Origin of the sequence: Microbacterium halophytorum (assembly GCF_002970975.1) — a bacterium.
Taxonomy (GTDB): domain Bacteria; phylum Actinomycetota; class Actinomycetes; order Actinomycetales; family Microbacteriaceae; genus Microbacterium; species Microbacterium halophytorum.
This window is the reverse complement of the sequence record NZ_PNFA01000008.1, coordinates 55,975-113,645: the sequence shown is the minus strand read 5'-3', so window position 1 is coordinate 113,645 and position 57,671 is coordinate 55,975. Positions and strand designations below refer to the sequence as shown.

General features: G+C 71.0%; 46 protein-coding genes and 3 pseudogenes (2 of these 49 only partly in view). 29 read left to right on the top strand and 20 right to left on the bottom strand.

Going from position 1 to position 57,671, the window contains the following annotated elements:
* The 5 genes from C0010_RS09895 to C0010_RS09875 form a co-directional block, all read left to right on the top strand.
* Positions 1 to 487, top strand: the 3' portion of a protein-coding gene (locus tag C0010_RS09895; RefSeq protein ID WP_105566912.1) for a 4-(cytidine 5'-diphospho)-2-C-methyl-D-erythritol kinase. The gene continues 449 nt to the left of window position 1, outside the view; only the last 487 of its 936 coding nucleotides appear in the window; its start codon lies beyond the left edge, outside the window; it ends in the stop codon at positions 485 to 487.
* A 51-nt stretch (positions 488 to 538) separates the two neighbouring features.
* Entirely contained in the window at positions 539 to 1,357 is an 819-nt protein-coding gene (locus C0010_RS09890; protein WP_105566911.1) for an ABC transporter ATP-binding protein, read from the top strand.
* Entirely contained in the window at positions 1,354 to 2,016 is a 663-nt protein-coding gene (locus C0010_RS09885; RefSeq protein WP_105566910.1) for an ABC transporter permease, read from the top strand. The genes C0010_RS09890 and C0010_RS09885 overlap by 4 nt, the downstream gene beginning before the upstream one ends.
* Positions 2,016 to 2,705: an ABC transporter permease gene (locus tag C0010_RS09880; RefSeq protein ID WP_105566997.1), complete on the top strand. Its 690-nt coding sequence runs from the start codon at positions 2,016 to 2,018 to the stop codon at positions 2,703 to 2,705. Before C0010_RS09885 ends, C0010_RS09880 begins: the two co-directional genes overlap by 1 nt.
* Positions 2,706 to 2,777: 72 nt before the next feature.
* Positions 2,778 to 3,680, top strand: a complete 903-nt coding sequence (locus C0010_RS09875; protein WP_105566909.1) for an ABC transporter substrate-binding protein — start codon at positions 2,778 to 2,780, stop codon at positions 3,678 to 3,680.
* Positions 3,681 to 3,725: 45 nt separating this feature from the next.
* Here the strand turns inward: C0010_RS09875 and C0010_RS09870 are convergent, their stop codons facing one another.
* Both C0010_RS09870 and C0010_RS09865 read right to left on the bottom strand, forming a co-directional pair.
* Entirely contained in the window at positions 3,726 to 5,033 is a 1,308-nt protein-coding gene (locus C0010_RS09870; protein WP_105566908.1) for an O-antigen ligase family protein, read from the bottom strand.
* Positions 5,030 to 6,484: an O-antigen ligase family protein gene (locus C0010_RS09865; protein ID WP_105566907.1), complete on the bottom strand. Its 1,455-nt coding sequence runs from the start codon at positions 6,482 to 6,484 to the stop codon at positions 5,030 to 5,032. The genes C0010_RS09870 and C0010_RS09865 overlap by 4 nt, the downstream gene beginning before the upstream one ends.
* 86 nt (positions 6,485 to 6,570) lie before the next feature.
* Between C0010_RS09865 and manA the strand changes: the two genes are divergently transcribed.
* The 4 genes from manA (at position 6,571) to C0010_RS09845 (ending at position 12,771) form a co-directional block, all read left to right on the top strand.
* Positions 6,571 to 7,704, top strand: coding sequence for a mannose-6-phosphate isomerase, class I (manA, locus tag C0010_RS09860; RefSeq protein ID WP_105566996.1), 1,134 nt, complete (start codon positions 6,571 to 6,573; stop codon positions 7,702 to 7,704).
* 139 nt (positions 7,705 to 7,843) lie between these two features.
* Complete coding sequence (locus tag C0010_RS09855) at positions 7,844 to 8,164, top strand: WhiB family transcriptional regulator (protein WP_105566906.1); 321 nt, start codon at positions 7,844 to 7,846, stop codon at positions 8,162 to 8,164.
* A gap of 75 nt (positions 8,165 to 8,239) precedes the next feature.
* On the top strand, positions 8,240 to 11,056 hold the full coding sequence (locus tag C0010_RS09850) for a glycosyltransferase family 2 protein (RefSeq protein WP_105566905.1): 2,817 nt from the start codon (positions 8,240 to 8,242) through the stop codon (positions 11,054 to 11,056).
* Positions 11,053 to 12,771 (top strand): DUF5719 family protein, encoded by a 1,719-nt coding sequence (locus C0010_RS09845; protein ID WP_105566904.1) that lies wholly within the window; start codon positions 11,053 to 11,055, stop codon positions 12,769 to 12,771. The genes C0010_RS09850 and C0010_RS09845 overlap by 4 nt, the downstream gene beginning before the upstream one ends.
* A 25-nt stretch (positions 12,772 to 12,796) precedes the next feature.
* Here the strand turns inward: C0010_RS09845 and C0010_RS09840 are convergent, their stop codons facing one another.
* Entirely contained in the window at positions 12,797 to 13,228 is a 432-nt protein-coding gene (locus C0010_RS09840; protein ID WP_232531897.1) for a hypothetical protein, read from the bottom strand.
* Positions 13,229 to 13,276: 48 nt separating this feature from the next.
* Here C0010_RS09840 and C0010_RS09835 point away from each other — a divergent pair, with 48 nt between their 5' ends.
* On the top strand, positions 13,277 to 13,480 hold the full coding sequence (locus C0010_RS09835) for a DUF3499 family protein (protein ID WP_105566902.1): 204 nt from the start codon (positions 13,277 to 13,279) through the stop codon (positions 13,478 to 13,480).
* Positions 13,481 to 13,496: 16 nt separating this feature from the next.
* Here the strand turns inward: C0010_RS09835 and C0010_RS09830 are convergent, their stop codons facing one another.
* The gene (locus C0010_RS09830) at positions 13,497 to 14,315 is read right to left on the bottom strand and encodes an RDD family protein (protein ID WP_105566901.1); all 819 of its coding nucleotides are present in this window, start codon (positions 14,313 to 14,315) and stop codon (positions 13,497 to 13,499) included.
* Between the two features lie 123 nt (positions 14,316 to 14,438).
* On the opposite strand from C0010_RS09830, the gene C0010_RS09825 reads away from it, so the two are divergent.
* Entirely contained in the window at positions 14,439 to 15,434 is a 996-nt protein-coding gene (locus C0010_RS09825; protein WP_105566900.1) for a stage II sporulation protein M, read from the top strand.
* A gap of 75 nt (positions 15,435 to 15,509) precedes the next feature.
* Here the strand turns inward: C0010_RS09825 and aqpZ are convergent, their stop codons facing one another.
* From aqpZ to C0010_RS09785, 8 genes are all read right to left on the bottom strand, one after another.
* Positions 15,510 to 16,262, bottom strand: coding sequence for an aquaporin Z (aqpZ, locus tag C0010_RS09820; RefSeq protein WP_105566899.1), 753 nt, complete (start codon positions 16,260 to 16,262; stop codon positions 15,510 to 15,512).
* Between the two features lie 139 nt (positions 16,263 to 16,401).
* Complete coding sequence (katG, locus tag C0010_RS09815) at positions 16,402 to 18,612, bottom strand: catalase/peroxidase HPI (protein WP_105566898.1); 2,211 nt, start codon at positions 18,610 to 18,612, stop codon at positions 16,402 to 16,404.
* Complete coding sequence (locus tag C0010_RS09810) at positions 18,609 to 19,052, bottom strand: Fur family transcriptional regulator (RefSeq protein WP_105566897.1); 444 nt, start codon at positions 19,050 to 19,052, stop codon at positions 18,609 to 18,611. The genes katG and C0010_RS09810 overlap by 4 nt, the downstream gene beginning before the upstream one ends.
* A gap of 128 nt (positions 19,053 to 19,180) precedes the next feature.
* On the bottom strand, positions 19,181 to 20,491 hold the full coding sequence (locus C0010_RS09805) for a DUF58 domain-containing protein (protein ID WP_105566896.1): 1,311 nt from the start codon (positions 20,489 to 20,491) through the stop codon (positions 19,181 to 19,183).
* Between the two features lie 7 nt (positions 20,492 to 20,498).
* Complete coding sequence (locus C0010_RS09800; RefSeq protein ID WP_105566895.1) at positions 20,499 to 21,536, bottom strand: AAA family ATPase; 1,038 nt, start codon at positions 21,534 to 21,536, stop codon at positions 20,499 to 20,501.
* On the bottom strand, positions 21,533 to 22,702 hold the full coding sequence (locus tag C0010_RS09795) for a DUF4350 domain-containing protein (protein ID WP_232531895.1): 1,170 nt from the start codon (positions 22,700 to 22,702) through the stop codon (positions 21,533 to 21,535). The genes C0010_RS09800 and C0010_RS09795 overlap by 4 nt, the downstream gene beginning before the upstream one ends.
* A complete protein-coding gene (locus tag C0010_RS09790) occupies positions 22,699 to 23,370 on the bottom strand; it encodes a DUF4129 domain-containing protein (protein WP_105566894.1) in 672 nt (223 codons plus the stop codon). Before C0010_RS09790 ends, C0010_RS09795 begins: the two co-directional genes overlap by 4 nt.
* Positions 23,367 to 24,758 (bottom strand): glycerophosphoryl diester phosphodiesterase membrane domain-containing protein, encoded by a 1,392-nt coding sequence (locus C0010_RS09785; RefSeq protein WP_158685425.1) that lies wholly within the window; start codon positions 24,756 to 24,758, stop codon positions 23,367 to 23,369. Before C0010_RS09785 ends, C0010_RS09790 begins: the two co-directional genes overlap by 4 nt.
* A 147-nt stretch (positions 24,759 to 24,905) precedes the next feature.
* On the opposite strand from C0010_RS09785, the gene mtrA reads away from it, so the two are divergent.
* The 3 genes from mtrA to C0010_RS09770 are packed head-to-tail and all read left to right on the top strand — an operon-like array spanning position 24,906 to position 28,931.
* Positions 24,906 to 25,592: an MtrAB system response regulator MtrA gene (mtrA, locus tag C0010_RS09780; protein WP_105566892.1), complete on the top strand. Its 687-nt coding sequence runs from the start codon at positions 24,906 to 24,908 to the stop codon at positions 25,590 to 25,592.
* Position 25,593: 1 nt separating this feature from the next.
* Complete coding sequence (gene mtrB, locus C0010_RS09775; protein WP_105566891.1) at positions 25,594 to 27,210, top strand: MtrAB system histidine kinase MtrB; 1,617 nt, start codon at positions 25,594 to 25,596, stop codon at positions 27,208 to 27,210.
* The gene (locus tag C0010_RS09770; protein ID WP_105566890.1) at positions 27,207 to 28,931 is read left to right on the top strand and encodes an LpqB family beta-propeller domain-containing protein; all 1,725 of its coding nucleotides are present in this window, start codon (positions 27,207 to 27,209) and stop codon (positions 28,929 to 28,931) included. The genes mtrB and C0010_RS09770 overlap by 4 nt, the downstream gene beginning before the upstream one ends.
* 36 nt (positions 28,932 to 28,967) lie before the next feature.
* Here C0010_RS09770 and C0010_RS09765 read toward each other — a convergent pair.
* A pseudogene (locus C0010_RS09765) lies at positions 28,968 to 29,847 on the bottom strand (IS5 family transposase); the annotation flags it as partial.
* 51 nt (positions 29,848 to 29,898) lie between these two features.
* On the opposite strand from C0010_RS09765, the pseudogene C0010_RS15270 reads away from it, so the two are divergent.
* Positions 29,899 to 30,671, top strand: a pseudogene (locus tag C0010_RS15270) (DDE-type integrase/transposase/recombinase); the annotation flags it as partial.
* 387 nt (positions 30,672 to 31,058) lie between these two features.
* Here C0010_RS15270 and C0010_RS14960 read toward each other — a convergent pair.
* The gene (locus C0010_RS14960) at positions 31,059 to 31,460 is read right to left on the bottom strand and encodes a hypothetical protein (protein WP_158685421.1); all 402 of its coding nucleotides are present in this window, start codon (positions 31,458 to 31,460) and stop codon (positions 31,059 to 31,061) included.
* Between the two features lie 343 nt (positions 31,461 to 31,803).
* On the opposite strand from C0010_RS14960, the gene C0010_RS09755 reads away from it, so the two are divergent.
* The 3 genes from C0010_RS09755 (at position 31,804) to hpf (ending at position 34,147) form a co-directional block, all read left to right on the top strand.
* The gene (locus C0010_RS09755; RefSeq protein WP_105566889.1) at positions 31,804 to 32,505 is read left to right on the top strand and encodes an LpqB family beta-propeller domain-containing protein; all 702 of its coding nucleotides are present in this window, start codon (positions 31,804 to 31,806) and stop codon (positions 32,503 to 32,505) included.
* A 133-nt stretch (positions 32,506 to 32,638) separates the two neighbouring features.
* Complete coding sequence (locus C0010_RS09750) at positions 32,639 to 33,301, top strand: ComF family protein (RefSeq protein WP_105566888.1); 663 nt, start codon at positions 32,639 to 32,641, stop codon at positions 33,299 to 33,301.
* A gap of 192 nt (positions 33,302 to 33,493) precedes the next feature.
* Positions 33,494 to 34,147, top strand: a complete 654-nt coding sequence (gene hpf / locus C0010_RS09745; RefSeq protein ID WP_105566887.1) for a ribosome hibernation-promoting factor, HPF/YfiA family — start codon at positions 33,494 to 33,496, stop codon at positions 34,145 to 34,147.
* Positions 34,148 to 34,213: 66 nt separating this feature from the next.
* Here hpf and C0010_RS09740 read toward each other — a convergent pair whose 3' ends face one another.
* Together C0010_RS09740 and C0010_RS09735 are read right to left on the bottom strand one after the other, a co-directional pair.
* A complete protein-coding gene (locus C0010_RS09740; RefSeq protein WP_105566886.1) occupies positions 34,214 to 35,560 on the bottom strand; it encodes a hypothetical protein in 1,347 nt (448 codons plus the stop codon).
* A 22-nt stretch (positions 35,561 to 35,582) separates the two neighbouring features.
* Positions 35,583 to 36,185 carry a PadR family transcriptional regulator gene (locus C0010_RS09735; RefSeq protein WP_105566885.1) on the bottom strand — a complete coding sequence of 201 codons (603 nt, stop codon included), beginning with the start codon at positions 36,183 to 36,185 and terminating at the stop codon, positions 35,583 to 35,585.
* 225 nt (positions 36,186 to 36,410) lie between these two features.
* Here C0010_RS09735 and secA point away from each other — a divergent pair, with 225 nt between their 5' ends.
* A complete protein-coding gene (gene secA, locus C0010_RS09730; protein ID WP_105566884.1) occupies positions 36,411 to 39,161 on the top strand; it encodes a preprotein translocase subunit SecA in 2,751 nt (916 codons plus the stop codon).
* A gap of 113 nt (positions 39,162 to 39,274) precedes the next feature.
* A complete protein-coding gene (locus C0010_RS09725; RefSeq protein WP_105566883.1) occupies positions 39,275 to 40,501 on the top strand; it encodes a pyridoxal phosphate-dependent aminotransferase in 1,227 nt (408 codons plus the stop codon).
* 10 nt (positions 40,502 to 40,511) lie between these two features.
* On the opposite strand, the gene C0010_RS09720 is transcribed toward C0010_RS09725, so the two are convergent.
* Positions 40,512 to 41,558 (bottom strand): LacI family DNA-binding transcriptional regulator, encoded by a 1,047-nt coding sequence (locus C0010_RS09720; RefSeq protein ID WP_105566882.1) that lies wholly within the window; start codon positions 41,556 to 41,558, stop codon positions 40,512 to 40,514.
* A gap of 220 nt (positions 41,559 to 41,778) precedes the next feature.
* Here C0010_RS09720 and C0010_RS09715 point away from each other — a divergent pair, with 220 nt between their 5' ends.
* Complete coding sequence (locus tag C0010_RS09715) at positions 41,779 to 44,199, top strand: glycoside hydrolase family 43 protein (protein ID WP_232531893.1); 2,421 nt, start codon at positions 41,779 to 41,781, stop codon at positions 44,197 to 44,199.
* Between the two features lie 106 nt (positions 44,200 to 44,305).
* Positions 44,306 to 46,744, top strand: a complete 2,439-nt coding sequence (locus C0010_RS09710; protein ID WP_105566881.1) for a family 43 glycosylhydrolase — start codon at positions 44,306 to 44,308, stop codon at positions 46,742 to 46,744.
* Positions 46,745 to 46,815: 71 nt separating this feature from the next.
* Here the strand turns inward: C0010_RS09710 and C0010_RS09705 are convergent, their stop codons facing one another.
* Positions 46,816 to 48,918 carry a S9 family peptidase gene (locus tag C0010_RS09705; RefSeq protein ID WP_105566880.1) on the bottom strand — a complete coding sequence of 701 codons (2,103 nt, stop codon included), beginning with the start codon at positions 48,916 to 48,918 and terminating at the stop codon, positions 46,816 to 46,818.
* 43 nt (positions 48,919 to 48,961) lie between these two features.
* Here C0010_RS09705 and C0010_RS09700 point away from each other — a divergent pair, with 43 nt between their 5' ends.
* Complete coding sequence (locus tag C0010_RS09700) at positions 48,962 to 49,861, top strand: metallophosphoesterase (RefSeq protein ID WP_105566879.1); 900 nt, start codon at positions 48,962 to 48,964, stop codon at positions 49,859 to 49,861.
* 94 nt (positions 49,862 to 49,955) lie between these two features.
* Positions 49,956 to 51,398, top strand: coding sequence for an aspartate ammonia-lyase (locus C0010_RS09695; RefSeq protein WP_105566878.1), 1,443 nt, complete (start codon positions 49,956 to 49,958; stop codon positions 51,396 to 51,398).
* An 83-nt stretch (positions 51,399 to 51,481) separates the two neighbouring features.
* Here C0010_RS09695 and C0010_RS09690 read toward each other — a convergent pair whose 3' ends face one another.
* Positions 51,482 to 52,351 carry a fumarylacetoacetate hydrolase family protein gene (locus C0010_RS09690; RefSeq protein ID WP_105566877.1) on the bottom strand — a complete coding sequence of 290 codons (870 nt, stop codon included), beginning with the start codon at positions 52,349 to 52,351 and terminating at the stop codon, positions 51,482 to 51,484.
* Between the two features lie 168 nt (positions 52,352 to 52,519).
* Here C0010_RS09690 and C0010_RS09685 point away from each other — a divergent pair, with 168 nt between their 5' ends.
* The 3 genes and pseudogenes from C0010_RS09685 to C0010_RS09675 all read left to right on the top strand — a co-directional run.
* Positions 52,520 to 53,728 (top strand): PrsW family intramembrane metalloprotease, encoded by a 1,209-nt coding sequence (locus C0010_RS09685; RefSeq protein WP_105566876.1) that lies wholly within the window; start codon positions 52,520 to 52,522, stop codon positions 53,726 to 53,728.
* A gap of 156 nt (positions 53,729 to 53,884) precedes the next feature.
* Positions 53,885 to 54,256, top strand: coding sequence for an FKBP-type peptidyl-prolyl cis-trans isomerase (locus C0010_RS09680; RefSeq protein ID WP_105566875.1), 372 nt, complete (start codon positions 53,885 to 53,887; stop codon positions 54,254 to 54,256).
* A 147-nt stretch (positions 54,257 to 54,403) separates the two neighbouring features.
* Positions 54,404 to 54,925, top strand: a pseudogene (locus C0010_RS09675) (YceI family protein); the annotation flags it as partial.
* Positions 54,926 to 55,012: 87 nt separating this feature from the next.
* On the opposite strand, the gene C0010_RS09670 reads toward C0010_RS09675, so the two are convergent.
* Positions 55,013 to 56,161, bottom strand: a complete 1,149-nt coding sequence (locus C0010_RS09670) for a trans-sulfuration enzyme family protein (protein WP_105566992.1) — start codon at positions 56,159 to 56,161, stop codon at positions 55,013 to 55,015.
* 163 nt (positions 56,162 to 56,324) lie between these two features.
* Between C0010_RS09670 and rpsO the strand changes: the two genes are divergently transcribed.
* Both rpsO and C0010_RS09660 read left to right on the top strand, forming a co-directional pair.
* Entirely contained in the window at positions 56,325 to 56,594 is a 270-nt protein-coding gene (gene rpsO, locus C0010_RS09665; protein WP_105566874.1) for a 30S ribosomal protein S15, read from the top strand.
* Between the two features lie 183 nt (positions 56,595 to 56,777).
* Positions 56,778 to 57,671 carry the 5' portion of an LLM class flavin-dependent oxidoreductase gene (locus C0010_RS09660; RefSeq protein ID WP_105566873.1) on the top strand. 330 nt of this gene lie beyond the right edge of the window, so 894 of the gene's 1,224 nt are visible here — the first part of the coding sequence; it begins with the start codon at positions 56,778 to 56,780; the stop codon falls past the right edge of the window.

Genomic DNA, 57,671 nt, shown 5'->3' with positions numbered 1-57,671 from the left:
CCTCCTGGGCGGAACGGCCGTCGGAACGGGGAGGGGCGACAACCTCAACCCCGCCCTGGCGCACGGCCGGTTCGACTGGGTGCTCGCCGCGAACCCCGTCGGGGTCTCGACACCGGAGGCCTACGCCATGCTCGACCGCCACCGCGAGGAGCACGGCGCCGAGATCGGCCACGGCCGGGACGTGCCGGGGGTCGAGGCCGACGTCCTGCACGCACTGCGGCAGGGCGACGCGCGCATGCTCGCGGCGGCGCTCAGCAACGACCTGCAGGCGGCGACGCTGCGCCTGCGCCCCGACCTCTCCGAGGTCCTCGAGCTCGGAGAATCGTCTGGTGCGCTCGCCGGCATCGTCTCCGGCTCCGGCCCCACGCTCGCGTTCCTGTGCGAGTCAGCGGAGGCCGCCGCCGAGCTGCAGCAGACGCTCGTGACATCCGGCACCGACGCCCTGCTCGCGCACGGGCCCGTCCCCGGCGCCCGCATCGTCGGCTAGGGTCCAAGTCCAGCAAGGCGCCCGAACGCATCCGAGACCCGGGGAGGCCCCGTGATCGAGTTCCGCTCCGTCCGCAAGGAGTATCCGGACGGCACCGTCGCCGTCGGCGACGTCAGCCTCACGGTGCCGTCGCACCGCACCGTCGTGCTCGTCGGGTCGTCCGGTTCGGGCAAGACGACGCTGCTGCGCATGGTGAACCGGATGGTCGAGCCGACATCCGGGCAGGTCCTGATCGACGGCGACGACGTGCGCGACCGCGACGCCGTCGGGCTGCGTCGGTCGATCGGCTACGTCATGCAGAGCTCGGGCCTGCTGCCGCACGTGCGGGTGATCGACAACATCGCGACGGTTCCGGTGCTCTCGGGGGCGCCGAGGGCCGCGGCGCGGGAGCGGGCCCTCGATCTGATGGCGACGGTGGGGCTCGACGAGGAGCTCGCGAAGCGGTACCCGTCGCAGCTCTCGGGCGGCCAGCAGCAGCGCGTCGGCGTCGCCAGGGCGCTCGCGAGCGATCCGAACATCCTGCTGATGGACGAGCCGTTCGGCGCCGTCGACCCCGTGGTGCGCGGCGAGCTGCAGCGCGAGCTCCTGCGCCTGCAGAGCGAGCTCGGCAAGACGATCGTGTTCGTCACGCACGACATCGACGAGGCCTTCGCCCTCGGCGACGAGATCGTGATCCTCGCGAAGGAGGGCCGCATCGTGCAGCGGGGCACGCGCGACGAGATCCTCGAGGAGCCCGCCGACGACTTCGTGCGCGATTTCGTCGGGCTCGCGGGCGGGCGGCGTGAGATGACGCTGCGCGAAACGCCGCACGGCACCGCCGTGGTCGACGGCTCCGGTCGGGTGCAGGGCGTCCTGAGGGGCGGCGCGTGAGCTGGACGCTCGACAACCTCGACCTGATCGGTTCGCTGACGCTCGAGCACCTCGCGCAGTCGGTCCCGCCGATCGCCGCCGGTCTCGTGATCGCGCTGCCGCTCGGCTGGGTCGCCCATCGCTTCCGCCGCGTGCGCGGGCTCGTCCTGACCGTCACGGGGCTGCTGTACACCCTGCCCTCGCTCGCGCTGCTGCCGCTGCTCCCCGTCGTCTTCGGCATCAGCGCGCTGAGCGCCGCGAACCTGATGCTCGCGCTGACGATCTACGCCGTCGCCCTGCTCGTGCGCTCGTCCGCCGACGGATTCGACTCGGTCGACGACGACGTGCGCCGGGCCGCCGTCGCGATGGGGTACGGCCCGCTGCGCCGCGTCTTCGCCGTCGAGCTGCCGCTGGCGGGCCCCGTCATCCTCGCGGGCCTCAGGGTCGCCGCGGTGAGCACGATCTCGCTCGCGACCGTCGGCATCCTCATCGGCGTCACGAACCTCGGCTACCTGTTCACGAACGGCTTCCAGCGCCGCCTCGTCGAGGAGATCCTCGCGGGCGTCGTCGCCGTCGCCCTCGTCGCGCTCATCGTCGACGTGCTGCTGGCGCTCGCGGGGCGCGCCCTGATGCCGTGGGCGCGGCTCGAGCGGGCGCGCACGCGGGGGAGGGCGGCCTGATGGACCTCCTCTCCGACGCCATCGCGTGGCTGTTCTCGCCCGATCGCCTCGCCGGCAGCCATCCGCTGCCTGCGGCCGTCGGGCAGCACCTGTTCTACACCGCAGTGTCGGTGCTCCTCGCCGCGGCCGTCGCGGTGCCGGCCGGCTGGGCGATCGGCCACACCGGGCGCGGCCGCGAGGTCGCCGTCGCCCTCTCGGGAGCGGCCCGCGCGATCCCGTCGTTCGGCCTCATCCTGCTGCTCGTGCTGATCATGGGCGTGCTGAACGTCGCCGCCGCGGCGGTCACGGCGTTCGTGCTGCTCGCGATCCCGTCGATCCTCGCAGGAGCGTACGCCGGGTTCGAGGCGATCGACAGGGCGACGATCGACGCCGGGCGCGCCGTCGGGATGACGCAGTGGCAGGTGCTGTGGCGCATCGAGGTGCCGCTCGGCCTGCCCCTGCTGGTCGGCGGCATCCGCTCGGCGGCGCTGCAGGTCGTCGCGACCGTGACGCTCGCCGCCTACGTGAACCTGGGCGGGCTGGGCTACGACATCCTGCAGGGCATCCAGCTGCGCGACTACGCGCAGGTGCTCGGCGGGGCGCTCGTCGTGGCGGTGCTCGCGCTCGCGCTCGACGGGCTCTTCGCGCTGCTGCAGCGCGCGGCGCGGCCCAGGGGCGTCCCGGTGGGGAATGTCGTCGGCGCGGCGTAGCGTTGCACCGGGGGACGGCCGAATGTTCGAAGACGCACGACGAAACGCACGAGAGACGATGAGGCACGAACGATGAAGACCACGAAGCTCTTTGCCATCACGGGCGCCGCGGCGCTCACACTGACCCTCTCGGCCTGCGGTTCGAGCGACCCGCTCGCCGAGGAGCCCGCCGACGGCGGCGCGGCGTCGGGCGAGGCGATCGTCGTCGGCTCGCAGGCGTACGCGTCGAACGAGATCATCGCCGAGGTCTACGCCCAGGCGCTCGAGAACGCGGGGCTGACGGTCGAGAGGCAGTTCAGCATCGGCCAGCGCGACGCCTACATGCCGTCGCTCGAGAGCGGCGAGATCGACGTGTTCCCCGAATACACGGGCAACCTGCTGCAGTTCTTCGACGAGGGCACCGAGGCCCGCACGCCCGACGACGTCGCCGCGGCGCTCGACGACGCGCTGCCGGAATCGCTCGTCGCGCTCGAGTACGCCCCGGCGACCGATCAGGACTCCTACACCGTCACGCGGGCGTTCGCGGAGGAGAACGGCCTCACCTCGATCGGCGACCTCGCGGGCGTCGAGGGCGACGTGACGCTGGGCGGGCCCCCGGAGCTCGAGGAGCGCCCTTACGGCCCGATCGGGGCGAAGGACGTCTACGGGCTCGACCTCGGCTTCGAGGCGACGGGCGACACGACGGTCGAGGCGCTGCTGGCGGGGCAGATCCAGGTCGGGAACGTGTTCACGGCCGATCCGCGGATCGAGACGGAGGACCTGGTGCCGCTGGAGGACACCGACGGCCTCTTCCTCTCGTCGAACGTCGTGCCGATCGTGTCGGCCGACGTCGAGGGCGATGTGGCGGATGTGCTCGACCCCGTCAGCGCGGCGCTCACGGCGGAGGAGCTCGTGGCGATGAACGTCGCCAACACGGCCGACGCGCAGCAGCCGGAGCAGATCGCCGAGGAGTGGCTGGCCGAGCAGGGGCTCTGACGGCTCCCGCCTCGGGGCCCGGTCGCGCGGGGTCGTCAGGGCCCGCTACGTGCGATCGTCCGGCGGGAGCGGCTCCGGCAGGTCGGGCCGGTCGAGCACGAGCGTGCGCCACGAGCGGGCCTTGCCCGCCGTCACGATGCACAAGACGAAGAGCAGCCACGCGGGGCCGGCGAGGGTGAACGATTCGGCCAGCGAGGTCACGAGCAGGGCGACCAGCATGAGCGGCGTCCAGAGGAAGACGGGGGAGCGGCGCTCGACGGCGAGCACCCAGCCGCGCGCCAGCGCGAGCGCACTCATGCCGACGAAGAGGATGAGGCCGACGGCGCCGAGCTGCAGCGTCACGTCGAGGTAGGCGTTCAGAGCCGAGGAGTGCGTCGAGCCCGTCAGGAAGTTGATCGTGCGGAACGGGAACGGCTCCTCGCGCCAATCGCCGTACCAGCCCCAGCCCTGGATGGGGCGGCGCTGCACCCAGCGCAGCACCTCGCTCCACAGGTCGGCGCGGTTCGAGAACGCCGTCGCCCTGTCGATCGCTTCGAAGAGCGGGCCGCGGAACAGGTACGCCGCCGCGACCAGCGCGACGACGCCGACGCCGAGGCCGCGGTGCACGTCGAGGCGGCGCTCCGGCCGCACCCGCTTCACGAGGAGCAGAGCCGCCAGCGTCGCCGCGAGCGCGACGGCCAACACGACGGCAGTCGGGGAGTTCGTGAGCGTCGCGACGACCCCGGCGAGGATCACGGAGCCGAGGGCGGTGCCGCCCGAGACGGCCTTGAGCCGCCACTCGACGTAGAACGTCACGAGCGCGATCATGGCGGCGAACGCGAGCAGGTTCCGCGTGCCGAAGACGCCCTGGATCGGCCCGCCGTACGCGATGTTCCCGGCGATCGCGAGCTGCCCGAACTCGGTGTCGAGGAGGATGCCGACGACGACCTCGACGCCGATCGACGCGAGCAGGAGCGCGCGCAGCACGTCGCCCAGGGCGCGCACGATCTGCGCCGTGTCGCGCACCTGCGCGATCGCCACCGCGATGAACGTGTACGCCGAGAGCTCGACCCAGCTCGCGAACGATTCCCAGTGGTCGAACGCCCACGCGATGCTGACGAGGGCCCACACGACGAAGCCGAGGAGCATCGTCGGCGCGAAGCCGATCAGCGTCAGCTCGCGCCGCCTGACCCAGAGCATTCCGGCGCCGATCACCGTGAGGCCGCCGATCATCGCGTACAGCGTCCACGCGGACGCGAGGTACCGGATTGCGAAGCCGCCGAGCGCCGTGCCGAGCGACGCGATCGTGTAGACGCGCGCGAAGTCCGCCGAGCCGAGCAGGCCGACGAACTGTTCGCGCAGCGGCCGGATCATGGCCGCGGTGCGCCCGCCGCCTGTTCGGCCGCGTACGAGGGAGCGCCGCGCGGCGACTCAGCGGCACCCACGCCGATGACGGGGGCGAGCTTGATCCGGAAGGTCAGCGCCACCATCAGCATCCACCCCCACAGCATGAGCGGACCCGACTCGGTCAGGCCCTGCGTGAGCAGCACCGCGAGCACGAGGAGCGGGACGAGCGAGAGCGACGAGAACGGCCGGTCGGCGACGAGATCCCAGCGCGGGCGATCGACGGCGAAGAACCATGCCCGCCAGGCGGCGGCCGCGAACACGACGACGATGAGGGCGACGCCGACCGCGCCCAGCTGGAGGAAGACGTCGAGCCACATGTCGTGCGCGTGGAACACGCTCAGGTCGTGGTCGACGATCCAGCCGTCGAACGCGGGGTGCCACGGCGGCCACGGGGTCGCGAACCCGTTGCCGAGCACAGGGTGCTCGACGGCCCGCTGCAGCACGGTCGCCCAGATCTGGTCGCGGCCGGAGAGCCCGTCGCTGCGGCCGAGGATGTCGGTGACCTGATCCCAGAATGCGAAGACGGCCACGAGCGCGGCGGCGACGGCCGCGGCGAACGCCGCGTACACGAGCGAGCGCCCGGATCGGCTGCGCAGGCGGCGCATGAGCAGGGCGGCGGCCAGCACGACGACGACGACGACGAGCGCGACGTAGCCGGTCGCCGAGCCCGCGCGGAGGTAGAGCAGCGCGGCGACGACGAGCCACGCGATCTGCAGCCCCCGCCTGCGCCGGCGCGCCGCCATCCGGGCCCCGATCACGATGATCGCGAGGACGGAGATGATGGCGAGGACGTTCGCGTTGCCGACGATGCCCTGCACGCGCGTGTCGAGGTCGAACAGCTCGCCCCGCGTCCAGTAGATCTGCGGGTCGGTGCCTGCCGGCACGTCGACGAAGCTGGGCGCGATCGGGCCGTCGACGACGAGCGCGGCCCACAGCTCGAACAGGATCGAGAGGCCGACCACCCATTTCAGCGCCAGCTCCAGAGTGCGCAGCAGCTCCGGCCACGTCAGCACGTGGGCGACGAAGAGCGCCGGCAGCGTCGTGCCTACGAGGAGCCCCCAGGTCTGGAGGGTCGCGCTCGGCCATTGCGACCACACGACGGACGCGCCGGCGAGCGCCACGTACGCGAGCGTCGCCCACGGCAGTCGTCGCCAGGCCAGGGGGGCGACGTGCACGCGCCCCTCGGCGCGGTCGCCCGAGCGGACCAGCAGCGGCACCCAGGTCGCGACGGTCGCTGCGCCGAGCGCGACGAGGACGCCGACGGAAGCGCCAGCGCCCAGGAGGTTCCACAGCGCGGTGTGCGCGAGCGCCGAGAAGAACAGCAGCACGCAGAACGCCCTGAGCGCGATGCGGCCGGTGGCCTCGCGGGCCGGGGCGGTCGGTACCGGTGCGATCTGGTGACGGGTCAGCTGGGCCATCGTGCATTCAGCGTATCGCGCACATCCTGTGCGGCGGCGAGCGACGCATTCGGCGCGCGGGCGGGCCTCGCACTAGTGTGTCGCGTGTGCTCACGACACTGACGAACGCACCGCGCGACTATGCGTGGGGCTCGCGCACCCTGATCGCGGCGCTCGAGGGCCGACAGGCCTCGGCCGGACCCGAGGCCGAGGTGTGGTTCGGAGACCACCCGGCGGACCCGGCCGAGCTCCCTGACGGCACCGGCCTCGACGAGTGGACGGCCGCGCACGGCGGCCGGCTGCCCTACCTGCTGAAGCTGCTGGCGGCCGGATCGCCGCTGTCGATCCAGGTGCACCCCACGAAGCGGCAGGCGGCGGCGGGCCGCGCCGCTGAGGCGGGCCTCCCGGCCGGCGCGCCGCGCAACTACGCAGACGATAACCACAAGCCGGAGCTCCTCGTCGCGCTGAGCGACCGATTCGAAGCCCTGTGCGGGCTGCGCAGGGCGGCCGATACGAAGCGTCTGCTCGCTAGCCTCGGCGGCGCGGCAGACGAGCTCGTCGAGCGCATCCCCGAGGACGCGGCGCTGGGGGCGGCCGTCGGCTGGCTGCTCTCCGGTGACGCGCAGCAGCTCACCGACGGCGTGATCGCCGCGCTCGCCGAGGCTCGTTCCACCGAGTTCGCCGCGACGCTCGCGAACGCGCGCCGCATCGCGCTCGCCCACCCAGGCGACCCAGGGGTCGTGGTGGCGCTGATGATGAACCACATCATCCTGCGCCGGGGCGAGGGCGTCTTCCTGCGCGCGGGCCTGCTGCACGCGTACGTGTCCGGGCTCGGGGTCGAGGTGATGGCGGCGAGCGACAACGTGCTCCGCGGTGGCCTCACGCCCAAGCACATCGACGTCGACGAGCTGATGACGGTGCTCGACCCGGCGCCGGGGCCCGTGCCCGTCGTGCTGCCCACCTCGGCGGCCGGCAGCTCGCGCGGCGTCGAGGCGTTCGAGGTGCCGATCGACGACTTCTCGCTGCTGCGGGCGAGGGTCGCGCCCGGCGCCGACGCCCGCGTCTCCCTCACGGGGCCGGCGATCGCGCTCGCGACCGACGGCGACGTCACGGTGCGACACGCGGGGGATTCGCTCGTGCTCCGTCCGGGCCAGGCGGCGCTCATGACCCCGGATGCCGACGCCGAGTTCACCGGCACAGGCACGGTTTTCGTCGCGCAGCCTGGGGGTTATCCGTCCTAGCGCGCGACACGCCGATATGCCGATTAACCCTCAAGCGCGGGTTGAGGCTCTAGGGTCTGCGACTTGACCTGAACGAATCACACGGGTGTAATTACTTGCGTCCATCCGTTCATCTCAGCGCATACGAGGGGGCAGCGCTATGACAGGTTCGTACAGGACGTCGGTTCCTGACGATTGGTTCGTCGACCCGGTGGATCTCGGTGTCCCCGGCGTCAGAGAACCGGCACCCGACGACGACGGCGCGCTCGCGTGGCAGACCGACGCACTGTGCTCGCAGACCGACCCCGAGGCGTTCTTCCCCGAGAAGGGCGGCTCGACGCGCGACGCGAAGCGCATCTGCTCGACGTGCGAGGTGCGCCAGCAGTGCCTCGAGTACGCGCTGTCGAACGACGAGCGCTTCGGCATCTGGGGCGGGCTCTCCGAGCGCGAGCGCCGCAAGCTGAAGCGCCGCGCGAGCTGAGAATCCGCCCGGCGCGCTCCGCGTCCGGCGCGTGCGCCGGGTATCCGGGGTCGACCTGCATAGGCTGACCATGTCATGTCGGCTCTTCTCCACGCCATCGTCGTTGCCCGCGCGAACGGCCCCGCCGCCGCGGAGCGCCTCCGCAGCACGCTCCGCGCCGTCCGAGCCCAGTCCCGCCCCCTGGACGGGCTCACGGTCGTCGCCTGCGGCACGTTCGACGATCTCGACGGGATCGTTCGCGAGGCCCGCGCCGACAGCGTGGTCAAGGCGCTGGAATCGACCGGAGCGGCCGAGGCCGTCGCGCTCGGCGACGATCGCGTCCCCTCCGAGCGCTCGACCTGGCTTCTGACGCAGGACACCGTCCCGGAGCCGGGTGCGCTCGGCGCGCTGGCTGCCGCGCTGGAGCGGGGGCCGTCCGTCGCGGTCGCCGCCCCCAAGCTCGTGGCGGAGGACGACGCAGACACGATCGTCTCGCTCGGCCTGAGCATGACGCGCTATGGCCGGATGGTGCCGCTGGCCAACGGCGAGACGGACCAGGGCCAGCACGACACGGACGACGATGTGCTCGGCGCCGACGCGCGCGGGCTCCTCATCCGGGCCGATCGGCGCCCCGCGCTCCGCCTCGATCCCGCGCTGCGGGGCCCGGACGTCGGGCTCGACCTGGGTGTGCGCGCGCGCCTCGCGGGGGGCCGCGTCGCCCTCGCACCTGGAGCGCGCATCGCGGTTGCGGAGGGAGGGGTCGGCGACCTGCCGCGCGGGCCGCTCAGGCGCGCGTACGCGCTGCGCACGTCGCAGCTGCACCGACGCCTGGCCTATGCCCCGCTGATCGCTGTGCCGCTGCACTGGCTGCTGCTGCTTCCACTCGCGCTGTGGCGCACGCTCGTCGACCTCGTCGCCAAGCGGCCCCGACGGGTGCCCGTCGAATGGGCGGCGTCCGTGACGGTGCTGCTGCGCTTCGCGGCCGTTCCCCGCTCCCGGTCCCGCATCCGCCGATTCCGCACGGGTGGATGGGAGCGGGTCGACCCGCTCCGGGCGAGCGTCGCGCAGCTGCGCGAGCGCTACGATGACGACCCCGTCGATCCGGTGCGCGAACGCGACCTCGGCTTCTTCTCGGGCGGGGGAGCCTGGGCCGTGGGAGCCGCGCTCGTCGTCGGCGTCGCGGCGTTCTTCTCGCTGCTCGCGTGGCCGGCGCTCGGCGGCGGCGCGCTCCTCCCGCTCAGCGACACCGTCGGCGCACTGTGGCGCGACGCGGCGTTCGGCCTGCGGCCGCTCGGCCTGAGCGAGGTCACGGCGGCCGACCCGTTCTCCGCCCTGATCGCTCTGATCGGCTCCGTCTGGCCGGTCGCGCCGTCGGCCATGATGATCGTGCTGTGGATCCTGGCGCTGCCGCTCGCCGTCCTCGGCGGCTGGTTCGCGGCGACGCGCGTCTCCGACCGCGCGGGCGTGCGCGTCGTCGTCGCGGTCGCCTATGCCCTCGCGCCGCCGCTCGTCGCGGCGCTCGTGCTGGGGCTCCCCGCGGCTGTGCTGGCGCACCTGATCCTGCCGTGGGTTTTCTACACGGTGTCGGTCGCGCACCGGTCGTGGGGCTCGTCCGGCGCGGCTTCGGTGCTGATCCTGGCACTGCTCGCCGCTGCGCCGTCGCTCGCTCCGGAGATCGCGGCGGCCTGGGTCGTGCTGCTCGTGCTCACGGTCGCGGTGCGCGCCGGCGCCGGCATCGCGCGGGTCGTGTGGCTCGTGGTGCCGGCCGCCGTATGGTTCGCGCCGATCGTGATCGCGCAGGCCGACAGGGGCACGCCGTTCGCGGCGTTCGCGGACCCCGGCGCCGTGGCGGGCGTCCCGAGCGCCGCGCCCGCGTGGCTGCTCGCCGCCGGCTTCCCGACGGCGGATCCGGCCGGATGGCTCGGCTTCGTCGGCGGCGACTTCCCTCTCGCGCTCGACACGCTCGCGTGGATCGTGCCGCTGCTGGCCCTGCCGGTGGCGCTGCTAGCGCTGATCGCGCCGCTCACGGCCCGCTGGCGCCTGGGCGTAGGGCTCCTGATCCTGGCGGGCGTCGGCCTGATCGGCGCTCTCGCGGCGGCGGGCGTGCAGCTGGCCTTCGCGGAGGGATACCCCGTCGCGCTGTGGCCGGGTACGGCTCTCAGCCTCGCTTGGCTCGGCGCCGCCCTGGCCGCGGGAGTATCGCTCGACGCGGCTCCGATGCCGCAGCCGCTCAGGGCGACGGCGAGCGTCCTGGCGGTCGCGTGCGTCGCGGTGCTCGCGGTGCCGGGGCTGACGGGCGTCGCGCGCGACGACACGGCTCTGACGAACGGCCCGACGTCGACGCTGCCCGCATACGTCGGAGCGGAGGCCGCAGCGACCGCCGATATCGGCACGCTGATCGTCGCTCCGAGGGAGGACGGTGCCGTTGCGGCGCGCGTCGTGTGGGGCGAGAGCGAGACCCTCGACGGCCAGTCGACGCTCGAAGCGACCGACACCGTCGTCTCGGACGACGACCGCGCCGTCGCGGCCGCGGCGGCCGACCTGGTGTCGGGGGCCGGCACCGACGTTGGCGCGCGCCTGACCGAGATGGGGCTGCGCTTCGTGCTCGTGACCGACGCGTCGGGAGACGCCGGTGAGGCCGTGAGCCTCGAAGCGGCGACGGCGATCGATCAGCGCGACGGCTTCGCGCGCGTCGGCCAGACGGCCCGCGGCATGCTGTGGCGGCTCGACGCCGACCCGGCGCCCCGGCCGGCGCTCAGCACCGCCGAGCAGGCGACGGCCAGCCTCGTGCTGCTGGCCCAGGGCGCGGCGCTGCTGGTGGCGCTCCTGCTGTCGGTGCCGACCACCGCGAGCCGGAGGCAGGCGCGCGGCCTGCCGCGCGTGCTGGCGCGCCGATACGAGGAGGAGCGATGAGCGACGAGCGCGACCCCCGCAGCACCGAGGACGAGGCGGCGCCGGCGGCCCCCCTGGTCGAGGCGGCCCGCGCGGACGCTCCTGATGAGCCCGTCGGGCACGATGCATCCGACGGCGCCGTCGAGCCGGATGCCGCGGATGCCGCGCGCACCGACGCCGCCGAGCCCGGCACCGCAGACGACGGCGGCGAGAGCGAGGCGAACGCCGAGCCCGTCGCGGACGATGGCACCGCCGCGCCCGACGATCCCGGCTGGGAAGCGACGGGGACACAGGAGGAGTCGGGGGACGCGAGCGGACCGCGCGATGCGCCGCAAGCCGAGACGGGCGGTGCCGCGGCCGCGCGCCGTACCCGGCGCGGAGCACCGTGGCTGCGCATGGGCGCGGGGGCCGTGCTCTCGCTCGTGGTGGCGGGCGCCGTGGTGGGCGCGTCGACAGCCGACTGGCCGACCGTGGGCGGCGAGGCCGCGTCGATCGTGGTCTCGCCCGACGCGGCGCCCAACGTCGTCACGTGCGACGGCCCCGTCCTCGCCCTCGGCCGGGACGCGACGGCGGCCGACGAGATCACCGCGGCGGCGGATGCGGAGATCACCGTGGGCGCTACGGGTGCGGAGGAGCCCGAGGCGACCGACCTCGACGGCGTGGACCTCCCCGATGACGCGGTCGCCGAGCGCTACGAGCTGCGGTCCGCCGATCAGGGCTCGCTGTCGGCATCATCCTCGACGGACATCCGGACGGAGGACATCTCGGGCTTCGCGGCATCGGCGTGCCGCCAAGCCGGGATGCAGACATGGGTCGTCGGCGGCAGCACGGCTCTGGGCGCGACGGACATCCTGCTCCTGGCGAACCCCGGCCCCGTCAACGCGACGGCTCAGTTGTCGGTCTTCGGCACGGAGGGCCCGCTCCCTGAGGGCGAGCCGATCGCGATCCCCGCGATGTCGCAGGTCGCGCTTCCGCTCGCAGGCGTCGCCGCGGGAGAAGCCGCTCCCGTCGTGCGCGTCACGGCCGAGGGGGCGCCGCTGCGCGCATCGCTGCAGTCGACGGAGGTGCGTACGCTCGACCCCGTCGGCATCGACTCCCAGGAGGCGATCGAGCCGGCCGAGCGGCAGGTGTTCCCCGGCGTGCTCGTCGCGGAGCGAGCCGTCGAGAACGACGTCACGCCCGCCTCCGTGCGGGTGCTGTCGCGTGAGACGGGCGCCGTGACGGTGACCGTCACGGCCGAGGGCGAGAGGGAGCCCGCCGAGACCCTTGCGCTCGATGCACAGGCGGACGTGCCGCTCGAGGCCGCGCTCGAGGGGCTCGACCCCGGGAGGTACACCGTCGTGGTCGAGGGGCAGGCGGGGCCGACGGTCGCGGCCGTGCGCCAGACCACGGGGCCGACGAGGCAGCAGGACTTCGCGTGGCAGACGCCGTCGCCCGAGGTCGCGGGCCCCGTGGCGGTCGCCGTTCCCGCCGGCCCGCTCGCGCACGTGTACGTCGTCAACGACGGCGACGACGCCACGTCGGTCACTCTCACGGGAGGGGACGTCGACGAGGAGTTCTCGCTCGCGCCGGGCGAGGCGCATCACGTGCGAGTCGCGGCCGACGAACTCTACGAGCTCGCCGCAGACGGGGCACCCGTGCGCGCCGCCGTCACGTTCCGAGACGGCGGTTCGCTCGCGTCGTTCCCGATCAGCCCCGACCCGGCGGCCAGCGCCGACCTCACGGTCTACCCCTGAGCCGCGCCCGAGCGCCCGAGGAGCGTCAGAACTGGGACGGGCCCAGATCCCAGGGCTCGCGCCCCAGGTACTCCCCGACGGCGCGGAAGACGTTTCCCTCGATGATGATCCGGCGTTGGAACGGATCGGCGCGGTCGAGCCGCTCGAACCGCTCGACCGCCGTGCGGTAGAACACGATGCGCTTCTCGTCGCGCAGGATCTGCCAGCGGGGGACGGCTCCGTCGACGACCGCGGGAGGGATCGTGCCGATCTCGAACGAGACCTCGTCGAGCTCCGGCCAGGCACCGCGCAGGTACTCGACCGTCGAGCCGAGCACGAGGTCGAACCTCTCGAAGCGGGTGTCGATGGGTGGCAGCGGCGGGCGCACGGCAGGGCTGCGGTGCACGCGCCCGTGGCGCCCGTGTCGTGCAGGGCGCTCGCGCGGAGCGGGCCGCCGGACTCGCCCCCATTTCGCCATGCCCCAAGCCTATCGGCCGCGGGCGGCGCGGTGACCTACGGTGGAGGGATGGAACGCATCTGCTCGAAGGTCGGCTGCCAGCGGGAGGCGGTCTCGACGCTGACGCACGACTACGAGGGGCGCATGGCCGCGATCGGGCCGCTCGGGGCGGGCGACGATCCGCACGCGCACGACCTGTGCGCCCACCACACCGAGCGCATGACGATGCCGGCCGGATGGACGGTCCTGCGCCACAGCACGCTGCGGGAGTGAGCCTTGCCCCTCGCCCTCAGCGCGTGAGCTGGGCGACGCGGTCGCTCTGCAGCGAGAAGGCGCGCAGCTCGCGGTCGCGGCGCACCGACGCGATCGCGCGCAGGTTCGTCTCGGGGTCGGCGTGCGGGGCAGGCGACACATAGGGCGACAGCTCGGCGGCGAGCTCGGCCGCCGCGCGCGCCCTGGCCGGCGGGTACATGGCATCGGCGCCCGAGACGAACTGGTTCAGGCGGCGCCCGACGCGATCGGGGATGCGCGCGACGTCGGCGACGGAGGCCCAGCCCTCCATGCCCGGTGGCAGCAGCGGATGCACCTCCGCCAGCTTCGGCGTGCGGGTGCGCTCCGAGTAGGTGCCGGCGGCGAGGTCGCCGAGCCGCTGCGCGCGCGGCGTGAACATGCCGACGATGAGGGCGACGGAGCCGATCGTCATGACGATCTCGAACACGCCGAGAACGCCCCGGATGAACGCGTGCCGGAAGCCGATGGCCCCGCCGTCAGCACGCACGATGCGGGCACCCACGGCGAGCTTGCCGAGGCTGCGGCCCCTCGAGGCGGTCTCGATCGTGACGGGGAGGGCGACGAACACGATGACGAGGAGCGCGATCGAGGCGATCTGCACGGCATCGGGCGAGATCACCCCGACGCGCAGCAGTTCGTTCGCCGCCCAGAAGAAGCCGATGTATGCCGCGACGTAGGCGAGCAGGTCGATGAGCGACCCCGCGGCGCGGAGCACCAGCCCGACGGGCTGCACATCGAGTGCGACCGCCTCGCCCGTGAGCACCTCGTCGTCGTGCACCTGGGGCCGCAGCGCGGCCGGTCGGAGTTCGCCCACCATGCGGCCAGTCAACCACACGCAGCACGCGCGACGACCCCGCCGCTCAGGTGCCGCCGACTGCGGGTGCTGCGGCCGCGGGTTCTCGCGGGAAGCGGCACCTGAACGGGGAGATAGTCTGGGCGGGTGGATCTCGACGCCCTGACGACCGCACGACGCGACGAATGGCGCCGGCTCGACGAGCTGTCGAAGGCGCGCGGGCTCGACGGTGCGGCCGTCGACGAGCTCGTCGCGCGCTATCAGTCGGCGTCGGCCGACCTCGCGGACATCAAGACCTCGGCGGGGCGGACGCCGCAGGGCGACCACGTCTCGACGATGCTCTCGCGGGCGCGGCTGCGCCTCACGGGCGCTTCCGACAACGTGCTCCGTCAGGTGCCGCGCTTCTTCGTCAACCAGCTGCCGGCCGCGCTGTACCAGCTGCGCTGGACGGTGCTGGTCCTCGTCATCGCCTTCGTCGGGATCGTCTGGGGGACGGCGGCGTGGATCGTCTCCGACCCGGCCCTCGTGGCGACCCTGGGCGACGAGTACCAGATGGAGCAGTACGCGGAAGAGGACTTCGTCGACTACTACAGCGACCACTCCGAGGCGATGTTCGGCGCGATGGTGTGGAGCAACAACGCCTGGATCGCCGTGCAGAGCGTGCTCTTCGGGATCACGGGGGTGTGGCCGGTCTACGTGTTCGTGCAGAACGCCGTCGGCCTCGGCACGTCGGCCGCCATCATGTTCGAGTACGACCGCGGTGCGGACTTCGTGCTCTACATCCTGCCGCACGGACAGCTCGAGATGACGAGCATCTTCGTCGCGGTCGCGGCGGGGCTGCACATGTTCTGGGCGTGGGTCGTTCCCGGCCCGCGCGGGCGGCTCGACGCGCTCGCATCGCAGGGCAGGGCGCTGTCGACCGTCGCGATCGGGCTGGTGCTCTCGCTCGCCGTGTCGGGCGTGGTCGAGGGGTGGGTGACCCGCCAGGACTGGCCGTGGGTGATCAAGATCGGCATCGGCACGCTCGCGCTGGCGGCGTTCCTCGTCTACATGCTCGTGCTGGGTCGCCGAGCGCACGCGGCGGGGGAGACGGGCGACCTCACGGAGTACGAGGCGGGGACGCCCCGCCTCGTCGCCGGCTGACACGGCTCCGCCCCGGCACGGGATCGATCGGCGCGATGCCGAGCCGATCCGCCGTGCCGGGGCGGAGCGGGTGCGCTACTTCTTCTCGCCGTCGAAGAGGGCGCGGTACGCGAAGCCGGCGAGAAGTGCGCCGACGATCGGGAACACGATGAACGCCCACACCTGGGCGAGGGCGTCGGGGCCGCCGTAGATCGCGGCGGCGATCGAGCGGGCCGGGTTCACCGACGTGTTGTCGACGGGGATCGAGATGAGGTGGATCAGCGCAAGCGACAGGCCGATCGCGAGGCCGGCGAAAGCGGTGCCCCGCTTGGGGTGCGTGACGCCGAGGATCACGAGCACGAAGATGCCGGTCAGCACGATCTCGATGATGATCGCGGCGGGCAGGCCGAAGCCGCCGGGGGAGTGCTCGCCCCAGCCGTTGCTCGCGAAGCCGCCGTCCATGGCCTGCTTCAGCCAGCCGTCGGGGCCGAACAGCGCGACGAGGTAGATGATCGTGGAGCCGACGGCACCGCCGATGACCTGGGCGATGATGTAGCCGCCGACGTCCTTCCACGGCGTGCGACCGGCGGCCGCGAGGCCGAGCGTCACCGCCGGGTTGAAGTGGCCTCCCGAGATCGGGCCGAAGGCATAGGCGCCGACGACGACCGTAAGGCCGAAGGCGAGTGCGACGGCGAAGTACACGTCACCCGTCGTACCGCCGTCGACGTACGTGTTCGATGCGAACACCGCGGTGCCGACGCCGCCGAGCACGAGCAGCAGCGTGCCGAACGCTTCGGCCGTGAGCTTCGCGGCGGACGTCGGGTTCACGACAGTTTCTGAATCGGACATCTCGTCCCCCTCTGGTATGGCCGCGGGCCGCCATCCGGTCCGCGTCGATCGCCGGGAGCGATCATTCGCATAGTGGCAGAAAAAGGCCGGGTGGGCGAGAGTACTCGCCCACCCGGCCCCATCCGGATGCATCAGATCGTTATCGGATGTCGAACCGATCCAGCTCCGACACCTTGACCCAGGCGGCGACGAAGTCGTCGACGAACTGGTCCGCGGCGTCGTCCGAGGCGTACACCTCGGCGACGGCGCGCAGCTCGCTGTTCGAACCGAACACGAGGTCGGCGCGCGTGCCCGTCCACTTCCGCTCGCCCGTGGCCTCATCCGTGCCGGCGAACGCGTGCGAACCGGGGTCGAGCGAAGTCCACTGCGTGTTCAGGTCGAGCAGGTTCACGAAGAAGTCGTTCGTGAGCTGGCCGGGGCGGTCCGTCAGCACGCCGTAGTCCGAGCCGTCCCAGTTCGCGCCGATGGCGCGGAGGCCGCCGACGAGGACGGTCATCTCGGGCGCCGAGAGCGTGAGGAGGTTGGCGCGGTCGATCAGCAGGTGCTCGGCCGGGACGCTGCGCACGGCGGCGCCCTGGTAGTTGCGGAAGCCGTCGGCGCGCGGCTCGAGGTAGCCGAACGACTCGACGTCGGTCTGCTCCTGCGTCGCGTCGGTGCGGCCGGGGGTGAAGGGCACCTCGACGGTGCGGCCGGCGGCGGCCGCCGCCTGCTTCACACCGACGTTGCCGCCGAGCACGACGAGGTCGGCGAACGAGACCTGCGCACCGCCGGCCGCGTTGAACTCCGCCTGGATGCCCTCGAGCACGCCGATGACCTTCGTCAGGCGCTGCGGGTTGTTCGCCTCCCAGCTGCGCTGCGGCTCGAGGCGGATGCGGCCGCCGTTCGCGCCGCCGCGCTTGTCGCTGCCGCGGAACGAGCTCGATGCGGCCCACGCCGTCGAGACGAGCTCGGCGGTCGTGAGGCCGGAGTCGGCGATCGCCTGCTCGAGCGCCGCGATGTCGGCGGCGTCGACGAGCGCGCCCTCGTGTGCGGGGACCGGGTCCTGCCAGGGCAGGTCCTCCGCCGGGACCTCGGCGCCCAGGTACCGCGACTTCGGCCCGAGGTCGCGGTGCGTCAGCTTGAACCACGCACGGCGGTATGCCTCCGTGAAGGCAGCCTGGTCGTCCTTGAACCGCAGCGCGATCTCGCGGTAGATCGGGTCCTCGCGCAGCGCGATGTCGGTCGTCAGCATGCGCGGCTCCCGGCGGCCGTCGCCCTGGGCCATCGGCACCATGTCGGCACCGCCGTTGTCCTTCGGACGCCAGTGCTTGTGGCCGCCCTCGCCCGTGACGATCTCCCACTCGTACCCGAACAGGATGTGGAAGAACTCGTTGTCCCAGCGGGTCGGGTGGTAGGTCCACGTGACCTCGATGCCCGAGCCGATCGCGTCGTTGCCGCTGCCGGTGCCGTGCGAGCTCTTCCAGCCGAGGCCCATCTGCTCCATCGGGGCGCCCTCAGGGGCGTCCCCGACGACGGTCTCGTCGGGGTCGGGCGCGGCGCCGTGCGTCTTGCCGAACGTGTGGCCGCCCGCGATGAGCGCGAGGGTCTCCTCGTCGTCCATCGCCATGCGCCCGAACGTCTCCCGGATCTGCTTCGCGGCCGCGACGGGGTCGCCGTTGCCGCGCGGGCCCTCCGGGTTGACGTAGATCAGGCCCATCATGGTGGCGCCCAGCGGCTCTTCGAGCTCCTGGTCACCGGCCTCGCCGAGGCGGTTCTCGTCGCCCAGCCACGTGCGCTCGGCGCCCCAGTAGACGTCGTCATCCGGCTCGAACACGTCGGGGCGGCCGCCCGAGAAGCCGAAGGTCGGCATCCCCATCTGCTCGTGCGCGACGTTGCCGGCGAGGATCATCAGGTCGCCCCACGACAGCGACTTGCCGTACTTCTTCTTGACGGGCCACAGCAGGCGGCGGGCCTTGTCGAGGCCGACGTTGTCGGGCCAACTGTTCAGCGGTGCGAACCGCTGCTGACCCGTGCCGCCGCCGCCGCGGCCGTCGAACACGCGGTACGTACCGGCCGAGTGCCACGCCATGCGGATCATCAGGGGGCCGTAGTTGTCGAAGTCGGCGGGCCACCACGGCTGCGACTCGGTGAGCGTCCGCGCGATGTCGGCCTTCACCTCGCCGAGGTCGAGGGCGGCGAACGCTGCGCGGTAGTCGAGGTCGCGCTGCGGGTTCGCGACATCCGGGTTCTTCGCCAGGATCTTCAGATTGAGACGGTCGGGCCACCAGTCGGTGTTCCCCGTGCGGCCTCCGCCGCGGGTGGCGGGGGCGCCGCCGGAGTGGTCGATCGGGCACTTCAGCTCGTCGGTCATGCTGGGCTGTTCCTTTCACAGTCTGAGCAGATGGCTCGGAAGGTCACGGTGGCCTCGATGACGCGCATGCCGTGCCCGTGCGACGGCTGCAGGCACGGGGCCTCGCCGACAGCGCACGGCACGTCCTCGACCCGGCCGCACTCCACGCACTGGATGTGGTGGTGATTGTCGCGCGCCGCGATCTCGTAGAGCGCGCTCGGGGCGCCGGGGAGGCTCACGCGCTGCGCGATGCCGGCGGCGGTGAGGTCGTTGACCACGCCGTGGACGGTCTGCAGGGCGATGCCGGGGATGCGCTCGAGTACGTCGGCGTGGAGCGCGTCGACGGCGGCGTGCGGGTGGGCGGCCAGGCTCTCCAGAACGGCGACGCGCTGGGCCGTCACGCGGAGGCCAGCGCGGCGGAGCGCGTCTGCCTGTTCTGCAGGGGGTGCCATGGTCGTCATCGTGCGTCCATCCTAGCTAGTTCTGAGTCATTCGTAAAAGCGAACGACCCGCGAAACGCGTGTCGGCGTGTCGCCGCGCCGGCGCAGGAGCGGGGAGGGGCGAGACCGGCTCGGGCCCACTGCCCGGGTCAGAGGCGCCCGGTGCGCTTGAGCTCCAGGTAGCGGTCGGCGACCCGCGGCGGGAGGTCTTCGGGCGCGCCGGTCACGGGCGTCGCGCCCGATCGGAGGATGCCGGCCGACACGGCGGCGGCCGACGCGATCGCGGCCTCCGCGGCGGCTGCGCGGTAGAGCGCGTCGCTCGTGCCGCCCGAGGAAGCAGTCGCGCTCAGCTCGGTGTCGGTCGCCGTGCCGACGAGCACGGTCGTGCCGGCGCTGACCATGGAGCCGAGCGTGCCCAGGAAGCCGCGGGCGGCGTCCGGTGCCTCCTGCGCCGTGAGGACCACGAGCAGCGACGGCCGGGCATGGAGGGAGCGCGCCTGCGCGAAGGCGGCGTCCCAATCGGTGTCGATCAGCTGCGGCTCGACACCGGCGAGCGCATCGACGAGGGCGGGCAGGAGGGCGGGGCCGTCGACTCCTGTGACCCTGCCGCGCACGGCGCGGTCGAAGGCGACCAGGTGCACGTGGTCGCCCGCGCGCTGGGCGAGGGCGGCCAGGAGGAGGGCCGACTCGAACGCCGCGTCGAGGCGCGTGCCGTCGCCGACGCGCGTCGCGGCGGTGCGGCCCGAGTCGATCAGGATGACGACGTGCCTGTCCCGCTCGGGTCGCCACGTGCGCAGCATGGTCGTGCCGGCCCTGGCCGTCGCGCGCCAGTCGATCGAGCGCACGTCGTCGCCCCGCACGTACTCGCGCAGCGAATCGAACTCGGTACCGCGCCCGCGGACCTGGATGCTGGTGCTGCCGTCCAGTTCGCGCAGCAGCGCGACGCGGCTGGCGAGGTGCCGCCGCGCACGGAAGGGCGGCAGCACCCGGATCGATCCGGGCGCGGGGATCGTGCGCTGCCTGCCGCCGATGCCGAGCGGCCCCGCGACGCGCAGTGCGACGAACGCCGTGCGCAGCTCGCCCCGCCGGCGCGGGAGCAGCGGCACCCTGACGGTCCTCGACTCGCCGGGAGGCACGTCGATCCTGGAGCGGGCCGCCGGGGCGCCGGCGGTCGGCTGCCAGCCGTCGCGCACGGAGGCCCGGACGCGGCGGCCCGTCGGGTTGCCGAACCGGACGAGCGCAGTGGCGGGGTCGCCGAGCTTGACGCGCGCCGGCGCGCTGCGCGAGACGACGAGGCGCGCCGGATCGGCGGCGAGCAGGGCGTCGGCACAGGCGAGCGCGGCGCAGAGCAGCACCCACAGCCCCGCCGTCAGCCACGGGTTCGCCCCCGCCGTGGTGAGCAGCAGGACGGGGGCGACGCCGACGGCGACGACGAGGGGGGCGCGGGCGGTCAGGAACACGGCGGCCCTACACGGGAACGCGGGTCTGCTGCAGCACCGAGTTCAGCACGGCGTCGACCTGCACGCCTTCGATCTCGGCGTCGGGCCGCAGCACGACGCGGTGCCGCCAGACGGGCACGATCATCGCCTGCACGTGGTCGGGGGTGACGGCGGGGTAGCCGTTCAGCCACGCCCACGCCTTCGCCGCCGCGAGCAGGCCCGTGGCCGCGCGGGGGCTCGCGCCGACCTGCACCGATGGGCTCTGGCGCGTGGCCCGCGCGAGGTCGACGACGTAGGCGAGCACGTCGTCCGTGACCGAGACGCGGTCGGCCTCGCGCTGGGCGGCGAGGATCTCCTCCGCCGTGACGACCGATTCCACGCCGTCGAGCTCACGCGGCCGGAAGCCGTCGGCATGGCGGCGGAGCACCGCGATCTCCGCGTCGCGCTGGGGCATGTCGATGACCAGTTTGATCAGGAACCGGTCGAGTTGCGCCTCGGGCAGCGTGTACGTGCCCTCGTGCTCGATCGGGTTCTGCGTCGCGCAGACGAGGAACGGGTCGGGCAGCTCTCGGGTGACGCCGTCGGCCGAGACCTGGCGCTCCTCCATCGCTTCGAGCAGGGCCGACTGCGTCTTCGGCGGCGTGCGGTTGATCTCGTCGGCGAGCAGCACGTGGGTGAAGACGGGGCCCTCGCGGAACTCGAACTCGCCGGAGCGGGCGTCGTAGATGAGCGAGCCCGAGACGTCGCCGGGCATCAGGTCGGGCGTGAACTGCACGCGCTTGGTGTCGAGCCCGAGCGCGCGGCTGAACGCCCGCACGAGCAGGGTCTTCGCGACGCCGGGCACGCCCTCGAGCAGGACGTGCCCGCGCGCGAGGAGCGCGATGAGCAGGCCGGTGACCGCGCCGCCCTGCCCGACGACGGCCTTGCCGACCTCGTCGCGCACGCGCGCGATCGCGCGCTGCGCCTCGCCGGGGGCGGCGGGCGGCGTCTGCGCCTCTGGTTCGGCCGGCGCCGGGGCCTGCGGCGCCGTGCCCGGGTCCGCGGGGCGCGGGGGGATGTCGCTCATGGCGTCTTCCTCTCTGTCGTCACTGCGGCATCGACGGCCGCCTCGAGGTCTCGGATGCTCGCCCCGAATGCGGCGAGATCTTGGTCGGTGGCAGGGTCGGACAGCAGCACGGCGGCGACGTCGGCGCGCCGGGCGCCGAGCCGTGCGGCGGCCGCGTCCGCGACGTCTTCGAGCGGGGCGGCGTCGCTCAGCCCGAGCCGCTTCGCCATCCGGCGGACCGCTCCCCGGCGCAGCAGCCCGGCGGCGTGGCGGGCGTCACCGGAGCGCTGGTACAGGCGCGCGCGCCCCTCGAGCGTCTCGCTGCCGCGGACGGTGACGGGCAGCGTCTCTGCCACGAGCGGCCCGAACCGGCGACCCCTCCACACCCCGGCGGCCACCGCGGCGAAGGCGAGGAGGACGATCGCGGGCGACACCCAGCGCGGCGTCAGCTCGCCGAGCGTCGGCGGCGCCGCATTCGGGTCGGCGTCGCCGGCGCTCGGCACGTACCAGGTGACGGTGTCGCCGGCCAGGAGCCCCATGGCGAGGGAGGCGTTGCCGCCGGATGCGAGGTTCGCGTTGTCGAACAGCGCTGTGCCGTCGATGAGCACGGCGTCGGCTCCCGCGACGGTTCCGGCGAGCAGGCCGAAGCCGTCGCCCGAGGGGTAGCACGCGCGCTCCGCCGTGCCGGGCCGCCACACCTCTCCCGGCGCGATCGGTCCGGCGGTCCGCGCCTGACCGACCGCGCAGCGCGGGGAGGACGGGCCATCGCCGACTCCGGCGTAGAGGGTGTCGCCGTCGCCGAACGCGACGCGCGCATCGCGCGCACCCGGATCGAGCAGCACGGTGCGGCCGGCCGAGCCGATCAGGTCGGCGAGGGCCTCGTCGCTGAGCGGGGCGGTGTCGGTGACGGCGAGCACGTCGGCGCCGACGGCGTCGTCGAGAGAGCGCACGATGTCGACCTCCGCGCCCGAACCGCGCAGGATCTCGGCGAGGGCCATGCCCCCCTCGGGTCCGGGGTGCTCGGGATCGAGCGGCCCCTTGTCGCGCCACTCGTCCGTCGGCACGAGCGCCAGCGCGATCCCGGCGATCACGAGGGCGGCGATGATCGCTGTCCACGCGAGCGCCCGCCGCCGGCGATGAGGCGCCAGCACCTTTGGGCCGGGCGCGGGCGACTCGGCGGCGGTCACGGCGCGGCTCCGAACGCTGGGGCGAGCATGGCGGGGCGCGCCCCGGCGACGTCGTCGTCGGCGCGCGCGACATCCGAGTACATCGCGGCGGTGCCCGGCCGGCGCAGGTAGCGGACGTCGTCGAAGTGCGAGGCGCCGGTCCGCACCACCGCCGCCTGCTGCGGGAAGAACTCCGCGGCGATCTCGGCCATGCCGTGCGCCGTGAGGCCGGGAACGGGGTCGAGGACGTCCCGCTCCTCGAGGGCTCGCGCGAGGGCGCGGAAGCGGTCGGCGATCGCCTGCTCCCACCGGCCTGCGGCGGCGTGCGCCTCGGCGTCGCGGCGCAGCTCGGCGGCCGGCCGCACGTCGTCCTCTCCGAACAGCAGGGCCGAAGCCGAGCGCTGTCGGTGCGCGAGCTTCGGGCGCCCCCAGACGACCAGGCCGACCGCGATCAGGGCCGCGAGACCGCAGAGCACGAGCACGACGACGATCGGGCTCCAGGCCTCGCCGACGCCGCGCAGCACCAGGGAGTCGAAGAAGTCGCTGATCGCGAGCGCGATCCGGTCGAGGAAGCTCGGCTGCGCCTCGTCGTACACGCGCCGCGACAGCTCGTCCTCGGCGAGCCGCCTGGCCTCGTCGGGGCCCGGCTGATCGGGGAGGGCGAAGGGCGCGATCAGGGGGAGGGTCACGTCTCGGGGTTCTCCCGGTCGCGGGGCGCGTACGGCGGAACGGGGCCCGGATGCGGCGGTGCCGCGGGGGCGCTGGGAGGCGCGTACGGCAGCGGCGCGCCGGGGGCGGCATACGGCTGCGCCGCGGGAGCGCCGCCCGGCGCCGGCTGCTGCCACGCCGCGGGCGCGCCCATGGGCGGGTGAGTGGGAGCCTGCCACGGCGCGGGTGCGCCCGCGGGCGGCTGAGCCTGCGCCGCGGGCGGGTAGCCGGGAGCGGGGGCGTAGCCGGTGCCGGACGCGTAACCGGGGTGCGCGGGGCCCGGTGCCGGGTAGCCGGAGTATCCGTACGCCGGGCGTTCCGGGGCGACGTCGTTCTCGTCGTACGCGTACGGGTCGGCGAGCGCCGTCGAGCCCGCGTCGCGCGCCTCGACGTAGCGCTGCATCTTCATGTCGATGCCCTCGCGGCGCATCCGGAGGTCGAGGTAGACGAGCGCCTGCGACGTGGCGAGGACGACGGCCGTGACGCACTGCACGAGGAACGCGACGATCAGCGAGAGGCCGTACGTCACGACGAGGGCGACGCCGGCCTGGGCGAGCGGGTCGCCCGTCGGCGCGAACACGAGGCCGAGGAGGCTCCCGAGCAGCGTGAACGGGACGCTCACGATCGAGCTGGCGGTGCCCAGGATGAGCGCGAGGAGCGCGTAGACGCCGAACGTCGGCCAGAAGCGGCCGCGCGTGAGCCGCCAGGAGCGGCCGATCGCGCGGAACACCCCCGCGCGTTCGAGCACGATCGCCGGGGTGACGACGTAGAGCTTGGTGTAGACGAAGAAGTAGAGCGCGACGGTGGCCAGGAAGCCGAGGATCGCGAGCGCGACGCCCAACCCGATCGGCACACCGGCGACCGTGAGGCCGACGACCACCCCGACGATCACGACGATCAGCGCGATCATCGCGGCGCCGATCAGCAGCGTGTAGCCGATGAGGGCCCAGATGCGCCCCTTCACCCGGCCCCAGATGCGGCCGAGCGTCGCCTTCTCGCCGAGCGCGGAGTGCGCGACGTCTCCGACGACGACGGCCTGCACGATCACCGAGAGCGCCGCGACGAGGATGCTCAGCACGACCGCCCCGAGCCCCGTGATGAGCGCAGATCCGGCCTCGATCTCGTCGTACGCCTGCGTGCCGTACTCGAGCGTGTCGAGGCGCGAGAACGACCAGTACGACAGGGCGCCGATGGCGAACGCCATGATGAGGACGGCCGCGAGCTGAAGCCCGATCGCGAAGCCCAGCAGCACCTTCGGGTTGCCGCGCAGAGCGCCGAACGACTTGCCCAGCACGGTGCCGAAGCCGAGCGGATGCAGCGGGATGAGCCCGCCGCGCGGGGCCGGCGTCCAAGATCCGGCGTTCGTCATGCGTCCCCCTCTTCGCGCCCCGCGCCGCGCGGTGCCGCCTGTGCCCATCGTTCCACAGATGCGGTCGGGCCGGCCCGTGCCGCGGCCGGTGCGCTGGCGCGCCGCCCGCCTCATCCGGATGTCGCGCTGTTCCGATAATCTGGGCAGATGACTGCGCGGATCCTGGTCGTTGACGATGACACCGCCCTCGCCGAGATGATCGGCATCGTGCTGCGCACAGAGGGCTTCGAACCGACGTTCTGCGCAGACGGCGATCAGGCGGTGGACGTCTGGCGCAGTGAGCGCCCCGACCTGGTGCTGCTCGACCTGATGCTCCCCGGCAAGGACGGCATCCAGATCTGCACCGAGATCCGGAGGGAGTCCGGCGTGCCCGTGATCATGCTCACGGCGCGCACCGACACGACCGACGTGGTCAACGGCCTCGAGGCGGGCGCCGACGACTACATCCAGAAGCCGTTCAACCCGAAGGAGCTCGTCGCGCGCATCCGCACCCGCCTGCGCACGGGCGCCGAACCGGCCGCCGCCGAGGTGCTCCGGGTCGGCGACCTCTTGATCGACGTCGCGGCGCACGAGGTCACGCGCGGCGACGAGGTCATCGCTCTGACGCCGCTAGAGTTCGAGCTGCTCGTCGCCCTCGCCTCGAAGCCGAACCAGGTGTTCTCGCGCGAGATGCTGCTCGAGCAGGTGTGGGGGTACCACTACAAGGCCGACACGCGACTCGTGAACGTGCACGTGCAGAGGCTGCGCGCGAAGGTCGAGCTCGACCCCGACGACCCGAAGATCGTGACGACGGTGCGCGGCGTCGGGTATCGTGCCGGCGCCGTCACCTCGTAGCATGCCGCCGACCGCACCCGTGAGCGCGCCGAGGCGCCGTGCGGCGCCGGTCCGACAGGCGCGCCGCGTCGCGCGGCTCTGGCGCAGATCACTGCGCTTCCGCACGACGGCGATCGCAGTGCTGACCACGGTCGTCGCGATCACCATTGCGTGCGTGTGGATGGCGGCGCAGATCCAGAGCGATCTGTTCGAGTCGCGCAGCGCGCAGGTCCAGGCCGACGCCGCGCGCGCCGTCCAGATCGCGCAGCAGGAGCTCGATGAATCGGAGGACGCGACCGAGGACACGGAAGCCGACGGTCTGCTGAAACGCGCGTACGACAGCCTCGTCGAGCAGTCGCGCACGTCGAACGTCGTCTACCAGCGGGTCGACACCTCGCCGTCGCAGATCGCGCCGCCCGACGGCGGCGCGCGCGGCCTGCCGGAGCTGATCAGCGACGGCCTCCGCGAACGCGTCACGACCTCGACGCAGCAGTGGTGGCAGTCGGTCGAACTGCGCGACGAGGACAACATCGTCGTGCCCGGCATCGTCGTGGGGCAGCAGCTCAACGTGCCTGGCGTCGGGGCGTACGCCGTGTACTTCGGGTACGACCTCGTCGACTCGAACGAGACGCTGGGGTTCGTGCAGCGCACACTGTGGATCGCCGGCGTGCTGCTCGTCGTCATCGTCGGCCTCATCACATGGCTCGTCCTCCGCTCCGTCGCCGACCCCATCATCGAGGTCGCGACGACGAGCCGCCAGATCGCCGATGGCGACCTCGGCGTGCGCATCAGGGTCGACGGCGAGGACGAGCTCGCGGCGCTCGGGACGTCGTTCAACCAGATGGCGGACAGCCTGGAGCGCCAGATCCGGGAGCTCGCCGAGCTCTCACTCGTGCAACAGCGCTTCGTGTCGGATGTCTCGCACGAGCTCCGCACGCCGCTGACGACCATCCGGCTCGCGGCGGAGATGATCAACGACCAGCGGGACGGACTCGACCCGGCGACGGCGCGCGCCGCCGAGCTCCTGCACACCCAGGTCGCGCGCTTCGAGGAGCTGCTGGGCGACCTGCTCGAGATCAGCCGCTACGACGCGGGTTCGGTCCAACTGGAGCACGAACAGGTAGCGCTCGCCGCGCTGACGCAGGACGTCGTCGATTCGATGCGCCAGCTCGCGGAGCAGCACGGCACGGAGCTGATCCTCTCGACGCCCGGCGGTCATACGCCGGTCGGCATGGACCCGCGCCGCGTGCGCCGCGTGCTGCGCAACCTCGTCGGCAACGCCATCGAGCACGGCGAGGGCCGGCCGATCGAGATCGTGGTGGACAGCAGCGAGAGCGCCGTCGCCGTCGGCGTGCGCGACCGCGGCGTCGGGATGAGCGACGAGGACAGTAAGCGCGCGTTCGACCGGTTCTGGCGCGCCGACCCCTCGCGCAAGCGCTCGATCGGCGGCAGCGGCCTCGGCCTCGCGATCGCGCTCGGCGACGCGACGCTGCACGGCGGAACCCTCGAGGTCTGGTCGCGGCTCGGGCAGGGGACGAACTTCGTCCTGACGCTGCCCCGCACGCAGGGCGCCCCGCTCGGTGCGACGGGGCCCGTGCCGCTCGAACCGGCGGACGCGGATCGGGAGGCGGCATCATGAGGCGGGTCAAGAAGGGCGGCGCGGTGCGCGGCTTCCGAAGGATCGCGACGGCCGCGCTGGCGATCGTCGCGGCGTCCGCGCTCGCCGCGTGCGCCGGCCTGCCGACATCCGGGCCCGTGAACCCCGGCGTCCCGGCCGACGAGGTGCCGGATGCGCCCTTCCTGTACTACCCGGGCGGACCGGTCGAGGGCGCGTCGCCCGAGCAGATCCTGAACGGCTTCCTCGAGGCGGCGACGAGCCCGGCGAGCGACTGGGCGACGGCGCGCGAGTTCCTGACGCCGGACTTCGCACCGGACTGGGAGCCCGAAGCCCACGTCACGGTCGACGTTCCGAACTCGCGCGTCGTCGACGCGGAGCGGCTCGAGGAGGAGGGCATCGTCGAGGCGACGCTCGAGCCCGTCGCCACAGTCGATGAGCGCGGCGTGTACCGCACGAGCGACGCCGCCCAGGCGGAGCTCGCGTTCGAGATGGAGCAGCAGGCCGACGGCGAGTGGCGCATCTCGCGGGCCCCCGCGGGCATCGTGCTCGACCGAGACGTGTTCGAGGACGTCTACCACGACTACTCTCTGTACTACTTCGACCCGACCTGGACCTACCTGGTGCCCGACGTCCGGTGGTTCCCGACGCAATCAAGCGAGACTCGCATATCGGACGAGTTGCTACGCGGGGCGAGCGAGTACGTCTCAGCGGCGGCATTGACGGCGTTCCCACAGGGCACCCAGCTCGCTCCTGGTGGCGTAGTTTTCGACAACGAGCGCATCGCCAATGTGACGCTCACGCAAGAGGCAACGTCTGCCAACGCTGACGAACGCAGCCGAATGCGGGCGCAGTTGCTGGCGAGTCTTGCGAGTCTCGGGGCGCAGGACGTGCATATGCACGCAGGCGACATCGACCTTAGCGCCGAGACGCTTGAGCCTGCCTCGACGCGTCCCGACGCGCGCGCTCTGGTTGTCGGTGACACAGGCTACGACGCCGGCTTCGGTTTCCTCGATTCAGGAGGGGCGATCGACCGGATTTCGAGCCTCGCGTCTGCGGCGGGCGACACGACATCGATTTCGATGTCGGCCGATAGAACGGCGCTGGTGGTGCAGGATACAGCTGGGGTCGTATGGCGCCGCACGGATGACGGCGGCGACGTCCTTGACGCGCGCGACGGTCTGGTCGAGCCGACGATCGATCCGCAGGGCTTTTCGTGGAGCGTGCCGGGTGACGAACCGCAGGAGCTCGCCGCATATACGCAGGAGTACGAACCGGTTGAGATCCCTGGGGGAATCCCCGACGCCGACCGTGTGTTTGGCGTTCAGGCCTCGCCAGACGGCACGCGTCTTGCGGCGCTCGTCGCCACGGAGCGGGGGAATCGTGCGGTCGTACTTCCGATCGTCCGTGAGACTGACGGCATGCCCGTCGGACTCGGTGAGCCTGTGAGCGTCACGCCGCTGACGGGCAGGGGCATCGACATCGCGTGGCTCGATTCGTCGACGCTGGGCATCGTCTCCGAGGATGAGGCGGGCATTGTAATTGTGCAGCAGCGGGTGGGGGGACCAGCGACGTACCTGTCGAGCGAGGCGAACATTGTGTCGATCGCTGCGGGCTCGCAGTCGACGATCGCGCGCTTGTTAAGCGAGAATGGCACGTTGTTTATCCGCCGCGGATCGACCTGGCAGCCGGCGGCGACCGGGATCGAGGTCCTTGCGACGCAGCTCGGCGCCCCACGTTCGTAGCTTTGCCGCTACCCTGCGGTGTTGCCCAAAGCCATAGGGCGTGTCTACTAACTGGTCGAGCCAGGCGATTACGCCGTTGCGGACGATCGCAGCCCGATACACGATCGCGAGTTTGTCGTAGCGGGTGGCGGGGCCTCGCCATTGCTTGAGACGGCAATAGCGGTGCTCGATCATATTGCGGCCACGATACTTCGTGGCATCGAACTCCGGTGGGCGCCCGCCACGGGATCCGCGTAGCTTGCGGTGCCCCTGGTGGTCACGCGGCTCGGGGATGACCGCCTCGATACCGTGCCTGCGCAATTGCGTCCTGATCGCGCGAAATGAACTGGCCTTGTCTCCGAGCGCCGCGTCAGGTCGTGTTCTGCGGCCGCTGCAGAGCTGTTCCAGCAACGGGACGAAAACAGGCGAGTCGCCGTCCTGTCCCGCGGTCTAGATCGTCACCAACGGCAGACCCCGGCTGTTGACGAGCTGATGCGTTTTCGTCGATAAGCCGACACGAGAGGGGCCGATCGCGTGGTCCGGCGGCTCGATCAGCAGGTTCGTGTAGTTCGACGGACCCCTTCTTTGCGCGACTGACGTTTGCCGCATGCTGATCTGCGCGAGCGATCGTGGAGTCCACCGAAACGTCCCATGCGATCAGTCCCTCCTGGTTGTCCTGCTCGTGGAGTCGCTCCTGGACGAGGAGGCCTCGGGTGCCGTCATCGGCGATGGGCCCATGTCGCTGCCACACGGCCTGCCACGGCCCGAAAGCCTCGGGCAGATCACGCCACGCGATCCCGCACCGATACCGGTAGATGATCGCCTCGACCATCAAGCGCGCATCCGCGAACGGGCGTCCCTTCTTTCCCGTCGGACCGGGCATGAGATCCGAGATCAGCGCCCACTGATCATCCACGAGAAGCTGAGATCGTGACATGACATCAACGATCCTAGGCCGACCCTGAAACATATAACAGAAACGCCTCAGGTCATCGCTCGCAAATGGGTTGCGCGTTACCGGTCCGAGGGACGACTGGGATGCGGCGCCGATCGAGTAAGCGCCACCGTATCCCGCACAAGACGCCCGAGCAGGTGACGAAGCGGATCATCTCGTTGCGTTGGCGGCTCGGGCTCCGCCCGGCGAAGACCGTTGGTAGGCTCGAGCTGACTGCTTCAACCGTTCACGCCGTATTGACGCGCTGCGAGGTGAACCGATTGTCGCATACTGGCTCGCTCACCGGCGAACGGCTGATGCGTTGCGAGCATCCCTATCCAGGATCGCTGGTCCATTTCGACGTGACGAAGTTCGGTAGGATACCAGACGACAGCGGCTGGCGCTTCATCGATAAGCAACACGGCGGTCGGACCCGTGAGGCCACAGCGAGACGGGCGGGCAAGCGTTGCGCATGCTACGGGCCGAATGTTGCCACCGGGTACGTCCATACCGTCGTCGATGATAACTCCCGCTTCGCCTACACCGAGATCTGATGTGATGAGAAGGCTGTCACCGCGATCGGCGTCGTCGAACGTGCTGTCGCTTGGTTCGCTAAGCGCGGCGTCACCGTCGAACGCGTCCTCTCCGACAACGGTTCCACATACGAGTCGTTTGCCTGGCGTAATGCCTGCGCCAGGCTCGGCATCGCGCACAAGCGGACGCTCCCGTATCGGCCGCAGGCGAACTGGCCTGTATCCGTAGCCGACGAACGGGAAGATCGAACGGTTCCGCCGAACGCTCGCGGACGGTTGCCCCTATGCCCGGTTCGATGCGCCATAGACAGAACGACGCGCAACACTATCGGGATGAGTGCACTTCTACAGTTGTCTCAAGCTCCACTCGCCGGTCAGCGGCTCACCGGCCACCCGATCATCATACCTACGGGACTTCGGGTTAGAAATACGCGACGGACAGGCAGACCAAAGACGCCAGAGAATATCAACATATGGTTAAACAGTTCGAATGTCTACGTGCTACACATACTGTGCGACGTCGTCTGTCGTTCGTCCGAGAACATCGCGTGAATCGCGCACGCGGCGTGGTCCGCTGGAAGGTCTCATAGAAAAACTGACACATCGGTCATGCAATATGCAATTGAGGCGATGGCTTATGCCACGTGCCGATGTACACCTCGTGCGAATCCCGGAGGCATCTCAATTGCGATTGTAGCCAAAGGTCCAATTGCAATGGATGTTCTTCGTGGTTCCAACTTTTCGCAGACACGCGTGAAGTTTGACAGCGGCGCCTTCAGGGATATCGATTACTTTCTTGACCTTCGGACCGCTCGAATAGATCGTGGGAAGTTTGTGCCAGATTAACGAAGTCACGGGGCGGTACTCAATCCAGCCCACGGCCTTGTGGCCATCGATATCAATGTCGTCGATGGTATACTTGTCGCCGTACGCGATGAAGGTGGCGATGCCGCCATACGGTCTGTTGTCGGTAGTTATTGCGTCCGGAACAACATCGTAGGCGGCCGACGCCGGTGCGGAAAACAACATGATTCCCAAGCCAGTAGCAAGTGCTGCGGCGGCGATCCTTGTACGAGTTTTCATAGGACATGATGTTACATGCTCCACGCAGTTGACTCTCTGTCCCGAGACGTGAAAAATTGTCTCTTCGCAGAAGAGGGTGTGGGTGCAGCGCGTGGGGTCCCCGAGGGGGGCAGTTTTTACACGTCCGTCTGACGGAAGACCTCGACGTTGGCCCACCTTACATTCAGCGTGCCCGATTCGACCGCGTTCTGCGATTTCGATGACCTCGGCCTGGTCGTCGTGGGGCGGTGCTGCGCCCCGGAGCAGACGGTGCTGGGGTGTCGGGTCGCTGAGCCGGACTCGTGGTGCCGGCGATGCCGGGCCAAGGGGGCGCCGCGCGACGCGGTGATGCGCCGCGCGGCGCGTGTCCCGTTCGGGCATCGGCCCACCACGCAGCTGGTGCGGGTCCGTCGTTACGAGTTCACGTGTTGCGGGCGGGTCTGCGGCAGGTCACCACAGCGGCGGCGGGGCCCGGGATGAAGCTGTCTCGAGGAGGGACTGGCTGGTCGAGCCCACGATCGACCCGCAGGGCTTCCCGTGGAGCGTGCCCGGCGACGATCCTGCAGCCCTCGTCGCCTACACCCAGGACTACGAGCCGATCGAGATCGCGGGCGGAATCCCGGATGCGGAGCGCGTGTTCTCGATGCAGGTCTCGCCCGACGGCACGCGCCTGGCGGCGCTCGTCGCGACGGCACAGGGGAACAGGGCCGTCGTCCTGCCGATCATCCGGGCCTCCGACGGCACTCCGGACGAGCTCGGCGAACCGGTGAGCGTGACGCAGCTGACGGGCGGCGGGATCGACATCGCGTGGCTCGACTCGGCGACGCTCGGGATCGTCGCCGAGGACGAGGCGGGCATCGTGATCGTGCAGCAGCGCGTCGGCGGCCCGGCGACGTACCTCTCGAGCGAGTCGAGCATCGTCGCGATCGCGGCCGGCTCGCAGTCGACGATCGCGCGACTGCTCAGCGAGAACGGCACGCTCTTCATCCGCCGCGGCTCGACCTGGCAGCCGGCGGCGACGGGGATCGACGTGCTCGCCACCCAGCTCGGCGCCCCCCGCTCGTAGCCCCGGCCCCGCCCCGCGGCCCCGACCGCCGCGGTCGCAGACGACGCGCTCTCCCGGCCGTCGACGGCGCGGATTCTGCGACCGCGACGGGATTCGGGGAGCGGGGGCCGCGCGAGCCGCGCAAGCTGGGGGAGTGGAACCGGTGCGCGCGAGCCTCGTCGAGGCGGCCTCGCTGCTGCTCCCCGTCGCGTGCCCCGGGTGCGGGGAGCTGGGGGAGCCGCTCTGCCGCGCGTGCGGAAGCGCGCTCGCACCCGCGCCAGCGGCGCGCACGCTGCGCTCCGGGCTCGTCGTGCACTCCGCGCTGCGCTTCGAGGGGGTGCCGGCCGGCGTCCTGCGCGAGCTGAAGAGGGGGCGCACCGACCTCGCCCGCGCGTTGGCCCCTGCGATGAGGGCGGCGCTCTCCGCGGCGGTGCGCGACGCGGAGCGGGCCGTGTTCGTGCCGGTGCCGACGACGAGGCGATCGATGCGCTCGCGCGGCTACCGGGTGCCCGAGCTGCTCGCGCGCCGGGCCGGCGCGCCGACCGTGCGCCTGCTCCGGCCGGCGTTCGCGGTGAGCGATCAGCGCGCGCTGGGCCGCGACGAGCGCATCCGGAACGCCGAGGGGTCCATGCGCGCCATCAGGGCGGGCCAGGGGGTCGCCCCCGTCGTGGTCGTCGACGACGTCGTGACAACGGGAGCGACCTGCGACGAAGCGGCACGGGCGCTGCGGGCGGCCGGCTACGAGGTGCTCGGTGCGGCGGTCGCGGCGGCGACGCCCCGGCGGGCCGACCCGAGGGCCGAATCGACCACAGAGTGACCCCACACTATCGACTCCGCGACCGACGCGGAACCCCGAAACGCGGGCCTATCCGCGGCGGGCGAACGCGTGGGAAACACGGCGCAATCGGCTAGTGACAGGAGGGCGAATGCGGGGCTATGTTTTGTGGAACGCGACGCCAGGTCGCCCGAGTAAGGGTCGGCGGATGCGCCGACCGGATGGGAGACACCAATGGACATCGACATCACGGGAGTCGGCGTGAGCATCAGCGACCGCTTCCGCAGCGTGGTCGAGGACAAGGCAGAACGGGTCGAGAACATCGCCCCGCGCGCTCAGTCCCTCGGCGTCAAGGTCACGCATCGCCTGCACCGCAACCGCGTGGAGGAGGAGACGGTCGAGCTCACCCTCGAGGGGAAAGGGCCGCTCGTCCGGGCGGAGGCCCGCGACGGCGACAAGTTCGCCGCCTTCGAGATGGCGATCGACAAGCTGATCGAACAGGTGCGCAGGGCCAAGGACAAGAGGGTCCGCGGCCGGATGCACCCCAAGCACGCGCACTTCGAGAAGGGCACCGGCTCGCTCGAGGGCATCGACGTGCAGCCGGCGCCGGCCGACGTCATCCACGCGGTCGCCACCGGCACGATCCCGGTCGCCGAGGGCGCGGAGGAGGAGCCCTACTCGCCCGTCGTGATCCGCACCAAGGAGTTCCAGCCCGAATGGATGAGCGTCGAGGACGCCGTCGACCGGATGGAGCTCGTCGGCCACGACTTCTTCCTGTTCATCGATTCGCGAACCGACCACCCGAGCGTCGTATACCGCCGGCGCGGATGGGACTACGGCGTCATCAGCCTGACGACCCAGGCCCAGCCGCAGGCCGTCGCCGCATAGCCGACCGCCGACGCACCGAGGCCCCGATGGAGCACTCCATCGGGGCCTCGGCCGCGCCGCGCGCGATCAGTCGAACATGTCGCCGATGAGCCCGCCGAGGAGCAGGCCGCCGACGGCAGGGCCCAGGATGCCGCCTCCCATGCCGCCCATGCCGCCGCGGCCGCCGCCCATGCCCCAGTCGTCGTTGTCCCAGCCGCCGCCGCGGCGCTCGGCGTCGATGTCCTTCTGGGCGAGCTGCAGGGCCTCGTTCGCGAGCTGCCCAGCGCGCCTGGCCATCGACTGCGCCTCGCGGCGCGTGTCCTCGCTCGCGATGCGCTGCTCGGCGTCGATGCGCAGCCGCTCGGCCTCGGCGAGGCGCGTACGGGCGTCGGCGCCGATGTGGCCGCGGTGCCCGCCGATCACGCTGCGGGCCACGCCGATGGCTCGGTCGGCGGCGTCGAGCTCGTGGCGCACGTGGTCGACGCTCGGCACGGGGTTCGCCGCGCGGTCGCGCGCCTTGTCGATCGCCGCGTCGAGGGCGGCGTTGGCTTCGCTGACGCGCGCGAGGTCGTCGAAGGGATCGGTCGACGCGCCGGCGCCCGGCAGCTCGGCGAGCGCCCGTTCGAGGTCGGCGATCGCCGCGGTCACCTCGGGGGTCTGCTGAGCGCGCCGCGCCTCGACGATGTCGCCGCGCGAGTCGGCCACGACGTCCGCGATGGTCGACTGCGCCCGCATCGCCTCGATCTCGAAGTCCTCGACGCCGTCGAGGATGCTCTTCGCGCGCCGGACGGACTCCGTCGCGGTCTCGACCGCGACGAGCGAGTCGGCGGTGCGGCCGTCGTCGCGTCGCCGCTCGGCGACCCCGGCCGACCGGATGGCGAAGTCGAGGAGCTGCTCCGCCTCATCCGGGTTCGACGACACTCGCTGCATCGCGGCGGCGCTGTAGCGGCCCGTGAGGCGGTCGACGACCTCGCGGGCCTGGGGGATGCGGGCGCGCAGATCCTCGGCCTCGCGCCGCACGCCGTCGATGATCTGCGGCGCGCGGCGGACCTTCTCGACCTTCTCCTTGAGCGCCTCCGTGCGCTCGTCGAGCACGTTCTCCGCCCACTCGCACAGCTGCACGATCCGCGCGTTGCGCGTGCGCAGCTCCTCGGCCGTGTCGGGGATGTCGTCGTGGTTGAGCTGGTGCAGCTGGAACGCCTCGCCCATGTGCGTGCGCACGGCGTCGAGGCCCTCGCGGATGCCCTTGGTCGCCTCGTCTCCGAGCTCGGCCTGCGCGAACGCGACCTCATCGGACGTCGACCGGATGCGCTCGTCGGTCGCGACCAGGGCGACGCGCGCGCGGCGGGCGAGATCGGCGTCCTCGGCCGTCTGCTGGCCGTCCTCGCCCCGGTTGTCGATCGCACTGCGCAGCCGCTTGCCCCAGAAACCCATAGGGGAATCCTACGGACGTTCTCTATGGCCGGGGTGCGTGTGCGCGGACCGGCCGCCCGCGCTTCGGCCGCTCGCTCGAGAGCTCGAGCGCCATCGCATGGTCGGGGTGCGCCGACAGCCGTCGTTCGGCGTGATCGAGCCAGCGCTCCTCGGCCTCGGCCGCGAACAGCACGGAGTCGGTGACGAGCGATCGGGCCAGCTCCTCGGGGCCGCCCTGGTCCGCCGCGGCGTGCGCCGCGCGCCGCAGCTCGCGCAATCGCTCCGACGTCGCCCGGCGCTGCGTCCGGATGACGGCGGCGACGTCGACGCCCGGCAGTGTCGCCGCGAGGGACAGCTTGACCGCCAGCTCGTCGCGGGTCCCGGCCGCCCGTTCGACGGGGGCGCCGAGCCAGCCGCTCACCTCGGCCGAGCCCGCGTCGGTGATCCGCCAGAACACGTGACCGTTCTCGTCCGCGTCGTCGCGCTCGACGAGTCCGTCGCGCTCGAGGCGCTCGAGTGTGTTGTAGATCTGCCCGACGTTCAGCGGCCACGTCGACCCCGTGCGGCGGTCGAACTCCGCCCGCAGCTGGTAGCCGTAGCAGGGGCCCTGGTCGAGGATCGCCAACAGGCTCAGCTTCACCGACATCGTGTCTCCTCCGCGCTCATCCGGAATCCATTTCCCGGAAAGCATGTGCCGAGTATATGCATACCGGGAAAGCAGGCCGCAAGCGCGCGCTGCGATCCGGATGATGCTGTGCCGCCCCATAGTCACGGGCGGATAACATGGCAGGGTATGTCCGCACCGGGCAGGTGCGGGACGAGCAGAACCCGGCGGCGGCGCAGTGCGCGGCGGCCGATGAGGAGAAGACACGTGGCCAACCCCTTCGACAAGCTCCTTCGTGCCGGCGAAGGGCGTGTCCGCCGCAAGCTGAACCAGATCGTCAAGGCCGTGAACGCCCTCGAAGAGGACTACGAGGCCCTCAGCGACGAGGACCTCCGCGGTGAGACGGTGGAGCTCCGTGCCCGATACGACAAGGGCGAGACGCTCGATCAGCTGCTGCCCGAGGCCTTCGCCGCCGTGCGCGAGGCCGCGAAGCGCACGCTCGGCATGCGTCCCTACGACGTGCAGGTCATGGGCGGCGCCGCGCTGCACCTCGGCAACATCGCCGAGATGAAGACCGGTGAGGGCAAGACGCTCGTCGCGACCCTGCCGGCGTACCTGAATGCGATCGCCGGCCGCGGCGTGCACGTCATCACCGTGAACGACTACCTCGCCTCGTACCAGGCCGATCTGATGGGTCGCGTCTACCGCGCCCTCGGCATGACGACCGGCACGATCGTCTCCGGACAGAAGCCCGCGGAGCGCCGCGAGCAGTACGCGGCCGACATCACGTACGGCACGAACAACGAGTTCGGCTTCGACTACCTGCGCGACAACATGGCGTGGCGCAAGGAGGACATCGTTCAGCGCGATCACTTCTTCGTGATCGTCGACGAGGTCGACTCGATCCTGATCGACGAGGCGCGCACGCCGCTGATCATCTCGGGCCCGTCGTCGGGCGAGGCGAACCGATGGTTCGCCGAGTTCGCGAAGATCGCGAAGACGCTCGAGCCCGAGGTCGACTTCGAGGTCGACGAGAAGAAGCGCACGGTCGGGGTGCTCGAACCGGGCATCGAGAAGGTCGAGGACTACCTCGGCATCGACAACCTCTACGAGTCGGCCAACACGCCGCTGATCTCGTTCCTGAACAACTCGATCAAGGCGATGGCGCTGTTCAACCGCGACCAGGACTACGTCGTGATGAACGACGAGGTCATGATCGTCGACGAGCACACGGGGCGCATCCTCGCGGGCCGCCGCTACAGCGAGGGCATCCACCAGGCGATCGAGGCCAAGGAGGGCGTGCCGGTCAAGGCGGAGAACCAGACGCTCGCGACCGTCACGCTGCAGAACTACTTCCGCCTGTACGAGAAGCTCTCGGGCATGACGGGTACGGCCGAGACCGAGGCCGGCGAGTTCATGTCGACCTACAAGCTCGGCGTGGTGCCGATCCCGACGAACAAGCCGATGGTCCGCAAGGACCAGTCCGACCTCGTCTACGCGACGGAGGAGGGCAAGTTCAACCAGGTCGTCGACGACATCGCCGAGCGGCACGAGGCCGGCCAGCCCGTGCTCGTCGGCACCGTCAGCGTCGAGAAGAGCGAGCTGCTCTCGCGCCTGCTGCGCAAGAGGGGCATCAAGCACGAGGTGCTGAATGCGAAGAACCACGCGCGCGAGGCGGAGATCGTCGCGCGCGCCGGCCAGCTCGGCGCCGTCACGGTCGCCACCAACATGGCCGGCCGCGGTACCGACATCATGCTCGGCGGCAACGCCGAGTTCATGGCGGTGCAGCGGATGAAGGACGCGGGCCTCGACCCGAAGGAGACCCCCGAGGAGTACGAGGCCGCCTGGGACGGCGTCTTCGACGAGGTCAAGGCAGAGGTGAACGAGCAGGCGGACAAGGTCCGCGAGGTCGGCGGCCTCTACGTGCTCGGCACCGAGCGCCACGAGTCGCGCCGCATCGACAACCAGCTCCGCGGTCGTTCCGGCCGCCAGGGCGACCCCGGCGAGAGCCGCTTCTACCTGTCGCTGCAGGACGACCTGATGCGCAAGTTCCAGCGCGGCAGCGCCGACGCGCTCCTCGCTCGGGGGGTGCCGGAGGACGTGGCGATCGACTGGAAGATCGTGGGCCGCCTGATCAAGAGCGCGCAGGCGCAGATCGAGGGCCGGAACGCCGAGTCGCGCAAGAACGTCCTGAAGTACGACGACGTCCTGAACCGGCAGCGCGAGGCGATCTACGCCGACCGCAGGCACATCCTGGAGGGCGACGACATCGCCGACCGCATCGTGCACTTCCGCGAGGACGCCATCGGCAGTCTCATCGAGGCCCACACGGGTGTCGGCCACAGCGACGGCTGGGACTTCGACGCGCTCTGGACCGAGCTGAAGACGATGTACCCCGTCGGCGTCACGATCGACGAGGTCGTCGAGGAGGCCGCGACCCGCAAGGGCGGCATCACACAGGACGGCCTGAAGCGAGAGCTGTTCAGCGACGCCGCGATCGCATACGCCAAGCGCGAGGAGCAGCTCGGCGAGGCGGCCACGCGCGAGCTCGAGCGCCGCGTCGTGCTGCAGGTGCTCGACCGCCGCTGGCGCGACCACCTCTACGAGATGGACTACCTCAAGGACGGCATCGGCCTGCGCTCGATGGCCCAGCGCGACCCGCTGATCGAGTACCAGCGCGAGGGCTACCAGATGTTCCAGACGATGATGGAGCAGATCAAGGAGGAGTCGACCGGCTACCTCTTCAACCTCGAGGTCGAGGTGCGCCGCAAGGAGGGCGAGGGCGACGCCCAGCCCGAGGTCGAGGCGAAGGGCCTCGACCAGAGCGACGCCCCGCAACAGCTGGAGTACTCGGCGCCGACCGAGCAGGGCGAGGCAGAGGTCAGCGACGGGGCGGGCCACGCCCGCGCCGGCGGTTCGATTCGCCCGGAGCAGCAGGGCGCCTTCGGCGAGGCAGCGGACCGCACCGGGCAGCAGCAGGGCGGCGCCAATCGCGCCGCGCGCCGGAAGAAGAAGTAGCGCGCACGCGCCGCACGGCGGGCGGCTCCGGATGATCCGGGGCCGCCCGCCGTCGCATATGCGCCGACATCCGGATGCACGGGGCACGCCGGGTGCGCGCGTATCCTGGGTCGATGAGCAATCTGCGCACCCTGGATCAATCCTCGAAGCTGAAGAACGTGCTGTACGAGATCCGGGGCGCAGCGCTGGAGGCCGCGACGGCGCTGGAGGCCGACGGCCACAACATCCTGAAGCTCAACACCGGCAACCCGGCGATCTTCGGCTTCGACGCGCCGCACCAGATCGTGCGCGACATGATCGAGACGATCCCGCACGCCCACGGCTACAGCGACAGCCGAGGCATCCTCGGCGCCCGCCGCGCCATCGCGAGCCGGTACGAGAACGAAGAGGGCTTCCCCCAGGTCGACGTCGACGACGTGTACCTCGGCAACGGCGTCTCCGAGCTCATCACCATGACGATGCAGGCACTGCTCGACACGGGCGACGAGGTGCTCATCCCGAGCCCCGACTACCCGCTCTGGACGGCGATGACGAGCCTCGCCGGCGGCACGCCCGTGCACTACGTGTGCGACGAGCAGAACGGCTGGCAGCCCGACCTCGACGACATCCGGTCGAAGATCACGCCGAACACCAAGGCGATCGTGGTGATCAACCCGAACAACCCGACGGGCGCCGTGTACGGCAGGGAGGTGCTCGAGGGACTCGTGCAGATCGCGCGCGAGAACTCGCTGCTCGTGCTGAGCGACGAGATCTACGACCGCATCCTGTTCGACGACGCCGAGCACATCCCGACGGCGACGATCGCTCCCGACCTGCTGTGCCTGACGTTCAACGGCCTCTCGAAGACGTACCGCGTGGCGGGGTTCCGCTCCGGATGGCTCGTGATCACGGGCCCGCGCGAGCACGCGAAGGGCTTCCTCGAGGGCATCCAACTGCTGGCCTCGACGCGCCTGTGCGCGAACGTGCCGGCCCAGCACGGCGTCATCGCTGCGCTCACGGGCGCGCAGTCGATCGACGCGCTCATCGCGCCCGACGGCCGGCTGCACGAGCAGCGCGACGTCGCCTGGGAGGGCCTGAACGCGATCGACGGCGTGAGCTGCGTGCAGCCGAAGGGCGCCCTGTACGCGTTCCCGCGGCTCGACCCCGAGGTGCACGAGATCCACGACGACTCGAAGCTCGTCTACGACTTCCTCGTGGCAGAGCACGTCCTGCTCGTCCCGGGCACGGGCTTCAACTGGGCCACTCCCGACCACCTGCGCATCGTGACGCTGCCGGAGCCCCGCGTGATCGGCGAGGCGATCGAGCGCCTCGGCAACTTCCTCGCGAGCTACAAGCAGTAGGCGGTCGTGCTCATCGCGGCTGAGTCGCTTCCGAGCGGGTCGATTCGCGCTCGATGAGCGCCGCGGGGTGCACCACGATCCGGCGCTCCAGGGGCGCGGCGCCTTCTTCGAAGCGGGCCATCATCAGCTCGACGACGGAATCCGCCCTGGCGTCGTTGTCCGGGTCGACGGTGGTCAGCCGCGGCGTCGAGTACGCGCCCGCATCGACGTTGTCGAAGCCGATGACCTCCACGTCGTTCGGCACGCGCAGCCCGGCATCCGCCAGCGCTCGCAGCGCGCCGATGGCGGCGGCATCAGTGACGGCGAAGACCGCATCGAATCTGCCGCCGCGCGCGATCATCCGTTGCAGTCCCTCGAAGCCGCCGGCCTGATCGAAGCCGGATGAGACGACCAGACCGGGGTCCGCGCCGACGCCCGCAGCGGACAGAGCTTCGAGGTACCCACGGGTCCGCAGGCTGTGCATGCTCTCCTCGTGACTCGTCGTCCCGCCGAGAGCGACGATCCGGCGCGCCCCGTGGCGCAGCAGGAGCTGGGTCGCCGCCTTCGCACCGCCGACGTTGTCCATCAAGAGGTGATCGAAGCGGCTGGTCAGGGCGCGCTCTCCGACGAGCACGATGGGCTTCGTTGCCCTGACGCTCTCGAGGTGCACGGCGTCGCCGGTGGCCAGCGCCAGGACGAACCCATCGTAGGCATCGAGGTGGGACGAGGCGAGTGCATCGATCTCAGCGCTGACGACGCCGCCGGTGTGCTCGGTGACGAGCCGGATGCCGCGTTCCGCGAAGCGCAGGCTGAGCGCCTCCGCGAAGGCGCCGTAGTACTCCGAATCGAACTTCGGCAGCGCCAGGCCGACGGTTCCCGTCCGGCCTCGCCGCAGCGAGCGCGCCGACTGGTTCACGCGATAGCCGAGAGCGCTGATCGACGCCGCGACGCGGTCACGGGTGGCGGCGCTCACGCGTGACGAGCGGCCGTTCACCACGTTCGACACCGTCTGCACCGACACACCGGCGTGGGCAGCGACGTCCTGCATCGTCACGGTCGTGCCGTTCCTCGCCGCCATGCCCTCATCTTCCCATCCCCGGGGGCGTCTCTCCGCTCCGGCCCACGGCGTTCACGAACGATCTGTGCCTGCACCCTTGCCATCGCGTGAATGTTCCCGGTAACATCCAGGGGCGATCGGAAGTTTATCGATCAACCTCTCGCTGGACGCGGGCGTTGGTCGAGCCCCAGCCGCTCCCCGGAGCGAGCCCTTGCCGACCGGAATCGATCAAGGAGGATCTGTGTCCGTTCACCTGTTCCCGTGGATGCTGCTGCGCCGAGCGGCCGCGCTCGCCGCCGGCGTGGCGCTTCTCGTCGTCGCCGGCGTCGTCGCCGCGGCGCAGAGCGCACAGGCCGCCGTCGGCTGGGAGCCCGAGCCGTCGTACACGACCACGGACAACGGCGACGGCACGTACTCGGTGCCGCTGCTGAACGCCGATGTCCCGGATGTGAGCGTCGAGCGGGTCCCCGCAGCGGAGAGCGACGAGGGCCGCGACGTGTACTACATGATCAGCACCACGATGCAGCTCAGCCCCGGCGCCCCGATCATGAAGTCGTACGACCTCGTCAATTGGGAGATCGTGAACTACGTGTTCGATCGGCTGAGCGCCGGCGACGAGTTCTCCCTGCGCGACGGCGAGAGCTCCTATGGTCGCGGACAGTGGGCGTCGTCCCTTCGGTATCACGACGGCACGTACTACGTGGTCGTGAACACCCTGAATCTCGGCGGCGCGTTCGTCTATACGACGGAGGACATCGAGGACGGGGCTTGGACCCGCACGGCTCTCGGCCGAAGCCTGCACGACCCTTCGCTGTTCTTCGACGAGAAGAACGGCGGAACGCCGTATGTGTTCTACGGCGGCGTGAGCGCCGTGCGGCTCAACGCCGACCTGACCGCGATCGAGCAGGACTACCCGGATGTCATCCGGCGCAGCGACTATGCGGACGAGCCCTACGTCGGCAGTGGCGGGCTGTTCGAAGGGGCCCAGGTGTTCGCGATCAACGGCCAGTACTACGTCGCCATGATCACGTGGCCGAGCAGTGGGCGGCAGGTCGCGCTGTTCCGTTCCGACGAACTGCTCGGCCGGCTCGCCGACGACCCCGCGCCGTACGAATCGCGCGGCGTGCTGAACTCGAACGGCTTCGCACAGGGCAGCCTCGTGCCCGTGGCGGACGGCGCCGGCGGGGACGATTGGCACGGGTTCTTCTTCCGCGACACCTTCCCGCAGGGGCGCATCCCGGCACTGATCCCGGCGACGTGGGAGGACGGCTGGCCCACTTTCGGCGACGCGGGGACGGTTCCGGTCAAGGGGAGCTTCGCCAAGCCCATCCGGCTCTCGGAGGCACAGGAGCGCTTCGAGCGGCAGAAGAGCATCGTCGCCTCCGATGACTTCGACAATGATGCCCCGCGCAGGGCGTACCAGGACGAGCAGTGGGATGCGGCCGGGGAAGGTGCCCACCCGGACGAGGTGGCCTGGAACGGCTCGAACCTCGACCCCGCGTGGCAGTGGAACCACGCGCCGGACAATCGCTACTGGTCGCTGACCGACCGCGACGGGTGGCTCCGCCTCACCGCGGGCAGTGTCGTCACCGGCGAGTACGAGCATCGCTCCGGCGACGACATGACGTGGCTCGAGGAAGCACGCAACACGCTTTCGCAGCGCACGTTCGGGCCGCGGCAGTCCGTCGAGGCGAAGCTCGACGTGTCCGGAATGCACGACGGTGACGTCGCCGGCCTCGCCGCCTACAACCGGGACTTCTCCTACGTCGGCGTCAAACGGGTGGCCGGCGAGTACACGGTAGGCGTCGTGCACAGGGGGCAGCCGTTCTCGGCGTCGATCGATCATGCCGCCGTCGAGAGCTTCCTACCGGGCCGGGCGGCGCCCCTCGGAGACGCGACCGAGGTGCACCTCAAGGCCGATCTCGACTTCGCCTCGGTGCCTGGTCAGCTGCACACCGCGTTCTCCTACAGCCTCGACGGCCGGGAATGGCACCAGCTCGGTGACGCCGTGGGGCCGCTGCACCTCGACGGCAGCCTGACCCATTTCATGGGGCACCGCGTCGGCCTGTTCGACTACGCGACGCAGAGCGCCGGTGGGCATGTCGACGTCGACCACTTCCTGCTCAGCGACACGCTCGCATCCCAGGGAGAGCCGCTCGACGCGGGCGAGCTCGACGCGGCCATCGCCCACGCGGCAACGCTCGACGAGGCCGACTATCCACCGGCGGCGTGGTCCGACATGCAAGGCGCATTGGCGAAGGCCGAGGTCGCGGCGACCGCCGGTTTCGGCACGCAGAACCAGATCGACGCGCCGGCGCGCGCGCTGAACTACCAGCTCGCACGCCTCGGGGCTCTCGCCGAATCTGCTGCGATGCCAGAGGTCTCGCTGGAAGCCGGCACGCGGTGCGTCGCGGGCAGGGTCGTCATCGTCGCCAGGCTCGCCAACGACTCCGACGTTCCCGTTACCGTCGCGCTCGGGACGGCGTCCGGGAGCGCATCGCTGGGCGAGCTCGCGCCCGGCGAGGGAGCGGCTCGCACGTTCAGCACCCGCAGCGCCGACGTCACTGGCGGAACCGTGACCGCTGAGCTCACGGCGTCCGTTGGCAGCGCACCCGTCTCCTGGCAGGCCGAGGCCGCCTACGGCGAGCGCAGCTGCGCATGACCTGAGCGGGCGGGCCGCGTGGGGTGAGCCCGCCCGCTCAGCGCCTCGGCCCGACGACCGTCGGGCGGGGCATCGCACACCGCGACACATCGATCAAGGAGGATTCGTGGTTCCACGACAGCACGACAGACGCAGGCGCGCGCCGAGATGGGCCGTCGCCGCCCTGGCGGCCGCCGCGCTCGCCGCCGCATCGCTCACCGCAACCGCAGCGTCCTACGCCGCAGACGAAGAACTGATCGTCAACGGCGGCTTCGAGGACGGCACATCCGGATGGATCGTCAACGACGGCAACGCGACCGACTCCGCCGTGCTCTCGAGCACGAGCGACGCCTTCACCGGCGACGCCGCTGCGCTCGTGACCGAGCGCGCGACGACGGGTTCGGGGCCGATTCAGGATCTCAGCGGCAAGGTCGCGGCGGGCGAGACCTACGAGCTCCAGGCGCGCATCAAATACGACGCGGCCGAGGCGCCGGACGCCAAGCAGTTCTTCGCGACGATGCACTACGGCGGCGCGGAGTACGAGAACCTCGTCAGCGTCACCGCGACGAGAGGGGAGTGGGCGGTGTTCGACGGGACGTTCACGATCCCGGCTGATCAGGCGGTGTCGACGGCGCGGCTGTTCTTCGAGACCCCGTGGACGGCTTCGCCGGGCGATGCACCGGACGAGCACCTGATGGACTTCGTGATCGACGACGTGTCCGTCACGGGCGCGGCGCCTCCGCCCCCGCCGGCGCCGGCGTCGAAGACGATCGAGATCGCGGGCAAGGAGCCCGGCGACCACAATCCGCTGCTCGGGCACAAGTTCGGTGCTGATGGGTTCGGGTTCGTCGACGACGGGCGCGTGTACATGTACATGACGAACGACACGCAGGGCTACGCGCCGGATCCGGAGACCGGCGTCTCGCCTCAGATCAATTACGGCGAGATCAACGAGATCACCGTGATCTCGTCGACCGACTTGGTGAACTGGACCGACCACGGCGAGGTCCCCGTCGCCGGCCCCGACGGCATCGCACCGTTCACGAACAACTCCTGGGCGCCTGGCATGGCCAAGCAGGTCGTCGACGGCGAGGAGAAGTACTACCTCTACTACGCCAACGGTGGCGGTTCGTCCAACGTGATCACCGGGGATTCGCCGGTCGGCCCGTGGACGAGCGAGCGCACCGACACGCTCATCGACGGGCGCACGCCTGGCGCGGAGGACGTCGCGTGGAAGTTCGACCCCGCGCCGTTCGTCGACGACGACGGCGAGGCGTACCTGTACTTCGGCGGCGGTCCCGCCTCGACCGACATGCCGGACGAGGAGCGCTTCAACAACCCGAAGAACATCAGGGCGATCAAGCTCGGCGACGACATGGTCTCCACCGAGGGATCGGCCGTCGTCGTCGATACACCGGTCTCGTTCGAGGCACCCCAGGTGTTCAAGCGCGGCGACATCTACTACCTGTCGTACTCGTCGCACTTCGGCGGCGGCGACTTCGGCGGCGCTCAGGAGACGTATCCCGGTTATCCGGGCGGCGGCGAGATCGGCTACCTGATGTCGGACGACCCGATGTCGTGGCCGAAGGAGACGTACGCCGGCGTGATGTTCCCCAACCAGTCGCAGTTCTTCGGGGCAGGAACGGGCGGGAACAACCACCAGTCCGGCTTCGAGTACGAGGGCAAGTACTACTTCTCGTACCACGCGCCGACGCTGAACAAGGCGATCAACGGCGACAGCACGCAGGGGTATCGCAGCCCGCACCTCCAGGAGCTCAGCTTCAACGAGGACGGCACAGTGCAGCAGGTCGTCGGCGACTACGCGGGCGTCGAGCAGGTGCGCGACTTCGACCCGTATCGCGTGTTCGAGGCGGAGACGCTCGGCTGGACGAAGGGGATCGCCACGACGAAGGTCGAGGGCGGCTCCGCCGAGTTCGGCGAGTCCGCGCCGAACCTCGTCGTCACGGACATCGACGACGGCGACTGGACGGGCCTGTCGTCCGTCGACTTCGGCGAAGACGGCGCGGCATCGGTGACAGCCGGAGTGAAGCCTGAGCAGCCCGGCGGCACGATCGAGGTGCGCCTCGATGCGCCGGACGGACGCGTAGCCGGAACGATCAACGTCGACGGCGCCGCGGGGGAGTGGAGCGAGGCGACCGCACAGCTCGACGGTGCGGTCGGCACGCACGACGTGTACTTCACGTACGCCGGTGCAGAAGGCGACCTGTTCGAGATCGACACCCTCGAGTTCCGCGCTTCCGATGGTGCGGAGCCTGCGCTCGATGTGTCGGTAGCAGCGTCGACCCGCTGCGTCGTGGGCAAGACGGTCGTCGTCGTCAGCGCCACCAACGACGCCGATATCGCGGCGTCGATCACCGTGGAATCCGAGTTCGGCACCGAGGCGTTCGCGTCCGTCGAGCCCGGCGCGACGGTCGCGCAGGCGTTCAGCACGCGGGCTGACTCCGTATCAGCGGGGGACGTCGCTGCGAACGCGTCGGCGACCGTCGACGGCGAGTCGCTGACGGGGGCGGCGAGCGCCGCATACGACGCCAGAAGCTGCGGCTGATCCGCACGTCGGTCCGCCAGGGGAGGCGCCCTGGCGGACCGACGTCGCGTGGACGCGGTCGCCGGTGGCGGTCAGTCCTCGTCCGCGACCCCCAGCACCTCGAAGATCCAGGCCAATTGGTACGCGCGCTCGCGCCAGGCGTTGTAACGGCCGGAGACGCCGCCGTGGCCGGCGGCCATCTCGCACTTCATCAGCACGTCGGCGCCGACCTCGCGGAGGCGCTGCACCCACTTGGCGGGCTCCACGTAGAGCACCCGGGTGTCGTTGAGGCTCGTCATCGCGAGGACGCGGGGGTAGTCGGCGCCCTCGCGCACGTTCTCGTAGGGGGTGTACGACTTCATGTACTCGTACACCTCGGGGTCGTGCAGCGGGTTGCCCCACTCGTCCCATTCGATGACCGTCAGCGGCAGCGAGGGGTCGAGGATCGACGTCAGCGCATCGACGAACGGCACATCGGCGAGGATGCCGGCGAACGCATCCGGCGCGAGGTTCGCGACGGCGCCCATCAGCAGGCCGCCCGCCGAGCCGCCCTCGGCGACCAGGCGATCCGGGGTCGTGTAGCCCTCGGCGGCCAGGAATCGCGCGACGTCGACGAAGTCGGTGAAGGTGTTGCGCTTGGCGAGCTTCTTGCCGCTCTCGTACCACGCGCGCCCCATCTCGCCGCCGCCCCGCACGTGCGCGACGGCGAAGACGATGCCGCGGTCGAGCTCGCTCAGGCGCGCGACCGAGAAGCCGGGGTCGATCGAGTGCTCGTACGATCCGTAGCCGTACAGGTGCACGGGGCGCGGGCTCTCGCCCGGCTCGCCGAACGAGCGCTTCCAGACGAGTGAGACGGGGATCTCGGTGCCGTCCTCCGCCGGCACCCAGACGCGCCGCTGGCCGTACCCGTCTGCGTCGTAGCCGCCCTGCACCTCGGCGCGCTTGCGCAGCAGCAGCTCGCCGGTCGCGAGCTCGTACTCGTACACCGAGCCTGGCGTCGTGAACGAGCCGTAGCCCATCCGGATGACGGGCGGCGCCCACTCGGCGTTGCCGGAGACGCCCGCGGCGTACAGGGGGTCGGGGAACGCGACCTCTTCGAGGACGCCGGTCGCGTAGTCGAGGATCCCGACGCGGGGGAGGCCGCCCGAGCGGTACTCCACGACGGCGAAGTCGCGGAAGCAGTCGATGTCGAGCAGGCGCCGGCCCGGCGTGTGCTCGAGCACGATCTCGGTCGCACCCGGGTCGCCGAGTGGTGCGCGCACGAGCTCGAAGTCGAGCGCGCCGTCGTTGTGCAGGATGTACAGCCAGTCCTCGCCGTCGACGACCGCGTGGTCGGCGCCGTACTCGACGCCCTCCCGGCGCGGCCAGACGAGCGTCGGGACCGCCTGCGGGTCGGCCGCATCGACGACCGAGACCTCGCTCGTCACGCTCGAGCCCGACTCGAGCAGCAGGAAGCGATCGCTGCGGGTCACGCTCGCGCCGACCCAGAAGCTCTCGTCGTCGTCGCGGTAGAGCTCGACGTCGTTCTCCGGGCCCGGCTCGCCGACACGGTGCAGCCAGATGCGGTGAGGGCGCCACGCGTCGTCGACCGTCGAGTACACGATGCGCTCGCCGTCGGGCAGGAACTGCGCGCCACCGAAGGTCTCGGCGATCTCGTCGGGGAAGAGCTCGCCCGTCACGAGATCCTTGATTCGGATGGTGTACCGCTCGTCGCCTGCCTCGTCGACGGCCCAGAGCATCCGGGTGCCGTCGACGGAGATATCGAACGAGCCGAGCGAGAAGAAGTCCTTGCCCTCGGCCTCGGCGTTCGCGTCGAGCAGCACCTGCTCGCCGGGCACCGCCACGTCGGCGTCGAGCACGGGCGGCGTCCAATCGTCGGCATCGGCGATCGGGGCGCGGCACTGGATGCCGTACTGCTGGCCCTTCACGGTGCGGCCGTAGTACCACCAGTCGCCGCGGCGGCTCGGCACCGACAGGTCGCTCTCCTTCACACGCCCCTTGATCTCGCCGAACACGCGCTCGCGCAGCGGCTCCAGGTGGGCGAGGGCCGCGTCAGCGTGAGCGTTCTCGGCCTCGAGGTGAGCGACGACCTCCGGGTCGTCCTTGGCGCGCAGCCAGTCGTACGGGTCATCGAAGCTGTCGCCGTGGTGCGTGCGGGTCGTCGGCCTGCGGTCGGCGGCGGGTGCGGATGTCATCCGTCCACGCTACCCGGATCAACGGCGGCCATAGGATCGAGCCATGCAGTTCGGAAGCCACCCGCCCGCGCACCGCACCCTCGTCCACATCAGCGACACGCACCTGCTCGCGGGAGGCGCCAGGCTCTACGACCGCTTCGCCGTCGAGGACAATCTGCGCCGCACGCTCGACCGCGTCGAGCAGGCGGGGGAGGGCGCCGACGCGCTCGTGTTCACGGGCGACTTGACCGACCTCGGCGAGCCCGATGCGTACCTGCGCCTGCGCCGCATCGTCGAACCCGTCGCCGAGCGGCTCGGGGCACCGATCGCCTGGGTCGCCGGCAACCACGACGAGCGGTCGGAGATGCGTCGCGACCTGCTCGACGAGGAGCCGAGCCAGAAGGCGATCTTCCACGCGTGGGATCTCGCGGGTCTCCGGCTCATCGCGCTCGATTCGACCGTGCCCGGATGGCACCACGGCGAGATCGACGACGCCCAGCTCGACTGGCTGCGCGGCAAGCTCGCCGAGCCCGCACCGCTCGGCACGATCCTCGCGCTGCACCACCCGCCGCTGCCCAGCCACGTGCCGCTCTTCGACGTTCTGGAGCTGCGGGGGCAGGACCGCCTCGCCGACGTCATCCGGGGGACGGACGTGCGGGCGATCCTCGCCGGCCACCTGCACTATGCCATGCACGGCACGTTCGCGGGCGTGCCGGTGAGCGTCGCGGCGGCGACCTGCTACACGATGGACGTCGCGCGCGAGCCGCAGCGCGTCAACGGCATGGACGCCGGCCAGTCGTTCTCGCTCGTGCACGTCTACGACGACACGATCACGCACACGACGGTTCCGGTGCACGGGGCCGAGCCGACGGCCGCCTTCGACCTCGACTTCTATGCACGGCTGGCGGCGATGACCCCGGATGAGCGGCTCGAGGCGTTCTCGCGCAAGGCCCCGCGGCGCTGAGGACCGCGCCGATTCCCGCGCGGGGGAGGGAGCGTCCTCCCGGCCGAACGGAGCGCCCCGCGTGCGTGCAGGATTCCGGGCGTAGGGTCGTCGTGTGACCGCACAGACGCGTACCGAAACCGACTCCCTCGGGCCCCTCGAGATCCCCGCCGACGCCTACTGGGGCGTGCACACGGCGCGGGCGATCGAGAACTTCGACATCACGAAGCGCCCGATCTCCGTCTACACCGAGCTCGTGACGGGGCTCGCGATGGTGAAGCAGGCGGCAGCCCGCGCGAATCGCGACATCGGCGCGATCGACGCCGAGAGGGCCGACCTCATCGATCGCGCCGCGCAGCGCGTCATCGACGGCGAGTTCCACGACCAGTTCTGCGTCGGGGTCATCCAGGGCGGGGCGGGCACCTCGACGAACATGAACGCCAACGAGGTCATCACCAACATCGCCCTCGAGCTCGCCGGCCGCGAGAAGGGCGACTACGCGTTCCTGCACCCGATCGACCACACCAACCGCAGCCAGTCGACCAATGATGTGTACCCGACGGCCATCAAGGTCGGGCTCTCGCTCATCCACGTGTCGCTCCTCGACGAGCTCGAACTGCTCCGAGAATCGTTCATGCGGAAAGCCGAGGAGTTCGCCGACGTGCTCAAGGTAGGGCGCACCCAGCTGCAGGACGCCGTGCCGATGACGCTCGGGCAGGAGTTCCACGGCTTCGCCACGACGGTCGGCGAGGACATCTCGCGGCTGCGGGAGAACGCGGTGCTCCTGACCGAGATCAGCATGGGCGCGACGGCGATCGGCACGGGCGTGACGGCCAAGCCGGGCTACGCCGAGCGAGTGCGCATGCACCTCTCGGAGATCACGGGCCTCCCGCTGCGCACGGCGGGCGACCTCGTCGAGGCGACGAGCGACATGGGTTCGTTCATCTCCTTCTCGGCGTCGCTGAAGCGCAACGCCGTGAAGGTGTCGAAGATCTGCAACGACCTGCGGCTGCTCTCCTCGGGCCCGCAGGCGGGCTTCGGCGAGATCAACCTGCCGGCGAAGCAGGCGGGGTCCTCCATCATGCCGGGCAAGGTGAACCCCGTGATTCCCGAGGTCGTGAACCAGATCGCGTACTCGGTCGTCGGCGCCGACCTCACGGTGACGATGGCGGCGGAGGCCGGCCAACTGCAGCTGAACGCGTTCGAGCCGGTGATCGCGCACTCGATCCTGCAGTCGATCACCTGGATGCGCCGCGGCTACCACACGCTCCGCGTCAACTGCATCGACGGCATCACGGCGAACCGCGACCGCCTCGGCGCGATGGTCGGCGCGTCCGTCGGCGTGATCACGGCGCTGACGCCGTTCATCGGCTACGCCGACGCGGCAGCGCTCGCGAAGACGGCGCTCCTGACGGGCCGCGGCATCGAGGAGCTCGTCGTGGAGGCGGGCCTGATGACACCGGAGGCCGTCGCGAAGCAGCTGCGCCCCGAGCGCCTCAGCGGCATCGAGCCGATCACGACGACGATGCCGATCGTCACCCAGCCCGATCTTCCCTGACCCGCCCCGAAGTCTTCATTTCTGGCACATCTCCGGATGCAGTCAGCACCGGAGATGTGCCAGAAATGAAGAGATAGGCGGCGTCAGTCCGTCACGCGGCAGTGCGTGGTGAGCTCACCGATGCCGTCGACCGCGACCGTGACCGTCGTCCCGTCACCGAGCAGGATCTGCGGGTTGCGGGAGAAACCGGATCCGCCGGGGCTGCCGGTCGAGATCAGGGTGCCCGGCAGGATCGTGATCCCCTTCGACAGGTGTGCGATCAGCTTCGCTACCGAGCGGACCATCTGGCCCGTCGAGGCGTCCTGCACCGTCTCACCGTCGACCGTGGTCCAGATGTGGAGGTCCTGCGGGTCGGCGATCTCGTCGGCCGTGACGACGTCGGGGCCGGTCGGGGTGAACCCGTCGAGCGACTTGCAGCGGGACCACTGCGCCTCGGAGTACTGGATGTTGCGGGCCGAGATGTCGTTGACCACGGTGTAGCCGAACACGTAGTCGAGCGCTTCCTCCTCCGTGACCTCGCGCGCGGGCCGCCCGATGACGACGCCGAGCTCGGCCTCGTAGTCGACCGCTTCGCTCATCTCGCGCGACCAGGTCGTGGTCTCCCCGTGGCCCGCGAGGGAATTCGGCCACAGCGTGAACACCGTCGGGGTGCTGTCGGTCTTGAGGTTCAGCTCGCCCGAGTGCGCCGCGTAGTTCAGGCCGACGGCCATGATCGCCGGCGGCCGGTTCACGGCGGAGGCGTATGCGGCGCCGTCGAGCGACACGGCCTCGCCGCGGCCCGCCTCGAGGGCCTCGCGCACGCGCGCCCACTCGGCGGGGCCCCGCTCGACGAGCTCCTGCAGCGAGGAGGGTGCGTCATCGACGAGCGACGAAACGGGCAGCGCCCTGTCGCCCGATTTCGCGATGAAGGTCGGTTCCGAATCGCCGGCGAGGATCACATGGGAGAAGCGCATTCCTCCATTCTATGAACGGCGGGGCGCGCGCGGCCGGAGGTGTCGTCACACGGCGCTTCGGTTTCGTTGTGCCCGGTGCACAGCCCCGGGCGGTTCCGGATGCGGCAGTGCGGCGAACGCCACAGCCATCGCCCCGGAGCGTCGCCGGCCGCCAATAGAGTTGTCGGCATGTCGTACGGAACGCCGCAGCCCGACGGCCGCTCGCCCTGGCGCCCCTCGCCGCGCGCGCTGCCGGGCGCCCCCGCTCCTGTCACAGAGGCGCGCCCGCAGGCGCACCTCGCGCTCCCGCCCGTGCCACAGCGCGTGCACCCCCTGTGGTTCCTCGGCTGGGTCGGCGTGGGCCTCATCGCGCTGTGGGTGCTCGCCTCCTTCGTGCTGCCGATGCTCTCGTTCGGCGCCGTGCCGTTCTTCGTCGCGACGGCGCTCGCGGTCATCCCGTTCGCGATCGTGGTCCTCACCGTGACGTGGATCGACAACTGGGAGCCGGAGCCGCGGCGGCTGATCGTCTTCGCTCTCGCGTGGGGGGCGATCGCGTCGATCGGGCTGACGACGGCGTTCCTGTACCTCTTCGACTGGGTGTCGGTCGACGTGCTCGGCGCGGATCCGGATGCCCAGGACGTGATCGCGACGGTCGTGCGGGCGCCGCTCGTCGAGGAGGCCTGCAAGATGGTCGGCGTGTTCGTGATCATGCTGATCGCGCGGAACACGATCGACGGGCCCATCGACGGCCTGGTGTACGGCGGCCTGATCGGCGCCGGCTTCGCGTTCAGCGAGAACATCCAGTACTTCCTGCTGTACGGGGCGAGCGAGGGCCTCGGCGCGACCGTGAGCATCTTCGTGATGCGGGGCATTCTCTCGCCGTTCGCGCACGCGATGTTCACGGGCGTCTTCGGCCTGCTCGTCGGCTACGCCCTGCGCGAGCGCCGCAGCGTCGCGGTCTTCGCGCTGTGGGGTTACGCGATCGGCGTCGTGATGCACGCGGTCTGGAACGCGTCGAGCTATGCGGACTTCCTCGTCCTGTACCTCGTGCTCCAGGTGCCGCAGTTCGCCGCGTTCGTCGTCGCGATCGTGCTGCTCCGGCGGGAGAAGGCCAGGATCACCCACGACCGGCTCGGCGACTACGCGGGCGCCGGCTGGTTCACGCCGATGGAGATCGACATGCTGGCGACCCCGAGGGGCCGGAAGATCGGCAGGGCCTGGGCGCGCTCCCTCCCCGGCGACCGAACTCGGCTGATGACCTCGTTCATCCGCGACGCGACGCAGCTCGCGATGGCGCGCCAGCGGGGCATGAGCGGGCGCGACCCAGGCGCTGCCGAGGTGGAGCGCCAGCTCCTGGTGCGGATCGTCGCGACCCGTCGCCTGCTGCTCGCCCCGTGACAACACTCAGCGCCCGGGCTGCGGCGAAGCCGGCGAGACATCCAGGCGCTGAGTGAGCTTGCGATAAGCATGCGACGGAAGCTCGGGGGTGTCAAGGGGGAGGCGAACCACGACGAGATCGCCCGCGAACGACGCACTCCGTGCTTGGATGGACGCATGAGCGCAGATCGCACGAAGCCCGAGTTCGACGCACCCGAGGGCCCGGCTCCCGCCGACCTCGTCATCGAGGACATCATCGTCGGCGACGGCACCGAGGCCCAGCCCGGTGCGACCGTCACGGTGCACTACGCCGGCGTCGAATACGACACGGGCGACGAGTTCGACGCCTCTTGGAACAGGGGCGAGACGCTGCAGTTCCCGCTGCAGGGCCTGATCCAGGGCTGGCAGGAGGGCATCCCCGGCATGAAGGTCGGCGGCCGCCGCAAGCTGACGGTGCCCCCGCACAAGGCGTACGGCCCCGCGGGCGCGGGCCACTTCCTCAGCGGCAAGACGCTGATCTTCATCATCGATCTGATCGACGCGGCCTGACCGCAGCGAAGGAGGGCCGCCCCGAACGGGGCGGCCCTCCTTCGCTGCGGTCGCTCTGAGATTATTTCTCGCGGACTCGGAATATATGCAGCTGCATATGTATTGTTCCCTCTGTACGCATCACCCACCACTCAAGGAGCGCACCCCATGACTGCAGAGATCCCCGGCTACAAGGCGGGCACCTACGCCCTCGACCCCGCCCACAGCGAGGTCGGCTTCGAGGTCCGCCACATGATGATGTCGAAGGTCCGCGGTGCATTCGGCGTCAAGGAAGCCACCATCACGCTGCCGGAGAACCCGCTCGAGGCGAGCGTCACGGCGAAGGTCGATGTCGCATCGGTCGACTCGAAGGACGAGGGCCGCGACGGCCACCTGCGCAGCGCCGACTTCTTCGATGTTGAGAACCACCCGACGATGACGTTCGTGAGCACCGGCGTGCGCGCGAACGGCGACGAGTACCTCGTTGACGGCGACCTCACGATCAAGGGCGTCACGAGGCCTGTCACGTTCGAGCTCGAGTTCGGCGGCTTCGGCACCGACCCGTGGGGCAACTACAAGGCCGGCGCGACGGCGACCGGCAAGATCAACCGCGAGGACTTCGGCCTCACCTGGAACGCCGCGCTCGAGACGGGCGGCGTCCTCGTCGGCAAGGACGTCAAGCTCACGCTCCCCCGGCGGCGGGCGCCGCCGCCCCGCGTGGCCCGGCCCGGGCCCCCCCCCGCCGCGGCGGTCGGGCGCCCTTCCGTGCGCAGGCGGTCAGCGTTGGCTGGCCTCCAGCGCGGCGAAGAGGTCGTCCGCGAGGTCCTCGACGTGCTCGACGCCGACCGAGAGGCGCAGCAGGTCCTCCGGCACGGTGACGGGCTCCGACGGTATGCGGCGCCGGCGCTCGATGAGCGATTCGACACCGCCGAGGCTCGTGCCTGGCACCCACAGGCGCACGGCGCGGGCGATCTCGGAGGCCGCCGCCGCCCCGCCGCGCGGGCGGAGGGTGAGGACCGAACCGAAGCCCGTCATCTGCGCCGCGGCGAGTTCGTGCTGCGGGTGGCTCGCGAGGCCGGGGTGGCGCACCTCGGCGACGGCCGGGTGCGCCTCGAGCCTGGTCGCGAGGTCGAGGGCGCTGCGCTGCGAGCGCTCGATGCGCAGCGCCAGGGTCCGGATGCCCCTGAGCGCCAACCAGGCCTCCCACGGCCCGGGGATCGCCCCGTGCACGTCGCGCTGCGCCTTCAGCGCCGCCCACAGCTCGCCGTCGTCTGCGACGACGGCGCCCATCACGACGTCGGAGTGGCCGGCGAGGTACTTCGTCACGGAGTGCACCACGACGTCGGCGCCGAGGGCGAGCGGTCGCTGGGCGAGGGGGGTCGCGAACGTGTTGTCCGCGATCACGATCCCTTCCCGCTCGTGCGCCGCGGCCGCGAGTGCGGCGATGTCGGCGACCTCGAGCATGGGGTTCGTCGGCGACTCGACCCAGAGCACGAGGTCGTCAGCGCCGTCGAGTGCCTCGGTGACCGCGGCCGTGTCGGCGATATCGACCTCGACGAGCGCGATGCCGCGCAGTCGCGCGTGCTCCTTCGCCGCGACGAGCGAGGTGTTGTAGCTGTGCCTCGGCATCACGAGGGTGCCGCCGTTCGGCACGAGGGAGAGGGCCGCCGAGATCGCGGCCATGCCCGAGCCGAACGCGAGCGCGCGCTCGGCGGAGCCCTCGAGGGCTCCGATGGCCTCCTCGAGCGGCCGCCAGCTCTCCGTGTCGTAGCGGGCGTAGACGAGCTCGTCACCGCTGGGCCAGTCCGCGCCGACGTAGGTCGACGACATGACGACGGGCGGGTTCACGGGAGCGCCGGGGCGCCGGGGCGGGCGACCGGCCGCGACGACGAGCGAATCGGTGCGGAGGTTGTTGTCTGCAGCCACGATCCGAGCGTACGTCACGCGCTGCACGAGGTCGGCGCCGTGGTGCGCGGGCTCCGACCGATGGGGTAGACTCGTGTGGTTGCCGTTCGATCGGCCGCGGATAAAGAGAGCTCGCGCATGAGGCGACGGGCGCCGCGCAACGAGGAGAAAGGGGATCGACTACATGGCACTTGCAGCAGATGTCAAGAAGGCGATCATCGAAGAGTACGCGACGCACCCCGGTGACACCGGATCCCCCGAGGTGCAGGTCGCACTGATGTCGAAGCGCATCAAGGACCTCACCGAGCACCTCAAGAGCCACAAGCACGACCACCACTCGCGCCGTGGCCTGTTCCTGCTCGTCGGTCAGCGCCGTCGCCTGCTGACGTACCTGCACGACCTCGACATCGAGCGCTACCGCTCGCTGATCGAGCGCGTGGGTCTTCGCCGCTGAGCGAAGCCGCGTCAGGCGAGGCGGAGCGCGACCAGCGTTCAATCGTCTTCCCGAAGGCCCGTCCCACGGTGTGGGGCGGGCCTTCGTCGTCTCGGGGTGCCCCGGTCGGCATCCGGGAATAGATTCGTCGTGCGGGCGTTGTACGATGTACATTCACGTGCATACAAATGGAACGGAGACGCCATGAGTGACACCACGACGGCGCGGCCCATGCAGTTCGGCCTCATGAGCGTGAGCGACGTCACGCGCGACCCGCTCACGGGCGAGACCCCGAGCGAGGCCCAGCGCATCCAGGACGTCATCGCGATCGCGAAGCACGCAGACGAGGCGGGGCTCGACGTCTTCGCCATCGGCGAGCACCACAACCCCCCGTTCTTCTCATCGTCGCCGACGACACTGCTCGCCGCCATCGCGGCGCAGACGCGGCGCCTCATCGTCTCGACCTCGACGACGCTGATCACCACGAACGACCCCGTGCGCATCGCCGAGGAGTATGCGATGCTCCAGCACGTCTCCGGCGGCCGGATGGACCTGATGATGGGCCGGGGCAACACGGGGCCCGTGTACCCCTGGTTCGGCAAGGACATCCGGCAGGGCCTGCCGCTCGCGATCGAGAACTACCAGCTGCTGCGACAGCTGTGGGACAACGACGTCGTGGACTTCGAGGGCAAGTTCCGCACAGCGCTGAGCGGATTCACATCCACGCCCCGCCCGCTCGACGACGTCGCGCCGTTCGTCTGGCACGGCTCGATCCGGACGCCCGAGATCGCGGAGCAGGCCGCGTACTACGGAGACGGCTTCTTCGCGAACAACATCTTCTGGCCGAAGGAGCACTACCAGCGCCTGATCGCGCTGTACCGGCAGCGCTTCGAGCACTACGGCCACGGCACGGCCGCGCAGGCGATCGTCGGGCTCGGCGGCCAGGCGTTCATGGCGAAGAACTCGCAGGACGCCGTCGACAGCTTCCGCCCGTACTTCGACGCGGCTCCCGTGTACGGCAACGGCCCGACGATGGAGGACTTCACAGAGATGACGCCGCTCACGGTGGGGTCGCCGCAGCAGGTCATCGACCGATAC

Bases quoted from the DNA above. Each gene is read 5' to 3' on its own strand.
- C0010_RS09700 (WP_105566879.1), top strand. From the start codon at position 48,962: ATGCAGTTCGGAAGCCACCCGCCCGCGCACCGCACCCTCGTCCACATC.
- hpf (WP_105566887.1), top strand. From the start codon at position 33,494: ATGGACATCGACATCACGGGAGTCGGCGTGAGCATCAGCGACCGCTTC.
- C0010_RS09850 (WP_105566905.1), top strand. From the start codon at position 8,240: ATGTCGGCTCTTCTCCACGCCATCGTCGTTGCCCGCGCGAACGGCCCC.
- C0010_RS09705 (WP_105566880.1), bottom strand. From the start codon at position 48,918: ATGACATCCGCACCCGCCGCCGACCGCAGGCCGACGACCCGCACGCAC.
- C0010_RS09840 (WP_232531897.1), bottom strand. From the start codon at position 13,228: ATGGCGAAATGGGGGCGAGTCCGGCGGCCCGCTCCGCGCGAGCGCCCT.
- C0010_RS09800 (WP_105566895.1), bottom strand. From the start codon at position 21,536: ATGAGCGACATCCCCCCGCGCCCCGCGGACCCGGGCACGGCGCCGCAG.
- C0010_RS09865 (WP_105566907.1), bottom strand. From the start codon at position 6,484: ATGGCCCAGCTGACCCGTCACCAGATCGCACCGGTACCGACCGCCCCG.
- C0010_RS09830 (WP_105566901.1), bottom strand. From the start codon at position 14,315: ATGGTGGGCGAACTCCGACCGGCCGCGCTGCGGCCCCAGGTGCACGAC.
- katG (WP_105566898.1), bottom strand. From the start codon at position 18,612: ATGACCGACGAGCTGAAGTGCCCGATCGACCACTCCGGCGGCGCCCCC.
- C0010_RS09835 (WP_105566902.1), top strand. From the start codon at position 13,277: ATGGAACGCATCTGCTCGAAGGTCGGCTGCCAGCGGGAGGCGGTCTCG.
- C0010_RS09725 (WP_105566883.1), top strand. From the start codon at position 39,275: ATGAGCAATCTGCGCACCCTGGATCAATCCTCGAAGCTGAAGAACGTG.
- C0010_RS09690 (WP_105566877.1), bottom strand. From the start codon at position 52,351: ATGCGCTTCTCCCATGTGATCCTCGCCGGCGATTCGGAACCGACCTTC.
- C0010_RS09880 (WP_105566997.1), top strand. From the start codon at position 2,016: ATGGACCTCCTCTCCGACGCCATCGCGTGGCTGTTCTCGCCCGATCGC.
- C0010_RS09855 (WP_105566906.1), top strand. From the start codon at position 7,844: ATGACAGGTTCGTACAGGACGTCGGTTCCTGACGATTGGTTCGTCGAC.
- C0010_RS09735 (WP_105566885.1), bottom strand. From the start codon at position 36,185: ATGTCGGTGAAGCTGAGCCTGTTGGCGATCCTCGACCAGGGCCCCTGC.
- C0010_RS09875 (WP_105566909.1), top strand. From the start codon at position 2,778: ATGAAGACCACGAAGCTCTTTGCCATCACGGGCGCCGCGGCGCTCACA.
- C0010_RS09720 (WP_105566882.1), bottom strand. From the start codon at position 41,558: ATGGCGGCGAGGAACGGCACGACCGTGACGATGCAGGACGTCGCTGCC.
- C0010_RS09845 (WP_105566904.1), top strand. From the start codon at position 11,053: ATGAGCGACGAGCGCGACCCCCGCAGCACCGAGGACGAGGCGGCGCCG.
- mtrB (WP_105566891.1), top strand. From the start codon at position 25,594: ATGCCGCCGACCGCACCCGTGAGCGCGCCGAGGCGCCGTGCGGCGCCG.
- C0010_RS14960 (WP_158685421.1), bottom strand. From the start codon at position 31,460: ATGAAAACTCGTACAAGGATCGCCGCCGCAGCACTTGCTACTGGCTTG.
- C0010_RS09740 (WP_105566886.1), bottom strand. From the start codon at position 35,560: ATGGGTTTCTGGGGCAAGCGGCTGCGCAGTGCGATCGACAACCGGGGC.
- rpsO (WP_105566874.1), top strand. From the start codon at position 56,325: ATGGCACTTGCAGCAGATGTCAAGAAGGCGATCATCGAAGAGTACGCG.
- C0010_RS09785 (WP_158685425.1), bottom strand. From the start codon at position 24,758: ATGACGAACGCCGGATCTTGGACGCCGGCCCCGCGCGGCGGGCTCATC.
- C0010_RS09770 (WP_105566890.1), top strand. From the start codon at position 27,207: ATGAGGCGGGTCAAGAAGGGCGGCGCGGTGCGCGGCTTCCGAAGGATC.
- C0010_RS09870 (WP_105566908.1), bottom strand. From the start codon at position 5,033: ATGATCCGGCCGCTGCGCGAACAGTTCGTCGGCCTGCTCGGCTCGGCG.
- C0010_RS09680 (WP_105566875.1), top strand. From the start codon at position 53,885: ATGAGCGCAGATCGCACGAAGCCCGAGTTCGACGCACCCGAGGGCCCG.
- aqpZ (WP_105566899.1), bottom strand. From the start codon at position 16,262: ATGTCCGATTCAGAAACTGTCGTGAACCCGACGTCCGCCGCGAAGCTC.
- C0010_RS09810 (WP_105566897.1), bottom strand. From the start codon at position 19,052: ATGACGACCATGGCACCCCCTGCAGAACAGGCAGACGCGCTCCGCCGC.
- mtrA (WP_105566892.1), top strand. From the start codon at position 24,906: ATGACTGCGCGGATCCTGGTCGTTGACGATGACACCGCCCTCGCCGAG.
- C0010_RS09685 (WP_105566876.1), top strand. From the start codon at position 52,520: ATGTCGTACGGAACGCCGCAGCCCGACGGCCGCTCGCCCTGGCGCCCC.